Annotated in this window: 52 protein-coding genes; 29 read left to right on the top strand and 23 right to left on the bottom strand. The window is 47.2% G+C overall.

Features of this window, described 5'->3' with window-relative positions; translation table 11 throughout:
• Nucleotides 1–12: 12 nt before the first annotated feature.
• A complete protein-coding gene (locus GJR95_RS40320) occupies nt 13–1,233 on the top strand; it encodes a THUMP-like domain-containing protein (RefSeq protein ID WP_162391266.1) in 1,221 nt (406 codons plus the stop codon).
• An 18-nt stretch (nt 1,234–1,251) separates the two neighbouring features.
• On the top strand, nt 1,252–1,935 hold the full coding sequence (locus tag GJR95_RS40315) for a hypothetical protein (RefSeq protein ID WP_162391265.1): 684 nt from the start codon (nt 1,252–1,254) through the stop codon (nt 1,933–1,935).
• 61 nt (nt 1,936–1,996) lie between these two features.
• Here GJR95_RS40315 and GJR95_RS40310 read toward each other — a convergent pair whose 3' ends face one another.
• From GJR95_RS40310 to GJR95_RS40295, 4 genes are all read right to left on the bottom strand, one after another.
• A complete protein-coding gene (locus GJR95_RS40310; protein ID WP_162391264.1) occupies nt 1,997–2,761 on the bottom strand; it encodes an exodeoxyribonuclease III in 765 nt (254 codons plus the stop codon).
• Nucleotides 2,762–3,259, bottom strand: a complete 498-nt coding sequence (locus tag GJR95_RS40305; protein ID WP_162391263.1) for a DUF6036 family nucleotidyltransferase — start codon at nt 3,257–3,259, stop codon at nt 2,762–2,764. It lies immediately after the preceding gene.
• Nucleotides 3,250–3,447, bottom strand: coding sequence for a hypothetical protein (locus GJR95_RS40300; RefSeq protein WP_162391262.1), 198 nt, complete (start codon nt 3,445–3,447; stop codon nt 3,250–3,252). Before GJR95_RS40300 ends, GJR95_RS40305 begins: the two co-directional genes overlap by 10 nt.
• Before the next feature lie 62 nt (nt 3,448–3,509).
• The gene (locus GJR95_RS40295) at nt 3,510–4,733 is read right to left on the bottom strand and encodes a nucleoside permease (protein WP_162391261.1); all 1,224 of its coding nucleotides are present in this window, start codon (nt 4,731–4,733) and stop codon (nt 3,510–3,512) included.
• Between the two features lie 192 nt (nt 4,734–4,925).
• Here GJR95_RS40295 and GJR95_RS40290 point away from each other — a divergent pair, with 192 nt between their 5' ends.
• From GJR95_RS40290 to GJR95_RS40280, 3 genes are all read left to right on the top strand, one after another.
• Nucleotides 4,926–5,645, top strand: a complete 720-nt coding sequence (locus GJR95_RS40290; protein WP_162391260.1) for a LolA family protein — start codon at nt 4,926–4,928, stop codon at nt 5,643–5,645.
• Nucleotides 5,646–5,847: 202 nt separating this feature from the next.
• Nucleotides 5,848–8,052, top strand: a complete 2,205-nt coding sequence (locus GJR95_RS40285; protein WP_162391259.1) for a M28 family peptidase — start codon at nt 5,848–5,850, stop codon at nt 8,050–8,052.
• Between the two features lie 173 nt (nt 8,053–8,225).
• Nucleotides 8,226–9,362: an acyltransferase family protein gene (locus GJR95_RS40280; RefSeq protein WP_162391258.1), complete on the top strand. Its 1,137-nt coding sequence runs from the start codon at nt 8,226–8,228 to the stop codon at nt 9,360–9,362.
• A 78-nt stretch (nt 9,363–9,440) separates the two neighbouring features.
• Here the strand turns inward: GJR95_RS40280 and GJR95_RS40275 are convergent, their stop codons facing one another.
• Nucleotides 9,441–9,944 carry a Rad52/Rad22 family DNA repair protein gene (locus GJR95_RS40275; protein WP_162391257.1) on the bottom strand — a complete coding sequence of 168 codons (504 nt, stop codon included), beginning with the start codon at nt 9,942–9,944 and terminating at the stop codon, nt 9,441–9,443.
• Between the two features lie 111 nt (nt 9,945–10,055).
• Complete coding sequence (mutS, locus tag GJR95_RS40270; RefSeq protein WP_162391256.1) at nt 10,056–12,716, bottom strand: DNA mismatch repair protein MutS; 2,661 nt, start codon at nt 12,714–12,716, stop codon at nt 10,056–10,058.
• Nucleotides 12,717–12,822: 106 nt separating this feature from the next.
• Here mutS and GJR95_RS40265 point away from each other — a divergent pair, with 106 nt between their 5' ends.
• The 4 genes from GJR95_RS40265 (at nt 12,823) to GJR95_RS40250 (ending at nt 15,545) form a co-directional block, all read left to right on the top strand.
• A complete protein-coding gene (locus tag GJR95_RS40265) occupies nt 12,823–13,374 on the top strand; it encodes a PH domain-containing protein (RefSeq protein WP_162391255.1) in 552 nt (183 codons plus the stop codon).
• Complete coding sequence (locus GJR95_RS40260) at nt 13,367–13,903, top strand: RNA methyltransferase (protein WP_162391254.1); 537 nt, start codon at nt 13,367–13,369, stop codon at nt 13,901–13,903. The genes GJR95_RS40265 and GJR95_RS40260 overlap by 8 nt, the downstream gene beginning before the upstream one ends.
• Before the next feature lie 64 nt (nt 13,904–13,967).
• Nucleotides 13,968–14,420 carry a hypothetical protein gene (locus tag GJR95_RS40255; RefSeq protein WP_162391253.1) on the top strand — a complete coding sequence of 151 codons (453 nt, stop codon included), beginning with the start codon at nt 13,968–13,970 and terminating at the stop codon, nt 14,418–14,420.
• 189 nt (nt 14,421–14,609) lie between these two features.
• The gene (locus GJR95_RS40250; protein WP_162391252.1) at nt 14,610–15,545 is read left to right on the top strand and encodes a sensor histidine kinase; all 936 of its coding nucleotides are present in this window, start codon (nt 14,610–14,612) and stop codon (nt 15,543–15,545) included.
• Between the two features lie 227 nt (nt 15,546–15,772).
• On the opposite strand, the gene GJR95_RS40245 is transcribed toward GJR95_RS40250, so the two are convergent.
• The 3 genes from GJR95_RS40245 to GJR95_RS40235 form a co-directional block, all read right to left on the bottom strand.
• Nucleotides 15,773–19,546 (bottom strand): PVC-type heme-binding CxxCH protein, encoded by a 3,774-nt coding sequence (locus GJR95_RS40245; protein WP_162391251.1) that lies wholly within the window; start codon nt 19,544–19,546, stop codon nt 15,773–15,775.
• A 103-nt stretch (nt 19,547–19,649) separates the two neighbouring features.
• Nucleotides 19,650–20,765 (bottom strand): Gfo/Idh/MocA family protein, encoded by a 1,116-nt coding sequence (locus GJR95_RS40240; protein ID WP_162391250.1) that lies wholly within the window; start codon nt 20,763–20,765, stop codon nt 19,650–19,652.
• A gap of 42 nt (nt 20,766–20,807) precedes the next feature.
• Nucleotides 20,808–21,686: a sugar phosphate isomerase/epimerase family protein gene (locus tag GJR95_RS40235; protein WP_174260253.1), complete on the bottom strand. Its 879-nt coding sequence runs from the start codon at nt 21,684–21,686 to the stop codon at nt 20,808–20,810.
• A 136-nt stretch (nt 21,687–21,822) separates the two neighbouring features.
• On the opposite strand from GJR95_RS40235, the gene GJR95_RS40230 reads away from it, so the two are divergent.
• The gene (locus GJR95_RS40230) at nt 21,823–22,695 is read left to right on the top strand and encodes an AraC family transcriptional regulator (RefSeq protein WP_162391249.1); all 873 of its coding nucleotides are present in this window, start codon (nt 21,823–21,825) and stop codon (nt 22,693–22,695) included.
• Between the two features lie 461 nt (nt 22,696–23,156).
• On the opposite strand, the gene GJR95_RS40225 is transcribed toward GJR95_RS40230, so the two are convergent.
• Nucleotides 23,157–24,044 (bottom strand): alpha/beta fold hydrolase, encoded by an 888-nt coding sequence (locus GJR95_RS40225; RefSeq protein WP_162391248.1) that lies wholly within the window; start codon nt 24,042–24,044, stop codon nt 23,157–23,159.
• Nucleotides 24,045–24,171: 127 nt separating this feature from the next.
• Here GJR95_RS40225 and GJR95_RS40220 point away from each other — a divergent pair, with 127 nt between their 5' ends.
• On the top strand, nt 24,172–24,657 hold the full coding sequence (locus GJR95_RS40220; protein ID WP_162391247.1) for a DinB family protein: 486 nt from the start codon (nt 24,172–24,174) through the stop codon (nt 24,655–24,657).
• A gap of 3 nt (nt 24,658–24,660) precedes the next feature.
• Here GJR95_RS40220 and GJR95_RS40215 read toward each other — a convergent pair whose 3' ends face one another.
• Both GJR95_RS40215 and radA read right to left on the bottom strand, forming a co-directional pair.
• On the bottom strand, nt 24,661–25,188 hold the full coding sequence (locus GJR95_RS40215) for a GNAT family N-acetyltransferase (RefSeq protein WP_162391246.1): 528 nt from the start codon (nt 25,186–25,188) through the stop codon (nt 24,661–24,663).
• A 102-nt stretch (nt 25,189–25,290) separates the two neighbouring features.
• Nucleotides 25,291–26,676 (bottom strand): DNA repair protein RadA, encoded by a 1,386-nt coding sequence (radA, locus tag GJR95_RS40210; protein ID WP_162391245.1) that lies wholly within the window; start codon nt 26,674–26,676, stop codon nt 25,291–25,293.
• 227 nt (nt 26,677–26,903) lie between these two features.
• Between radA and GJR95_RS40205 the strand changes: the two genes are divergently transcribed.
• Nucleotides 26,904–27,578: a porin family protein gene (locus GJR95_RS40205; RefSeq protein WP_162391244.1), complete on the top strand. Its 675-nt coding sequence runs from the start codon at nt 26,904–26,906 to the stop codon at nt 27,576–27,578.
• A 206-nt stretch (nt 27,579–27,784) separates the two neighbouring features.
• Here GJR95_RS40205 and GJR95_RS40200 read toward each other — a convergent pair whose 3' ends face one another.
• Nucleotides 27,785–28,204, bottom strand: coding sequence for a LytR/AlgR family response regulator transcription factor (locus GJR95_RS40200; RefSeq protein WP_162391243.1), 420 nt, complete (start codon nt 28,202–28,204; stop codon nt 27,785–27,787).
• Between the two features lie 255 nt (nt 28,205–28,459).
• Nucleotides 28,460–28,891, bottom strand: a complete 432-nt coding sequence (locus GJR95_RS40195) for a LytR/AlgR family response regulator transcription factor (RefSeq protein WP_162391242.1) — start codon at nt 28,889–28,891, stop codon at nt 28,460–28,462.
• A 366-nt stretch (nt 28,892–29,257) separates the two neighbouring features.
• Here GJR95_RS40195 and pheS point away from each other — a divergent pair, with 366 nt between their 5' ends.
• The 5 genes from pheS (at nt 29,258) to GJR95_RS40170 (ending at nt 34,563) form a co-directional block, all read left to right on the top strand.
• A complete protein-coding gene (pheS, locus tag GJR95_RS40190) occupies nt 29,258–30,298 on the top strand; it encodes a phenylalanine--tRNA ligase subunit alpha (protein ID WP_162391241.1) in 1,041 nt (346 codons plus the stop codon).
• 85 nt (nt 30,299–30,383) lie between these two features.
• A complete protein-coding gene (locus GJR95_RS40185) occupies nt 30,384–31,616 on the top strand; it encodes an exodeoxyribonuclease VII large subunit (protein ID WP_162391240.1) in 1,233 nt (410 codons plus the stop codon).
• A gap of 22 nt (nt 31,617–31,638) precedes the next feature.
• A complete protein-coding gene (gene xseB / locus GJR95_RS40180) occupies nt 31,639–31,827 on the top strand; it encodes an exodeoxyribonuclease VII small subunit (RefSeq protein WP_162391239.1) in 189 nt (62 codons plus the stop codon).
• 153 nt (nt 31,828–31,980) lie between these two features.
• Nucleotides 31,981–33,351: an OmpA family protein gene (locus GJR95_RS40175; protein ID WP_162391238.1), complete on the top strand. Its 1,371-nt coding sequence runs from the start codon at nt 31,981–31,983 to the stop codon at nt 33,349–33,351.
• 141 nt (nt 33,352–33,492) lie between these two features.
• Nucleotides 33,493–34,563: an SDR family NAD(P)-dependent oxidoreductase gene (locus GJR95_RS40170; protein ID WP_162391237.1), complete on the top strand. Its 1,071-nt coding sequence runs from the start codon at nt 33,493–33,495 to the stop codon at nt 34,561–34,563.
• Between the two features lie 58 nt (nt 34,564–34,621).
• Here the strand turns inward: GJR95_RS40170 and GJR95_RS40165 are convergent, their stop codons facing one another.
• Complete coding sequence (locus tag GJR95_RS40165) at nt 34,622–35,158, bottom strand: DUF4136 domain-containing protein (RefSeq protein ID WP_162391236.1); 537 nt, start codon at nt 35,156–35,158, stop codon at nt 34,622–34,624.
• A gap of 285 nt (nt 35,159–35,443) precedes the next feature.
• On the opposite strand from GJR95_RS40165, the gene GJR95_RS40160 reads away from it, so the two are divergent.
• The 7 genes from GJR95_RS40160 (at nt 35,444) to GJR95_RS40130 (ending at nt 42,328) form a co-directional block, all read left to right on the top strand.
• Nucleotides 35,444–36,544, top strand: coding sequence for an SDR family NAD(P)-dependent oxidoreductase (locus tag GJR95_RS40160; RefSeq protein ID WP_162391235.1), 1,101 nt, complete (start codon nt 35,444–35,446; stop codon nt 36,542–36,544).
• 183 nt (nt 36,545–36,727) lie between these two features.
• Nucleotides 36,728–37,678 (top strand): TspO/MBR family protein, encoded by a 951-nt coding sequence (locus GJR95_RS40155; protein ID WP_162391234.1) that lies wholly within the window; start codon nt 36,728–36,730, stop codon nt 37,676–37,678.
• A gap of 190 nt (nt 37,679–37,868) precedes the next feature.
• Nucleotides 37,869–40,490, top strand: coding sequence for an ATP-dependent chaperone ClpB (clpB, locus tag GJR95_RS40150; protein ID WP_162391233.1), 2,622 nt, complete (start codon nt 37,869–37,871; stop codon nt 40,488–40,490).
• 328 nt (nt 40,491–40,818) lie between these two features.
• The gene (locus tag GJR95_RS40145; protein ID WP_162391232.1) at nt 40,819–41,049 is read left to right on the top strand and encodes a hypothetical protein; all 231 of its coding nucleotides are present in this window, start codon (nt 40,819–40,821) and stop codon (nt 41,047–41,049) included.
• The gene (locus GJR95_RS40140; RefSeq protein ID WP_162391231.1) at nt 41,046–41,456 is read left to right on the top strand and encodes a putative toxin-antitoxin system toxin component, PIN family; all 411 of its coding nucleotides are present in this window, start codon (nt 41,046–41,048) and stop codon (nt 41,454–41,456) included. Before GJR95_RS40145 ends, GJR95_RS40140 begins: the two co-directional genes overlap by 4 nt.
• 436 nt (nt 41,457–41,892) lie before the next feature.
• Nucleotides 41,893–42,090 (top strand): hypothetical protein, encoded by a 198-nt coding sequence (locus GJR95_RS40135; protein ID WP_162391230.1) that lies wholly within the window; start codon nt 41,893–41,895, stop codon nt 42,088–42,090.
• Entirely contained in the window at nt 42,083–42,328 is a 246-nt protein-coding gene (locus GJR95_RS40130; protein WP_162391229.1) for a PIN domain-containing protein, read from the top strand. The genes GJR95_RS40135 and GJR95_RS40130 overlap by 8 nt, the downstream gene beginning before the upstream one ends.
• Before the next feature lie 303 nt (nt 42,329–42,631).
• Here GJR95_RS40130 and GJR95_RS40125 read toward each other — a convergent pair whose 3' ends face one another.
• The 3 genes from GJR95_RS40125 to namA form a co-directional block, all read right to left on the bottom strand.
• A complete protein-coding gene (locus tag GJR95_RS40125) occupies nt 42,632–43,351 on the bottom strand; it encodes a Bax inhibitor-1/YccA family protein (RefSeq protein WP_162391228.1) in 720 nt (239 codons plus the stop codon).
• Nucleotides 43,352–43,567: 216 nt separating this feature from the next.
• Nucleotides 43,568–44,425, bottom strand: a complete 858-nt coding sequence (gene ypfJ, locus GJR95_RS40120; RefSeq protein WP_162391227.1) for a KPN_02809 family neutral zinc metallopeptidase — start codon at nt 44,423–44,425, stop codon at nt 43,568–43,570.
• Nucleotides 44,426–44,533: 108 nt separating this feature from the next.
• Complete coding sequence (namA, locus tag GJR95_RS40115; RefSeq protein ID WP_162391226.1) at nt 44,534–45,604, bottom strand: NADPH dehydrogenase NamA; 1,071 nt, start codon at nt 45,602–45,604, stop codon at nt 44,534–44,536.
• A gap of 306 nt (nt 45,605–45,910) precedes the next feature.
• Here namA and GJR95_RS40110 point away from each other — a divergent pair, with 306 nt between their 5' ends.
• Nucleotides 45,911–46,168, top strand: coding sequence for a DUF6582 domain-containing protein (locus GJR95_RS40110; protein ID WP_162391225.1), 258 nt, complete (start codon nt 45,911–45,913; stop codon nt 46,166–46,168).
• A gap of 145 nt (nt 46,169–46,313) precedes the next feature.
• Nucleotides 46,314–47,222: a cation diffusion facilitator family transporter gene (locus GJR95_RS40105; RefSeq protein ID WP_162391224.1), complete on the top strand. Its 909-nt coding sequence runs from the start codon at nt 46,314–46,316 to the stop codon at nt 47,220–47,222.
• 91 nt (nt 47,223–47,313) lie between these two features.
• On the opposite strand, the gene GJR95_RS40100 is transcribed toward GJR95_RS40105, so the two are convergent.
• From GJR95_RS40100 to GJR95_RS40090, 3 genes are all read right to left on the bottom strand, one after another.
• Nucleotides 47,314–48,321 (bottom strand): alpha/beta fold hydrolase, encoded by a 1,008-nt coding sequence (locus GJR95_RS40100; protein ID WP_162391223.1) that lies wholly within the window; start codon nt 48,319–48,321, stop codon nt 47,314–47,316.
• Nucleotides 48,322–48,504: 183 nt separating this feature from the next.
• On the bottom strand, nt 48,505–51,273 hold the full coding sequence (locus tag GJR95_RS40095; RefSeq protein ID WP_162391222.1) for an outer membrane beta-barrel protein: 2,769 nt from the start codon (nt 51,271–51,273) through the stop codon (nt 48,505–48,507).
• Nucleotides 51,274–51,307: 34 nt separating this feature from the next.
• Nucleotides 51,308–52,117 (bottom strand): GLPGLI family protein, encoded by an 810-nt coding sequence (locus GJR95_RS40090; protein ID WP_162391221.1) that lies wholly within the window; start codon nt 52,115–52,117, stop codon nt 51,308–51,310.
• Between the two features lie 124 nt (nt 52,118–52,241).
• On the opposite strand from GJR95_RS40090, the gene GJR95_RS40085 reads away from it, so the two are divergent.
• Together GJR95_RS40085 and GJR95_RS40080 are read left to right on the top strand one after the other, a co-directional pair.
• A complete protein-coding gene (locus GJR95_RS40085) occupies nt 52,242–53,738 on the top strand; it encodes a sensor histidine kinase (protein ID WP_162391220.1) in 1,497 nt (498 codons plus the stop codon).
• A 77-nt stretch (nt 53,739–53,815) separates the two neighbouring features.
• The gene (locus GJR95_RS40080; protein WP_162391219.1) at nt 53,816–54,502 is read left to right on the top strand and encodes a response regulator transcription factor; all 687 of its coding nucleotides are present in this window, start codon (nt 53,816–53,818) and stop codon (nt 54,500–54,502) included.
• Nucleotides 54,503–55,306: 804 nt separating this feature from the next.
• Here GJR95_RS40080 and GJR95_RS40075 read toward each other — a convergent pair.
• Both GJR95_RS40075 and GJR95_RS40070 read right to left on the bottom strand, forming a co-directional pair.
• Nucleotides 55,307–55,501, bottom strand: coding sequence for a hypothetical protein (locus GJR95_RS40075; protein ID WP_162391218.1), 195 nt, complete (start codon nt 55,499–55,501; stop codon nt 55,307–55,309).
• Between the two features lie 354 nt (nt 55,502–55,855).
• Complete coding sequence (locus GJR95_RS40070) at nt 55,856–56,095, bottom strand: hypothetical protein (RefSeq protein WP_162391217.1); 240 nt, start codon at nt 56,093–56,095, stop codon at nt 55,856–55,858.
• A gap of 773 nt (nt 56,096–56,868) precedes the next feature.
• Here GJR95_RS40070 and GJR95_RS40065 point away from each other — a divergent pair.
• Nucleotides 56,869–57,549: a ligand-binding sensor domain-containing protein gene (locus GJR95_RS40065; RefSeq protein WP_162391216.1), complete on the top strand. Its 681-nt coding sequence runs from the start codon at nt 56,869–56,871 to the stop codon at nt 57,547–57,549.
• The last annotated feature ends 122 nt before the right edge of the window (nt 57,550–57,671 follow it).

Genomic DNA, 57,671 nt, shown 5'->3' with positions numbered 1-57,671 from the left:
ATACTTATTTCATTGAGCACGCTCTCTTTGGCCGAAAAATTCTTCATCAGCAACCATATCACCGACGATATCCGGGCATTGTCCTTACGCAAACAACCTGCCGATATTGACGCCAAAAAAGTCATTGCCCAGATTGCCGCCCGCCAAAAAGCCCGCGATAAACTGCCGACCTGGTATGCCAACAATGCGCTTATGTTTCCACCGGCGTTATCAGTTGAGCAGGCTTCTTCTGAACGTACTGCCCATTATAAAGCCTCCCTGGTGAGTGGGCAGTTGCTGTTTGATCTTACAGGCGGTATGGGCGTAGACACGTGGGCATTTGCGCAACGGGTCAATCGAGTAGTGTATGTAGAGCAAAGACCCGAACTGGTTGAACTCGCAGCCCATAATCTGCCGTTATTGAACGCATCGAATGTGGATACCCAAACAGGGAATGGTCTGGAGGTTATAGCGCACTGGCCTGAAACCGCCGACTGGATTTATCTCGACCCACACCGACGGGACGAACAGGGAGGAAAAGTTAGCCGACTGGAGGATTGCGAACCGGACATTTCCAGTCCTGGCACTCTTTCAGCTTTATTAGCGAAGGGAAAACGAATTTTAGTAAAGGCATCACCGTTACTTGATGTGGATTTTACCGTCCGACAACTGTTTACGGTCGAAGCGGTGCATATTGTAGCCGTGCAGAATGAAGTAAAGGAAATCATGCTGGTAATCGGGAAACAACCAATTGCTGCGGAGGCAGTCGTAGTAACAGCCATTAATATGACTGCGACAGGTAATGCTGTCTTTCAGTTTATTAAAGGCGATGAATCGACAGCCAGCGTTACGCTGAATGATCCACAGCAGTATGTTTATGAACCCAATGCGGCTGTTATGAAAGCCGGAGCATTTCGCCTGATTGCCAACCGATTCGGTCTGTCAAAACTGGCTCCAAATAGTCATTTATATACCAGCAATGTGCTAAAAAGCGATTTTCCTGGCCGCACCTTTCGGGTGGAAGACGTAGTCAAGCCGGACCGAAAAATTGTACAATCGCTTATCCCTGCGATGAAAGCCAATCTGACCGTCAGGAACTTCCCGCAGTCAGTGGCCGAACTACGTAAAAAGCTGGGTTTACACGAAGGGGGTGACATCTATATTTTTGCCACAACGCTACAAAATGGCGATAAGCGATTATTGATCACCCGTAAAAGTGAACAACTCGACGCCCAGCAGATTAATACCCAATAAGTTAAACAATATATCTCTATGAAACTGGTATCACACATTACACTTCTTCTCCTTCTGGCTATTTTTAGTGGGAAAACCTACGCGCAAACCGTTTACGCAGGCGAAACAACGGTCGATAAAGCGAAGCTATCCGGACTGTACCTGACGTTACAGGGTGATGGCAAGCAGATCGAAAAAGATTGGGAAGAACAACTCAAAACCTACGGACGGCTATCGGCTTCACGCGGTACGTATCGAATCCCCAACGCTGACATTCAGGCTATTTCGTCGGAACCGATCAATCTGGTCAGTACCGTAAAATCGACTAAAACATCCGCCACAATTTTTGTATCGTATGATCTGGGAAGTGGCAATTATGTTAAAACAGGCGGTACGGGTTACTCGGCGGCTGAGCAGATTCTGAAAGATTTTGCGAATAAAAGCCTGTTCGGGCAGGAAGTTCGACTCGTTGAAGGCGGTTTTGACGAAGCACAGAAAAATCACCAGAAAATGGTCAAAAAAGGCGAGCAGCTTCAGCGCTCAGTCGAGCAAAATGCGAAAGAAAAAGAGCGCCTGCTAAAGCGAATCGACGATAACGCCAAGGAGTTAGAGCAACTTCAGAAGGACATTGAAACCAACAAAGTAGACCAGACCAACGCCCTGACGGAACTGGAAAACCGGAAGAAAAACGTCGAGGCTGTCAAAGCAAAGAAAAGCAATTAATGTAAAAAGCCGTGCCACATCAGTTGTGGCACGGCTTTTTTGTGAAAGAGTCAGATTCAGGCTAGGGCGTAATTGATAGCCATACCGGACAGTGATCGGCGTGAACAGCGTCGGGAAGCATCCGGCAATCGACAAGTTGGTCACGCAGATTATTGGTGACCGACGCATAATCGATACGCCAACCTTTATTGTTGTTCCGGGCACCGGCCCGATAACTCCACCAGCTATAGGCAACTTCGTCTGGATGTTTGTAGCGAAACGAGTCGGTTATACCCGATTCAAACCACCGATCCATCCAGGCCCGTTCTTCGGGCAGAAAACCCGTCGTATTTTTGTTGCGTACCGGATCATGAATGTCGATGGCATTATGCGCAATATTGTAGTCGCCAACGACAATAATTTTCGGGCGGGATTTCCTCAATTCCTGCACGTAATCGTAAAAATCGCGTAAGAACTCCATCTTGACACCTTGCCGCACCTCACCCGACGTACCGGATGGAAAATAGCAGTTCAACAGGGTCAGATCGCCGAAATCGGTGCGCAGGATACGGCCTTCGCAGTCATATACTGCTAATCCGCAACCGATGACTACGTTCGTTGGCTGAATTTTCGAGAATGTCGCCACGCCCGAATAGCCTTTCTTTTCGGCCGCGTGCCAATGGTATTGATAGCCTAACTGTTCAAATACCGATAGATCAACAACATCGGCAGTAGCTTTTACTTCCTGAAAACAGAGGATATCGAACTGCTCCTGAGCGAGCCAGTCGGTCAGTCCGTTGCGGATAGCCGCCCGGATACCGTTTAGGTTGTATGAAATTAGTTGCACTTAAGATTGGTTAGTTTCTGAACCACCTTGCTTTTTAAGTTCGTCGATGAGTTCGTCAATCATGAGAATATCATTCAAATCTTTCGTACGACGGGCAAGCACTTTAGCTTCCCGCAGGTCATTGATATGCAGGAAGTAAATAACCTGACCACCCGGCATTGAAAATGGTTTTGCCCGCTTGCGACAGTCATCGTATTTTAGTTGAATATGCACTCGTGTTAGAATATCAATCTGATCTTCCAAACGAATTATCTGGGGCTGGGTAAAATCGGCTAAGGTAAGACCTACCAGTTCCTCTTCAGTAAAATCCAGCGCACGTAACGTACTCATCAGGCGATCACGGTTCTCATTAGTAGGCTCCATCCATACATCCGCATCTTCAGTATAACGAATACCCCCATTTAGTATAAGTGCCAGCCCACCAATAAGAATGTATTCAAGTTTACTATCATCTGCAGCCACTACAAACCGGATAAAATTATCATCCTCTAAATCCATGTTGGCTTTTCGACAGTAATTCGTTTCTCACGTTTTTGAGGTTTTCCAAACAGACCATAATGTCTACGTTTAAGCCGCAGAAAGGCAAGCCAACGTTCTTCAGGCGTCATTAATGCATGTTCGCGAACCTGATCTACATGAGGGCCATTTAGATCTTTGTAAAACTTAATTCGTGGTTTCTTTTCCATAAACCTGGATAATGCAGAATGAAACCCTTATGATCATTACCCTAGCTTCATTCTGCATTTAATTAAAGTGATCCCGGCACCAGTTCGTCTTTCGTTGCCCGAACCCGCTTGTTATCATTAAACAACAACACGAATACGATCAATACCGCAGCGGCAATACCAGCCGGAACGAGCCAGACCGCCAGCCAGTCTTTTGTGCCATCGGGGCGGGTATACATGTCGAGTACAATCCCCGAAATTTTAGAGCCGATACCCATGCCAATGCCATAAGTGGCCAGCGAAATGAGTCCCTGCGCCGATGATTTGATTTTTTCACCCGCTTTATTGTCGGTGTAAATCTGGCCCGTTACGAAGAAGAAATCATAGCAAACACCATGTAGCACAATAGCCAGGTAGAGCATCCATTCACCCGAACCGCCATCGCCATAACCAAAGCAGATGAAGCGAACAATCCAGGCCACCAGCCCAACGATCAGCATTTTCTTTACGCCTAAACGCGTGTAGGCCAGCGGAATCAGCAGCATAAAAATAACTTCCGATGCCTGCCCCAGCGACATTTTGTTCTCAACATTTTGCATCCCACCGTCCGTTAGCGATGGATTTGCCATGGCATAGTAGAACGATAACGGAATACAGATCAGCACCGATGACAGAAAGAAAATGGCAAATGAGCGATCTTTAAATAATTTGAACGCATCCAAACCAAGTATTTGCGAGAACGACGTAGCCGTAGTGGCTTTAGGTGGTGTATCGGGCAGAAAAAAGGAGAACACCCCTAACACCACTGCCGAGTACATTGATAACTGAAAAATGGTCACCTTATCGCCGAAGCCATAATAACCAACGATGTTCGTCACCACAATCCAGGCAACGGTTCCTAATACGCGTATACCCGGAAATTCCTTTTCGGGGCTGGTCATCTGCTGCATCGCAATGGAAGAAGTAAGTGCCAGCGTTGGCGCAAATGTGATGCAGTAGGCCAGAATCAGGTAAAAAAAGTTATCGGGATTCGTGTTCTGCGTAATGAAATACAAGACTACCGCGCCTAGAAGATTGAGAACACCAAGCACTTTCTGAGCCGCGAAATAACGGTCGGCAATCATACCAACGAAAAACGGGGCAATAATCATGGCCAGCGAAAAAGCGGCATAGGCATTGCCGACCTGATCGCCCGTTGAATGTAGTTGAGTCAGCAGGTATTTACTCATCTGACCGTACCAGGCTCCCCACACAAAAAACTGGAGGAACATCATGACGGAAAGTTTGACGCGGGTTGTCGATAACATCGGAAAGATTTATTGCGTTTAACGTTTGAACCAATGAAGGTATATAACCGTCATCAGCCCTGCAAGCCGATTGCCCGCTAAAGTTGCCGACCATGCAGGATGCGGCCTGTTTTCTGGTTAACTATACCGAAACTCGTCTAGTCTTTCGCTAGTCGAGTAGTATCTTTGAAAACGTTTCTGACTATCTTTTTCATGAGAAAACAACTGATTACCCTTATTGCCTTCGTGGCAATTCCGGCGTTGACCTTTGCGCAAACAGCCGATGAAATCATTGACAAGAACATTGCTGCGGTAGGTGGTGCTGACAAAATTGCCGCTGTCAAGACGCTCCAGTATGATCAGAATATAAGCATTATGGGACAGGAACTGACCGGCAAAACAACCATCGTCGTTGCCCAATCGTACCGCAACGACATTGCCGTTATGGGTCAGCAAATTGTACAGGTTACCGATGGCGATAAAGGCTGGACGATCAATCCAATGACGGGTGCCGCTACCGCACAAGCCCTTCCCGACGAACAGGTGAAAATTTTAAAGGGCAATGCCTCTGTTATAGGGACTGATCTGGCAACCGCAAAGGACAAAAAATATCCGGTCGAATTGGTTGGTAAAGAGAAAGTGAACGACAAGGATGTCTATAACCTGAAGATAACGAGACCCGAAGGTGTGGCCAACTACTACGTCGATGCGACTACTTATCAACTGGCCAGCATGAAAACTACGGTTAGTATTCAGGGACAATCGGGCGAGGTAAAAGTTAAGTACGGTAATTACAAAACCATTGAAGGGCTAACCATTCCCTCCTCGTTAGAACTCGAAAACCCTGGCATGCCCGGACCACTCGCCATGACGCTGACGAACATCGTTTTTAACCCTAAAGTAGACCCTAGTATCTTCGCGATGCCTAAGTAATTCAGGTCTGTCAGTCCTATTCAGGAGACGTACTGATGTCGCTTCGAGCTGTGCCACGGTTACTACTGGAAAGTAAACAAATCGTGGCACAGCTCGAAGCGATATCAGTACGTCCTTTTTTTTATTACCCAATAATCATTCACGATTCATCTTCTTTACCAGAGTAAATTCCGATATTTGAGAATTATACAATCTGATTCTCATGAATAATCTCCCTCTACTCAAAACTACCAGCCTGGCACTAGCGCTGATGTTTAGCGGATTCGCTACGCAGGCCCAGTCGAACGTAACCCCGGCACTCACTGGATTTATTCCGGCGCGGCAGGCAGCACAGGTTAAACTGGAGACTGAGTTTAAGACCAAACAGTCACCGGCTGCGTTCAAACAACACCTCGAAAAGCTGAGCAGTGTGCCCCACATCACGGGCACCAAAGAAAACGAGCAGGTGCGTGATTATATCGCCGAAACGATGCGCAAAGCCGGTTGGCAGGTAGACATCTATCCACATGATGTATTACTGCCGAAAGGCCCCGGTGAAATCGCCGTCGAACTGGTTGAGCCGATCCGCCAGCCCCTCAACATCCGTGAGTTTCTGTTTAAGGAAGATAAGTACAGCAGCGATCCACGCCTGACACCCGGTTATAATGCCTGGTCGGGTTCGGGCGATGTTACCGCCGAAGTTGTTTATGCCAACTATGGTCGTAAAGAAGATTTCGAGCAACTGAAGGCGATGGGCATTTCGGTAAAAGACAAGATTGTACTGGCACGCTACGGCGGTAACTTTCGGGGTTACAAAGCGCAGTTTGCGCAGGCTGCCGGTGCAATTGGCGTCATTATCTTTACTGATCCTGCCGATTCGGGCTACATGCGCGGTTTAACCTTCCCCGAAGGGCCATATTATAGCGAAAGTGTAATTCAGCGTGGTTCGCTTCTAACAACACCTTATACCGGCGATCCACTGACACCGGGCGAAGCAGCATTGCCAATGGATGCTAAAAACACGCCCAAGCGGCTCGACCAGAATGCAGTAGGGCTACACAAAATCCCGGTAACGCCCCTCCCCTACGGATCGGCCACCGAAATTCTGAAACGCATGACCGGCCTGCAATCGGTTCCGGCTGGCTGGCAGGGCGGTTTGCCCTATACGTATCGGCTCGAAGGCGGTGCTGCTTTAAAGGTTCGGCTCATGGTGAAACAGGAGAAAACCATTCAGCGGATCTACCAGGTCGTTGGCACATTGACTGGCGCAGAATTTCCGGATGAGTGGATTATTGCCGGGTGCCATTACGACGCCTGGTCATACGGAGCGACTGATCCGAATTCGGGTACAGCCATGCTGCTGAGCATGACCGAATCGATGGGTAAACTGGCCAAAGCCGGGCAACGGCCCCGTCGCACGATTAAAGTCTGCCATTGGGATGCCGAAGAACCCGGCGTAATTGGCTCCGCCGAATGGAGCGAGCAATTCCGCGATGAGCTGACCCAAAAAGCCGTTGCCTACATGAATTATGATGCCGCCGTTTCGGGCCGGACCTTTGGGGCTAGTGCGTCGCCATCGATGAAGAAACTCATTATTGAAGCAACCCAGTCTGTTCAGTATCCCGATTCCAATAAAACGGTTTATCAGCACTGGATGGGTCATAAGGCAGCGGGAAACCCAACCCGGGTAACGGGTTCATCGGCTCCCGCCGTATTGGCGGGTGAGCCAACAATTGGTAATCTTGGTGGTGGATCGGATCATATCGCCCCCTATATGCATATCGGTATTCCCTCACTGAGTGCCGGGATGGAAGGACCAACGCTCTATCACTCGCAATACGACGACCTCTATTTTTACGACAAATTTGCTGATCCAACCTACAAAATGGGGCCGATGATGGAGCAGGTTGTTGGTACGATGACGCTGCGGCTCGCTAATGCAGACCTCGTTCCCTACGATGTTGCCCGCTACCCGGCCGATCTGGCTATTCACCTGAAAGCTGCCGAAAAAGCCATTCAGGCGTATTCGCCTACCTATTCCATTGAGCCAGTACTTAGCACCGTTGCCGAATTAAAAAAGAATGCCGATGCCTGCGAAATTGCGCGGCAAAATTACCTCAAAACGGGCCGTACGGATAAATTAGCCGAACTGAATCGGGAGCTGAGACTTCTGGAACGTTCATTTATTGATCCTAAAGGAAATGCATTTGGCGCCTGGTACCGGTCGCTCTATGCGTCTTCGGACCCCAACAGTGGTTATGCTTCATGGATGTTACCGGGTTTTCTTTACGAAGCCTCTCTCAAATCGACTGCCAACCTGCCCGACCTCGAACTGCGCTACAAAAAAGCCATTCAAACACTGAGTGACAAGCTCTTAGTATTATCGCAGGGTATGGGTGGCCCCGCAGCGGTTGGTGGCGGAAAATAGCCTTTCAATAAAAAATACCCTTTTCTATTGGATTAGTTGGTAAGGTAATTGCAGGTGGCCTTTAGTGCCACCTGCAATTGTTATCTTTGCATAACAATTCAATTTGCTGACCAAGTCAAGGTTGACGGTAAATGGCACGTTGGCATTCACCCATAAACTGAAATTAATACCTGATGAAATTAGACTACATTGATGCCCTGCGAGGCATCGCTATTTTAAGCGTCATCTGGTTCCATTGCCACTTATACCACTACAGCGATCCAGCTTTTTATTCGATCATGGATACGCTGGGGTCACCAGCGGCATTGGGGGTACAGTTATTCTATGTGCTTAGTGCTTTCACGCTTTTTTTATCATTGAATCGCCGAAAAAAAACAGATACAGGTAAGTTCAACTTTTTTATCCGGCGTTTTTTCAGGATTGCACCCATGTACTACGTAGCCATTCTGTACTACCTGTATCAGGATGCTTATTTTTTCCACCAGCCTATCTCATCGACGCTCAATTACCATGTTTACGGTATACTGGCCAATATTCTGTTACTTCATGGGTTAAGCCCTGTCTGGATCAACAGTATTATTCCTGGTGGCTGGTCGGTAGGTATTGAAGTGCTATTCTATGCCATTGTGCCGTATTTATTTACCCGGATCACGAATCTGAACAAGGCTATTTTCTTTACAGCCTGTTCGTTGTTGTTCGGGTTCGTCCTTACGTCTCTACTGTCGCAAATTACCGGTATCCAATCCGACAAGCTCCTGAATGAATACCTGTTTTATTACCTGCCCTATCAGTTACCGGTTTTCGGGTGCGGCATTGTTGCCTACTTCGTTGTCATTAAAGGCCACCGCCATGTTGAGCCTCTGGTAGCCGGTTTTGCGCTATCTACAATTGCTTTCCTGATCTTTAGCAAAACGTACGTTCAGCATTTTATTCCGAATTTACCCCATACACTTCATTTGTTTGGTAGTATAGGCTTTGCTCTGCTTATTATCGGATTAGCCAAATGGCCGGTTAAACTGCTGGTCAACCGGTTTACGCTCTTTATGGGCAAGATCAGCTATAGCGCCTATCTAACACATTTTGGGGTTTTATACTGGATGAATAAGATACTGCCCCAGCAAATCATTCCGGTTCACAGTGTACTGACAAACATTCTGAATTTCAATTTGAAGTTCCTGATCCTGTTATTACCAATTGCCTGCATTTCTACCATTACCTATCGACTGATTGAAGAACCAGCCCAACAGTTTGGCAAACGGCTTCTGCGCCGACGAATCGAACACAAAGCACAAATGGTAGAAAGTGTTTAGATCCGGGGCGCACTTTTCATGCCTAAAAAAGGCCATAACACAACGTTATGGCCTTTTTTAGGCTTACTAGCTAACTGCTTAGGCAGCTTTTGCCGCCGGTTTTGCGTGTTCGGGTTTCAGCACTACTACATCGCGCACAGCTCCTCCTGCATTGAGTTTCTCCACCATTTTGTCAAGCAAAGGCGTGGCCCAGTCAGGAATGTACTTATCGGTGGTTTGAATCAGCACCTTCGGGAAGTCATACAGAGCACGGCCTAGTCCAAACTGCACAGCGCACCGTTTCATGGCATCGCTGATACCGCCCTTCACGGGCTCGACGCTCGTGCGGCTGGCACCGTCGGTCTTTCTGACAATTTCGCCACCCGGCAAAATGGCCGTGATTGTGCACAAAAAACCACCTTCTATTTCCTTGATTTCGTTTTGCCAACCGGCCCAGCCAAACTGATCGTCGAAGCGCTGCATCACACAACGGTTGGTTATATACGGCACTACAACGATTTTCTGACCGTCTTTGGTCTGGCTCTGAACCCGCCATTCAATTTCCTGTATGGTGAGTGGGGCAGTTAATACATTTAGGTCCATTTTTATCTGTTGTTTAGTAGTTAGTCATCTATCCGTTAAGCCCTCATCAGTTGTTGAGCTGGCCAGAATTCTCTCGTATTCCCAATTCAGGTGGCAACTCATTAATGCTTATTATTCAGCCATTTTCAGCAACTCATTCAGCTTCAGCAAGGCTTCTATGGGCGTTAATCTGTTTACGTCGATGGTGCGCAGTTTCTCTTTAATGGCTTCGGATTTAGGATCGCCCGATTCGATGATACGCAGGGCAAGTTCCCGTTCCTGTGGGACGGCTTCCCGGATTTTCTCCCGATTGGCTTCGCGGCCATGCGATGCTTCCAGCTGTTTCAGAATCTCATTTGCCCGGCTGACAATCTGAGCGGGCATCCCGGCCATTTGTGCCACGTGTATTCCGAAACTATGCTCAGAACCGCCCTCCTTCAGCTTACGCAGAAAAATCACTTTATTGCCCATCTCCTTAACCGACACATTGTAGTTTTTTATACGCGCATTGTCAGTAGCCAGGTCGTTCAGTTCATGGTAGTGAGTCGCAAACAGGGTTTTGGGGCGGCAATCCGTTTTATTATGCAGGTATTCAGCAATCGACCAGGCAATTGAGACCCCATCATACGTACTCGTTCCGCGCCCGATTTCGTCCATCAGGACCAGGCTTCGCTCGCTGAGGTTATTCAGGATACTGGCGGTTTCGGTCATTTCGACCATAAACGTGCTTTCTCCCCGCGAGAGGTTATCCGACGCGCCAACGCGCGTAAAAATCTTGTCTACGATTCCAATTTCGGCTAACGATGCGGGCACAAAACTTCCCGATTGTGCCATCAGGACAATCAAAGCCGTTTGGCGTAATAGCGCTGATTTACCAGCCATGTTTGGCCCGGTAATGATGATGATCTGCTGAGTTTCATCATCCAGGAAAATATCGTTCGGAATATAATGTTCGCCGGGGGGAAGTTGCTGCTCAATAACCGGATGGCGGCCATCTTTAATGTTGAGAACTTTGGTTTCTGTGATCTGCGGCCGCACATATTTGTTTTTAACGGCTACACGGGCAAAGGACGCCAGCACGTCCAGTACGGACAACGTACGGGCGTTCTGCTGAATAGCGCCGACATACTCGCCGGCCGCCAGAACCATCTCATTGAATATCCGCGCTTCTATCTGAAAAATCTGCTCTTCAGCGTTCAGGATTTTATCTTCATATTCCTTCAGCTCAGGCGTAATGTAACGCTCGGCATTGACTAGTGTCTGCTTACGAATCCAATCGTCCGGCACCCGGCTTTTGTGGGCATGGGTCACTTCCAGATAATAGCCAAAAACTTTGTTGTAGGCCACCTTCAGCGAACTGATGCCCGTCCGTTGTACTTCGCGCTCCTGCAATTGCAGCAGGTAATCCTTGCCCGAATAAGCTATGGCGGTCAATTCGTCCAGTTCAGCATTGATTCCGGGTTTGATCATACCGCCCTGATTCGAAAGCGTCGGTGGATCTTCCCGAAGCTCCGTTTCAATTCGGTCGAGTAAAAACGAGACCGGATTCAACTGGTCGGCGTACTTTTTCAACGAGCCCGACTCATTCTGATTCAACGCCGTAATGAGCAGTTCTTTAATTGGCAGCACATGCTGCAACGACCGTTTAAGCTGCAATAACTCACGAGGATTGATGCGCCGAACGGCCACTTTAGAAACCAATCGTTCCAGATCACCAATCTGGCGCAGGTGACTGGCCATCGTTTCAGACAGATCTACATCATCGGTCAGCAACTCAACCATGCTAAGGCGCTCTTCGATCAACGCCTTTTCCTTAAGCGGCAAATTGAGCCATTTACGAAGCAATCGTGCTCCCATCGGCGTGACGGTCTGATCCAGAATCTGAATGAGCGGAACGCCCCCTTCCTGTTGGGCGGCCGTCAGTTCGAGGTTACGAATCGTGAACCGATCAAGCCATACATACCGGTCTTCTTCGAGCCGCGTCACGCGGGTAATGTGCTGAAGATCTTTATGCTCCGTTTCGTTGAGGTAATGCAAAATTACACCAGCGGCAATAATGCCATCGGGCAGACCTTCAATACCAAATCCTTTGAGCGAGGTCGTCTGAAAGTGCTGTTTTAAGAAATTATAGCCAAAATCGTAGGTAAACGCCCAGTCTTCGAGCGTATAAGTATGAAATTTATCGCCAAACAAGGCACCAAACTCCTGACGATTGCGCTTGCAATACAGCACTTCCGACGGATTAAAGCTTTGCAGCAGCTTATCAACATAGGCCGCGTTCCCCTGCGATGCCAGAAACTCTCCCGTCGAAATATCCAGAAATGAGATGCCAAACGTATCGTCTGAATGACCGGCTCCGCCCTTGCCAAAATGAACGGCTGCGAGGTAGTTGTTACGCCGGGTATCGAGCACATTATCGTTGAACGAAACACCCGGTGTTACTAACTCGGTAACACCCCGACGAACGATTCCTTTCGCCACAGACGGGTCTTCCAACTGATCACAGATAGCTACGCGCTCGCCCGCCCGAACGAGTTTTGGGAGGTGTGTATCCAGGGAATGATGCGGGAACCCAGCCAATTCCTCGTTCGATCCGCCATTATTACGTTTGGTGAGCGTAATACCTAGTATCTTACTGGCTCTTACGGCATCTTCGCCGAACGTTTCGTAAAAATCACCCACGCGAAAGAGCAGCAGTGCACCAGGATATTTGGCCTTAATCTGATTATATTGGCGGTTAAGAGGAGTTTCGTTTTTCTTTAACTGAGGCTTTGCTGCGGTGGCTGTCTTCACTGACTTGAGTCTGTTGTTTTAAACAAAAATACCAAAATTTGCTGAGAAAATGGCTATTTTCTCCCTGCTAACCGATACATATTCCTGCACAAACAACCGTTTTACTATGACTCAATCTGAACCAGTACTCCCCCTCAGAGTTCAATTCAACCCCATCATCCGGACGTATTTCCTGCTGTATGTAGCTTTCATATTACTGGTCACTGTTGTTGGCATTGTGCTCATTCCCATTTGGCTATTAGGCGTAGGACAATGGTGGAGTGGCCATTATTTTCATAACCTCGAATGTGAATTATCGGAACGTTCGTTACGCTTTAAAAAAGGTATTCTCGTCCACGTTGAGAAAACAATTCCGCTCGAAAACATTCAGGATGTTACCTTTGTCGCCGGCCCATTGCTGCGTTATTTTGATCTTTGCATTTTAAAATTTGAAACCGCTGGGCAAAGTCCTAATCAGGCGCACAATATGGAGCTGATCGGGATTATCGACGCTCAGTCCTTTCGGACGCATATTCTCGAACAACGGCAAAAATTAATAGCGACCCGAACCAGTCAGCCAGCAGCTAATACGGATCAGATCCTTCTTACGGAAGTACGCGATACGTTGCGCGATATCAGGCAATTATTACAAGACAATCTGAACCAGTCAAATGCGTAAACTCTCACTCGACGAACTGAATCGCCTATCTGTCGTTGACTTTAAAGAAGCCGAAAAATTTCCTTACTGCCTGATTCTGGACGACATTCGCAGCCTCAACAATGTGGGTTCGGTGTTTCGAACGGCCGATGCCTTCAGGGCTTCAGCCTTGTATCTGTGTGGTATTACAGGCCAGCCACCCCACCGCGACATCACCAAAACAGCGTTGGGTGCTACAGAATCTGTTACGTGGAAATATGCCGCTGATGTGACAGCCTTGATTCAGCAATTACAGGCAGAAGGGTGGATTGTGGCAGCAATTGAGCAGGCAGAAGGGAGCACCTCACTGGCTGATTTTAAACCACAGCCAAACAAACAATATGCTTTTGTGTTCGGTAATGAGGTAACGGGGGTTCGGGACGAAGTGGTTCAATTGGCAGATCTGGTACTCGAAATCCCCCAGTTTGGCACGAAGCATTCCTTAAATATTGCCGTTACTGCCGGGATTGTTTGCTGGGATTTTCTCCAAAAAAAGATAACGAAAACTTAACATTGGATTTTTGATTGTCCTATTTTTTTCGTATTTATTTGTAAATTTTTTTCTATAGAACCAAATGGCAAACAAAACCGCAAAAACCAAGCAAAAATCGCTGGCAGCAGACATCGTCAGTTCCATTGAAGCCAAACTAACGGATGCAGGTGAGGCAACAAAAAAAATGAAGAAGTCTATCGAAAAGTCGGCCGATAAATTGGCGAAAAAACTTGCCAAGTTAATTGACAAGAACGAGAAAAAGAAAAAGGAGCCTACCAAGAACGCTGAGAAGAAAACAAAAAAGGATTTAGCCAAAGCAAAAAAAAACGCTGAAAAGGCCGCTAAAAATGCCAAACGGGCAGCCAATAAAATAGCTGATACCGCTGCTGATGCTATTGTAGCTGCTGCTCCTAAACCAGCACGTACCTACCGCAAACAGGCACCAGCTCCAAAACCAGCTACGACTTCCCGCCGATCGAGCCCAAAGCCTGCCAGCACTCCAGCCAATACGGAACTTTCGGCCGACAACGAATAAACGTATTTAAACAAAAACGAATAAACGTATTTAAATTCGATACCTTTTTCTTTTTCGCCCGCACAAAGCGGGCTTTTTTGTTTCCATCTATTGCTTTTTTGGTAATTTTCTTGTGACATTTACGTACGACCTACGTCCACTTAGCATTTGTCCAGTACTTTTCGTTGCTAACTTATATCAGACGGAGTTATGCTACCCCGGTCTACAGCCCCTCCTCTCTTTATTTTTGCGCTTTTGCTGTCAATCGTTACGGCTGGGTTACTCTATGCAAACTGGTCTGTCTTACCCGAAACGGCTTTAGTAAATGCCCAATCCCTGCGCTGGCTGGCTCTATTTGTCCTGGCTATGGTGTCTCAGCTCCTCTTAGGCTTCTCGCTGTGGTGGCTCCTGCGCCGACGCCAGCGGTCGGTCGTACAAACGGAAGTGCTGCACTCGATTGTCCATGAATTCCAGACGCCAATTACAGCCATTCGAATGGCAGCCGATATTCTGGATTCACCCATTGCCCGGGATCAGCCTGAACGGACGGAGAAATATGTTCGTATTATCCGCGAAGAAACGGAACGACTTCAACACCAGGTCGAAACAATGTTAACCCTGGCTCGGGCCGACCGTAAAACATTAATCCTGAATCCGGAACCAGTACAACTTCATCAGCTCCTGCATTCTGTTGCCGAACGTCACGGCGACTACTTAGGGCTGAGCCTACCCGGAACAGATCCACACGTGCTGGCAGACCGGCTTCACCTGACGAATGTGTTACACAATTTGTTAGACAATGCCGTAAAATACAGCTCCGAGAAGCCCGAAATAACCCTCCTGACCAAGACAAATAACGAGGGGCTAACGATTACTGTTCGTGATCGGGGTGTTGGTATTTCACCAAAGTTATTACCGCAGATTTTTCAGCCGTTTTTTCGAGTTCACGACCGGAATCAGCCTAGTGTTAAGGGATTTGGTTTAGGCCTCAGTTACGTACAACGTATAGTTCAGGCCCACAACTGGACCATCTGGGTAAAAAGCGAACTTGGTCACGGCAGCGAATTCATTATCCAGATTCCATCTTCGGCCCTATTGCCTGCTTTTACCGATCCCATCCAGGCAAAAAAAGCCGCGTCCAAATAAAAGCAGACTTCTACCCAGGCTTTATGTTCAGCGCCGTGCCATGGTTGCGGATGGCGGTCATAATAACCACGGTCCGCCTTGCGGTGGCATGACGCTGACGGCGCTGAGTATAAGGCCAGATACTGAAAAGAAAAAAATTAAGGTAACTGTGTACTAAAGGCTATCCGTGATCGACAATCACATTCCTTTAATTACTCAGTTACCTTAATTACTTATTTTACAGCTACTTATTTAGCCGTAACGACGGCTCCTGCCTTTGTGACCTTCATTACCCCGTTCATAATGCGCCAGTGGCCTGGAAATGTGCAAACGAATGGATAATCGCCGGGCGTTGCCGGAGCGGTAAATTTAAGTCGGTATGTCTGGTCTGGATTGACTAACGGGGTTGCGGCAATGATTTGCGGAATCGATGGTACGTAGTTTCTCTCGGCACCATCCTTGGCCGTAATCAGCTTATCGGCAGCCGCCCCGATCTGGTCCATCGTTTTGGGCTTACCAATCACCAGGTTATGTTGCATGGCATCCGGATTTTCCAGCACCAGTTCAACCTGTTTTCCAGCCGTAACAGTAAATTCTTTCTTGTCGTAGCGCATTTCTTCTCGAACCGTTTTTAAACGTATAACCTCTACGTTCGGGTCGACCGGTTCGCCTTTTGTTATACCCCAGACCTCATAAAGGCGCCCCAGACGTTCGCGGTTGTCGGGCGAAACCGAAGCCGTCAGACTTGCCAGAAAGTCTTTATCCGTATCATTTACCTGCGCTTTCTTCCGGACGTTCCAGCCTTCCGATACGCCTTTAACGATTGCCTCGCTTTGGGTCGGCTCAAGCTTCTGCGTCTGTCGAAGCAGCGTAACTACCGAATCGACAGGGGCAACTGACGCATAACTACGGGAAGCCCGTTCGAGCACGTAAGCGGCCATGCTTTGAGGAGCCCGATAGGTTAGGGTGTGTGTTGCATTGTTGTTCTGCTCATTGCCCTCCATTATCTTGTTTTCGCGATCGAGCATGGCCGTAATCGTATACTGCCCAGCCCGTTCGAACGAAACACCCATATCGCCAACCCACGGGCCATTGTTCGCTTTGCTGATGGTAACGGTTTCGCCCGGTTTAATACCCGTATTATGCGTCACACTCACAAAATCAATTTTGGCACCATCCTGCATTCCTTTGGGACCTTCTACACGGAGCGATAACGGAATGGGCGTTCCAGCCGGAATTTCTGTACCGCCAGCGTTCATCACATCCACAAAGAGCTTCGTTCCTTCCCGAACGGCAGGCGATTCTGGCGTAGTACGAATAGCGGCAATCACCAGATCAGGCTGGCTCCCCGAAGCAGCAATAGCTGGCGTTGGCGCATTCGGGCCATGTCCTTTGTCGGCATGCGTGCTCATGTCGTGGGCAGGTGCTACTTTCGGCTGCGTTGAGCCATTCAGTGTCATCTGCTTCAGGTATGCCTTCATCAGCTGCCCATCCTGCCCTGTTAGTACACAGGCAAAGGCATCGGGTAACCAGCGGTCGTTTACTTCGGTCGATTTGTCCAGGCGGGTTAAAATGGCATTTTGAATTGCCGGGCTCTGTGGCATTTCTGACAAAGCGAGTATGGTGTTCAGCGCAACAACGGGTTCTTTATCGTTCAACAAATTGGCCTGAAGGAGTGTATTGGCCGTTAATTGATTTCTCGGCAATACCTGCACGGCAGTTTTGCGAACACCCGAACAAGGATGTTTAAGCGCAGAAACAGCGGCCTGTAACGCATCGCCATCCAGCGCACCCAATCCGTGTAGCGTCCATAAAGCATGAACAGCCGACGGATTGATACCAATTTCATCGACCGACTGATCATTGACAAGGGCAATTAGCTGCGGCACGACATCTTTATTGTTCCGTTCGATCAGCAACCGCTGGGCCGTTGTCCGCCAGAACATGTTCGTATTTTTCAGGGCAGCAACCAATTCCTGTGGACGATCTTTGCTCAGCGCGATCGGTGTATAAGCTGGCGCATTTTTGTAGCCAACGCGGTAGATACGGCCGTGTGTGAAATCGCGAAGGGGCGTTTCATAGGCATTACCCGATCCGTTGGTACCGCCCGATGGCGTTGGGTTGTGCTGAATGATGAAGCTATACCAGTCGACCACCCAAACGGCTCCGTCGGGGCCAACCTCGGCAAACACTGGCGCAAACCACTCGTCGGCTCCGGCCATCAGGTTAAATCCTTCGGCATCTTCATAATCGGTTCCGTTCTTCTGCATCACATTCTGGTGCAGAATGTGGCCGGTTGGTTCCGCCACAAAGGCGATCTTATTCCAGTATTTTTTCGGAAAAGCACGAGCCGTGTAAAAATTATGGCCAGCTGCCGCCGTAAATCCACCAAACACATCGACCTGTCGTACTTTCTCGGTGATGGGTTTCATGTCCTTGTGGGTATCTGTGCTGCGGCTACCGTTCTCACGGATGTGAGGGGCTCCGTGAAAATACCGATTCGGAATGGCCATGTACCAGCCGTGCGAGTTGTTGGCGGTGCTTCCGAAAATATCACCCGTTTCGTTAAAGCCTAATCCCCAGGTATTATTGGAAGTGCTGGTCACATGTTCAAGCTGAGATCCGTCGGGTTTGAACCGAAAAAAGCCCTGACTGAATTTTACACTATCAGCGCCGATTTTGCCTTTAAAACCCGAATACCCAACGCTTCCCCATATCCAGTTATCAAACCCATAGTGCAGATTGCTCGGCCCGGCGTGGGTGTCGTAGGTACCGAAACCAGTGAACACAACTTTCTTCACATCGGCTTTATCGTCGCCGTTGGTATCCTGCAAAAACAGCATATGCGGTGCCTGTGAAACGTACAAACCGCCGTTGCCGAAGGTCATGCCGGTCGGAATGCTCAGCCCTTCCGCAAAATTGGTAAACTTGTCTGCTTTGCCATCTTTATCGGTGTCTTCGCAGATAACGATGTAATCGGAGCCGCCTTCAGGTTTCCGCTCGTTGGGATAATCTTTGGTAATGAGCGCATACAGTCGGCCACGTTCATCCCACGTCATGGCAATCGGGTGCATCACATTGGGCTCATGCGCGAACAGATCAAGCGTAAAATCGACCGGTACCTGAATGTGCTTAATCGACTCTTCCGGCGAAAGTGGTTCCTGCTCCAGCTGAGCGCCTGGCCGTTTTTCATAATTCGGAAGTTTGGCTTCGTGGTAGGCAAACGCCTGTGGGTTCAGGTCATCGTGCAGCTTTTTCACCTCATCGCCAACCGCCCACAGGATACCCCGCTCCAGCAACTGCTGAAAACCGGGCTGGCTCCAGGTGCGTTCGTCGTGACCGTAGGCCGTATAGAAAACCCGGCCTTTACCGTATTGCCGGGTCCAGGTGTAAGGTTCTTCTTTGGCTCCAGGTCGGTTAGACGCTGCAATGTCTTTTTCCTGGTCTGCTTTTATTTCCCGAACCGCAAGCACGTTGTTATCGGCCTGAAGATGGGAGTGTATATAGGTTTCATCGTATGCTTTAAACGAGGGCAAGCCCGCCACAATGGGATTGTTAGGCTGCGTAAACCGGGTTTGAATCGTATCCATCCGATGACGCCAGAACTGCCCGCCAACGACTTTATCGACGTATTCGGCAGAGTTCCGGAAACAGTAGGATGCACAATGAACGGGAATTATTCCCTTCCCCGACGAGACATAATCGAGCAGTGCTTTTTCCTGCGGTTGGGGAATACTGTCCCAGTTCGCAAAAATCAGTAAGCCGTCATACTTATTCAGATTTTCGGGATTGATATCTTCCAGTTTATCTGTATAGGTAATGTTGATGCCTTTATTTCCCAGCGCAGCCATCAGTTGAGGTACACGCTCAATTGGCTTGTGATGGCCATTATCGCCCAGGAACAGGATTTCGGTTCGACGCGGTTTAAGCGCTGTCTGGCGGGTAGAGGATTGATTGGCCGTCTGGCGGGCGCACTGAGTCAGCAGCCCTACAGTCAACAGGAAGAGAATTGTCTTTTTCATAGTTTAAACCGCATCGGCGGGCCGATAGAGAAACAAAGGTTGACGAGAATGAACCCTGGCTATTCGCCTTATGTGCGCCACTCGGCAACCCCTGCATTTGACCTTATATACTTCCAAAATCCGGTAACTTTATAAGCTGCCCACCCTGGAGGGCTGACTCGTGCGCCAGGATACCAACGCTCGTCCAGTTGGCCGACTGAGCCGCGTTGGGAAACGGATCACGGTCTTCGGCAATCGCGGACAGGAACTCATGAACCATATGCGGGTGTGACCCACCGTGCCCACCACCCTGGGTAAAGGATAAATGCTGCTGTTCGTCGGCGTCGTAAACGCCCTTCGTCGTAAAGCGCTGAATCTCTTCAGGAAGTAGCTTTGCATAATCGGGAACAGTCACTTTTTCCGGAATTTCCGGTTCTGGCTTCTTGGCCGTATGGATCACGGGCTGTTCGTCTTCAATGAGCTGCCATTCGAACGATTTTTTATCGCCATATACCTCGAAACTCTCGCGGTATTGCCGCGCTACGTCAAATAACGACCGATATACATAAGCCGACAAATCGCTGTTCCTGAATTTGATGTGCGCCGACTCGACCGCAAAGGGTGAGTTATGGATTTTTGCCAGCTCTTCCCGAATAGTACCAGACCCAAAGCAGGATACATAATCAGCTTCGAGTTTCAACAATCCCGCTACCGGGCCAACACAGTGCGTCGCATAATGCATGGGCGGTAAACCGGGCCAATAGTCGGGCCATCCGTCCATGTCCTGCTGATGGCTGGCTTTCAGGAATTGCACTTTCCCTAGCTCGCCATTTTCGTAGAGTTCTTTCACAAACAGAAACTCGCGGCTGTAGACCACCGTTTCCATCATCATGTATTTCTTGCCGGTTTCTTTGGTCGCCTTCACAATCTCCATACACTCCTCAACCGTGGTAGCCATCGGCACGGTACAGGCAACGTGCTTACCCGCCCGTAATGCTTTCAGACTTTGCTCAGCATGGTTTGGGATCGGGGAGTTGATATGAACAGCATCAACATCCGGATCGGCTAGCAAGTCATCGTAATTGCTATATCGTTTGTCAATACCATAGGCATTGCCAATCTCATTGAGCTTGTCAACATTACGCTGGCAGATGGCGTACATGTTTGCGTGCGGATGCCGCTGGTAAATCGGGATAAATTCGGCCCCAAATCCGAGGCCAACAATGGCGATGTTAATCATTTGTAAAGAGAGAACGAGTAATTGAGCGAACGGATAAATGAGTTAAGACGCGAATGCTTCGCTCTTTCGCTCATTTACCTGTTCAGTCTTTGTTTTTATAAAGGTTAATCCATCTACCGCCAATTGCTCGGGCGATTCAAACATGGGACGGAAAATATGGGTGGCCGCTGCCAGCTCTGGTGGATTTGGTCCGAAGGCTTCAATGGCAATCGGGCCGTTGTAGTCGACTTCCCGCAGGACATTAAACACCTCATCAAAGTTAATATGACCCTGACCGGGTGTTGAGCGATCATTCTCCGAAATCTGTACATGAACCAGATAGGGCGCTACTTTCCGTAAGGCATCGGCAATGTTCTTTTCTTCCATATTAGCATGAAAGGTATCAAAAGCAGCCTGGCAATTCGGATGATTAACCGCTTCTACGTAGCGAACGAGTTCGTCAGCACAGGTAAGCAGGTAGGTTTCGAACCGATTCAAATACTCAATAGCCAGTAAAACACCCTTGTCCTGTGCATACTCAGCGGCTTCGCGTATACCTTCTACCGACCAGTTCCATTCGTCAATGGTAGCGGGTTTGCCCGTAAAGGTTTTGAAACCAGCATAGAATGGGCCCATCAGAATCGTCGCACCGGCCAGAGAAGCACAGTCAATAATCTTCTTAAGGTAGTCAACACCAGCCCGACGTACGGATTCATCGCCACTGATCAGACTATACTCAGGCCCGCAAAGTGTACATGCCTGAACCTCCAGTCCCAATTCGGCCAGTTGCTGACCGATGCGCTTCCATTTGCCCGTTTCGGTATCATTGATCGGTATTTCAACGAAATCAAAGCCGCTCGTTTTTAGGAACAATAGCGTGCCTGAAAGGTCTTCGTCCATCGACATCGTCCAGACGAACATATTCATTCCTAGCTTATTCATATTCAGTCTCTAAAAAATTAAACAAATTTAAAGAGTAGTGAATAGAGAATCGCGGCTTTTATTAGCGAATACCGACTCTTTTTTTACACAAAACAGGAACTCAAGCCATTATTTACGTTAAAAAAGGAATAATTGAATGAAACAACCCCTCCGCAAAGACCTTGAGCCAGTTGCGACTTCATTCATTGTAAAGGAATTGATCGAACCTCATTTTGATCCGAACTGGCACTTCCATCCGCATTATCAGCTCTTTCTGGTAGAAGAAGGAACGGGCACCCGATTTATTGGCGATTCGATAAAACCATTTGGTCCTGGTGATCTGGTATTTCTTGGGCCAAATTTGCCACACCTCTGGCGTAGTGACCAGGCTTACTTTAACAAACAGTCGGGTTTAACCACCCGAGGTATAGTTGTTTATTTTTCTGAAGATTTTCTAGGCAATGATTTTTTCGGAAAGCAGGAAATGATGTTGTTGCGTCAGTTGCTGAACCATGCCCGGCAGGGACTTGAATGGAATGGTCCGACCCGTGCCCGAGCCGAAGCTGCGTTAAAAAACATGACAAAACAGCCAATGGGTTTCGATCGGGTCATTAGCCTGCTGACACTTCTGAACGACCTTTCTCACGCGTCAGATTATCGATACCTTACCAGTCCTGGCTACACAAATACGGTTAAACCGACCGAAACCGACCGTATGCAACTGGTCCATGATTATGTACTTGGCCATTTCCCAGATGACCTTAGTCTGGAAACGATTGCTGATCTGGCGGGTATGACCCCCCCGGCATTCTGTCGCTACTTCAAGGCGCGTGCCAATAAAACATTTTCGGAGTTTGTCTCCGAAGTCCGTATCGGTCATGCCTGTAAATTGCTTATCAACGGTAAATTGAGTGTAACACAGATCAGCTTTGAAAGTGGTTTTCGAACGCTATCGAACTTTAACCGACAATTTAAAGACATTACCGGACAGACGCCATCAGGTTATGTGAAGACGTATCGGCAATTGTAATTTTTAGTATATCAATCAGATTTTTTTGTTTTTAACCGATAAAATCCCCCCTAAGCCATTTACAAGTAGTCATTATGGCCAGTGGGTTAATCAGAATGTATAAGCGGCTATTCCTGTCTTTTTCGAGCGCCTTCCACTTAGTATAGAAAAGGAAAATGGCTCTGCTTTAGCTCCCAAATAAGCAAGGAGCGATCTGGAGACTAAACTTATTGAACGAGATAGTTCTTTACGATTGCAGCGATTTCCCGTTTAGCAGATGGATCGACCAAATGTGAAAAAACCCTCAAAAAAGAATTAGGTGCATACTTATCAGTACACACCCGATTCTTTACTACCAGTACTCTTCCAATTTATATTTTATACGTAATAATCATGAATGTGGCCAATTTAAACCTATAAGGTTTTTGAAACCTTATAGGTTTAAATTGGCCCAGCACTAGCATCATCTACACTTTATTAAGTTAATAGAGTGTCGTTGTCCCTACTGATTCGCGGACTGTGACGCCTTCCTGAATAAATGCCAGCAAATCATCATTCAGACGATCTTTTTCCGTTACGAATAGTCCGTGAGGAGCCTCGTCATAAATGATATAATGAGCGTTTGGCAAAGCATTCGCGGTTAATTCTCCCGACGATTCGATCGGTACTGTTTTGTCTGCATCGCCATGAATGATCAGGGTTGGCACGTGAATCTGAGTCAGGTCATTCCGAAAATCCGTTGTCGCAAATGAATTGGCACAATCGAGCGTAGCTTTGTGCGAAGCAACATAAGCCCGCGCAAAATCACCATCCAGATGAGCCTGGCTGACTGGTTTACTGATCAGATTTACACCGTAAAACTGCTTCCCAAACGTTTGTAGGAAATCGGCACGATCTTTCTGAATATTTTCCGTGATTTCGTCAAATACACGTTGATCTACCCCATCCGGATTATCGTCTGTTTTGAGTAGATAAGGCGTTACAGAGCTGATAAACGCTACTTTTGACACACGAGCTCCCCCATGACGGCTCATATACCGGGCCACCTCACCTCCCCCCATTGAAAAACCAACCAGCGTAACGTTTTGCAGATCGAGGGTATCAAGCACTGCCTTCAGGTCATCGGCAAGGGTATCATAATCATAGCCGTCCCAGGTTTGCGTGGATTTGCCAAAACCTCGTCGATCGTAGGCAATAACACGAAGACCGTGAGCAGGCAATTCGGCCAATTGATAATCCCACATTTCGTGGCTTAGCGGCCATCCATGAATCAATACAACGGTTGAACGAACATTGCTACCACCCAGATCCTGATAGAAAAGTTTAATGTCATTACCGGACGCATCCGTTCCTGCTTTAATGTAGCTCATAACGTTAAAAATGGCTTGTTGAGTTAAAATATCTTACTCTATTAGCTTACTCAACTATAGGCACAAAAAATAGTTTGCTCCGGATGGGTCATTTGGTTGTTTTTAATGATTGCTTTATCATTAGGGCATGAAACAATCACTTCTTACCCGATTAGCCAGCCAACCCGATGCACTGGATCATTTGTTACTGGGCCTGACTGAAGAGCAAATCCGGCAACGGCCCCCGTCTGGCAAATGGTCAATTTTTGAGAATCTGGCTCATCTGGGTCGTTATCAGGAAATCTTTACGGATCGGATTCAGCAAATTAACGAACAGGAAGTTCCATCATTTAGTCGGTATGTAGCCGACGAGGATCCCGGTTTTTCAGGTTGGACTCAGCTTTCGTTTGTAGAACTGATCGAGCGGATGCGGGGTGAGCGAGCCACATTAAATGCCTTTCTGAGCATTCTGCGGGAAGAAAATCTCACTCGTATTGGTTTGCATCCAGCCTATGGACCAATGACGCTGGAAGGATGGACCGAGTTTTTTCTGCTCCACGAAGCGCACCATTTCTTTGCCATTCTGCAAGTAGGTGGCGCCATTCGGACGAGTGCTCAACCCATGGGCTTTTAATGCTTAATAGAAGCGTTCGTAAACCTTGTCTCTGAGCTGTTGACTCAGGTGGCTACATGTTTCCTGATCAGGAATAGCAGGCTGCGACATTAGTTTCATCGGAATTTCAGTTCCGCCCAATCGATAAGGCGGTTGTCTGTAATCGAAGGCATTCACAGAAAATCCCTGTCGTTCGTAAAACTGGATTCTCCGCCTGCTCATGTCATCGGTGGGCAATTCTACTTCAAGGACAACATAGGAAGCATCCTGTTTCAGGAGAAGTTGTAACGCTTTTTGGCCGAGTTGCTGCCCACGCCTGTCAGGATCAATGGCAAAATGTTCGATATAGACCAGACTTTCCCACTGCCAATAGATAATAAATCCAACGGGATGCTCATCGTCGACCAGCGCAACGACGTGCATATCGGGGCAATTGAGAATCTGAAGCAGTTGGTCAAAACTACGCCTTTCCTCCACCGGGAAAGACTGCTCATACCAGGGTCGGATTTGAGTAAGGTAGGGGTGTTGGCCAATAATTCTCAAAAAGTACATAGCCTATTCCTTAACAACTGTATTCCCGGGAAGTAAACCGTTTTCTTTAAACGTTTTGAAAACGATTTACTTCCCGCCGAAATGTCTTAAAAAATATGGTGCTCACATCAGCACGCCCTGAAATACTTCATCCAGACGCGACACCGGCTTAATACTGATTTTATAGCCTTTCGTATCGAGCCCTTTCATGTTATATTTAGAGATAAAGATCTGTTTAAAACCCAGCTTTTCGGCCTCGGCAATGCGGGATTCTATTCGGCTCACTGCCCGAACCTCACCACCAAGGCCAATTTCGGCAGCAAAAGCAACCGATGGAGGTATGGCAATATCTTCGTAACTCGACACTACAGCCGCACACACGGCCAGGTCAATGGCTGGATCTTCGACGCGCAAGCCCCCGGCAATGTTGAGAAAGACATCTTGTTGCCCCAATCGAAAACCTCCGCGTTTTTCCAGAACAGCCAGTAGCATATTTAACCGCTTCGCATCAAAACCCGTGCTGCTCCGTTGCGGAGTTCCATACGTAGCTACACTTACCAGCGCCTGTGTTTCGATCATAAGTGGCCGATTGCCTTCCATCATTGAGCCAATCGTAACGCCACTCAACGCTTCATCGCGTTGCGAAATCAGAATTTCGGATGGGTTCGTTACCTGCCGAAGACCCGTGCCCAGCATTTCGTAAATACCCAGTTCGTCGGTACTACCAAACCGGTTTTTGGTGGTTCGGAGAATCCTATACGTTGTGTGACGATCTCCTTCGAACGTCAACACCGTATCGACCATGTGTTCCAGCACTTTAGGCCCTGCCAGTGAACCTTCTTTTGTGATATGCCCAATCATAAACACCGGAACCCCGCTTTCTTTGGCGTATTTCATAAACTCGGCAGTGCACTCCCGAACTTGCGAAACGCTGCCTGCACCCGATTCTACCAGCGACGATTGCATGGTTTGAATGGAGTCGATAATCAGAATTTCCGGCTCAAAATGTTCGACTACCCGAAAAATATTCTGCGTAGAGGTTTCGGTCATCACATGACAGTCACTCACTGGAACGTCCAGCCGTTCTGCCCGCATTTTTATCTGTTGTTCGCTCTCTTCACCGGATACGTATAAAACACGCATGTCGGCCAGGCTAAGCGCGATTTGCAACAATAGGGTAGACTTTCCGATACCCGGTTCTCCGCCAATAAGCACGAGTGATCCCGGTACGATTCCTCCGCCTAACACCCGATTCAGTTCAGCATCAATGGTATCAATTCGGGGCTGTTCTTCGTAATTGATGGCGTGAAGGGCCTTTGGCTTGGATGCAACCTTTACTCCTCCTGGGCCAGAAGACGGGCTACGCCAACCACCTTTGTCGGGTTCGTCTTTCTGAACAACCTCTTCTACATAGGTATTCCACTCCCCACACGATGGGCATCGTCCCAGCCATTTGGCCGACTGGTGGCCACAATTCTGACAGAAATAGGTGGTTCTAAGTTTGGCCATATTATCAGTTAACCCTGAGCAGAAAATAGAGTATCAACAAAAAAACAACGATTCATTAAACGTTGCAGCAGACTATTCATCCAAGTAACGATGCCCGCAAAACTGGCTGCTATTTACTGGTAACTGCTCTATTACGTAACGCCGTTTACTCGAAATAAGTTGGCTTTTTATACCGCTCCGGCTCAATTCACGTTAAACCCAATGGTTCATCTATTTTACAACCAGCTATGAAAAAGAACCTGATTTTTGCGGCATTTATGCTGCTTCCGGCTCTAACATTTGCCCAGGGCGGCTTCCAGATCGGGATTAAAGGGGGAGTTAATCTGTCCCGGCTCAGTTTTGGCAATTTTGTCACAACCGGCACTAACGCCAACGGTTCGCCAACGGCAAGCGTTGATGGACAGACATTCCGCGATAATCTGAGTGCCAGCCTCGATAGCAAAACGGGCACCTCGTTCGGGATTTACACTCGTTTCGGTAAAAATTTATTTCTTCAGCCTGAACTGTTGTACTCAACGAAAGCAGGCTCGTTCAACATTGTGCGCAACGGCGTTACAGAAAACGTGACCGTTAAAACCACCAGTTTCGATGTACCTATTTTGCTGGGGATCAAAGGTGGCCCAATTCGGGTAATGGCAGGCCCGATTATTTCGTTCCGGGTTAGCGATAATCAGAAATTAGGTGATGCCGTACGTCAATACACAAGCGGAACCCTGAATGATGCCTGGTCTCAGGCTTATTATGGTTACCAGGTTGGGGGCGGTCTGGACATTGGCTCCTTTGGTCTGGATGTCCGGTACGAAGGTAATCTGTCCGATATTGCGCAGATTGAAAACAGTGCCGGGAAATTCAGTCAGCGTCTGAATTCATGGCAGCTTACGCTAGCCTACCGGTTGTTTTAAGCTCACGGGAACCCTTAAACGCAATGAAGCGAAATCACACGATTTCGCTTCATTGCGTTTAAGGGTTATGCTGCATAAAAAAACAGAACCGTTGCCGTCCACTCTTATCAGGAGCCCGCGGCAACGGTTGTTCTTTCAATTAACCCACTAAATTATTATGCAGTAAATGGCCGTTCTCTCCAATTGAGTAAAATGGGCCGTTACGTTTAGTTAAGCAGTCTTTGCCAGAATTGTGTCAGTTGCAAAGAAATGTCTTTCATCCGACGACGTGAGATTGCCACCTCACGGCCATCAGCCAGTTGAACCTGGCGTTCTTTGTTAAAAACGCTGCGCTGTACGTAGGCAAGGTTTACAATGTATGATTTATGAATACGAAGAAACATCGACCCATCCAGCGTTTTTTCAAACTCCTTCAGTGTTTTGGAGACCAGGTATTTTTTGCGATCCCGGGTAAACAGGAATGTGTAATTTCCTTCTCCCTGCAGACACAAAACATCATCTACGGAGATAAAAATGGTGCGGTTCAGATAAGGCAAAGCGATTCGCTGTGAGCCCCGCTGATAAGAGGCTGGAAACTGGGGAACTATAGCGAGTGGCTGAACAGATGAGAAAATAGTGGCTTCCATATCGAATATGTTTTTGGTTCAGTGTTTTGGCTCTTGATTGATGAAACAAAACTACCTTCTTCGTATGGGTTCCAAAATAAATGGCTTGATTACCAACCCCTGCCTTTCATCGGCAAACGTTTGATAATCAAGCCACTATTCTTATATACATTAAAATCTTTAAGTGAATGTACCCAACTTAATACGTAAAACTACGCAGTCGAGCAAATGGGAGGCATACGGGCTACTGATAGGGGAAATAACCTCCTGATAGCCTCAGTTCAATCCTACAGGTTGAAAATCACGAATACGATCCATAAACATCTGCGCCCGGCGACGTGAAATTTTCACCTGCTGGCCATCCGTCAATTCCAGCTCTCCCTCCTTTTTCACAAAGAATTTGCGTACGAAACCAAGATTGACAATGCACGATTTATGAACCCGAACAAATGCCTGACCGTCGAGCAGGGTTTCGTACTCTTTCAGCGTGCGTGACACTAACATTTTGGTACCATCTTTCAGGAAAAAATTAGTGTAATTTCCACAGCCCTCCAGGCGTACGATTTCGTCTACTGAAACAGTGCGTTTACGGTCGTAAAATGGGATGAGTAATTTCTGCAAACAAGTGGAGTCGGCAATTTTTTCCACACTTTTGTGGAACGGCATAGACATGGGATCAAAAATTGAGTCATTGGCGAATGTTTTCATAGCCGCTGTAAGTGAGGTTTGATGATTACGATTTTAATATTGAAATTCAGGTACTTACTACGCCGACACGTTGGCAAAAGCTGTTGTTTCAACGCATATTCTACTGAGTATTGTCACAACAATCAGACCTACTTGGCACTGCTGACGATAATTTCTTCATATTATTTTATAATTCACTATTTTTCAGTGTGGTTTTGCCGCTTACTCAACAAAATTTAACGAATTATTTTAGCGACATTTATAGCCTGAATTCCCCACTGTTAAGCAATAAAAACCTCAATCAGTGAGTAAGGCAGGCAACTAAAACGTATGCTCTGCCCGGTTTTACGTACCTTTGCCCCTAAAAGACTGATCAACCTGTAGCTTATGCTGGAGAACGTTAAAGCCATATACGAAGAGATTAATCAATATAGCGTCGCATCGAAAGAGCAACTAGAACTGTTTCGAATGCGGTTTATCAGTCGGAAAGGCGTAATAACTGAATTGTTTGAAGGGCTGAAAAATATTCCGGCAACTGACCGACGCGCCGTCGGGCAAGAGTTGAATGGCCTCAAGAACTTTGCACAGGAGCGATTTGAATCGTTCAGTCAATTGGTAGAAGAACAGCAGGCATCGGCCAATAGCGCCCCTCCCGTTGATCTAACGCTACCAACCGTTCCGAACCTGACCGGCACACAACACCCATTAAGTTTAGTCAAACAGCGGATTATCCAGATCTTTGAGCGGATCGGATTCAACGTGGCCGACGGTCCCGAAATCGAATCAGACTGGTATAACTTCGGTGCCCTGAACTTCCCCGACAATCACCCTGCGCGTGATATGCAGGACACGTTTTTTGTCGAGAAAAAAGACAATAACCCATCGGGCGATATGCTGCTGCGGACTCATACGTCTAACGTGCAGATAAGGCTGATGGAGCACCAGAAACCACCAATCCGATCGATCATGCCGGGTCGCGTTTACCGCAACGAAACAATTTCGGCTCGGGCGCACTGCATGTTCCATCAGGTAGAAGGTATTTATATCGACCGTAATGTAGGTTTCAAAGACTTAAAAGATACGCTTTATCATTTCGTGAAAGAGATGTTCGAGCCCGGCACTCAGATCCGGTTCCGGCCATCTTATTTTCCTTTTACGGAGCCAAGTGCCGAAATTGACATCTCCTGCCAGATTTGTGGTGGTTCGGGTTGTAACATCTGTAAGCACTCTGGTTGGGTCGAAATTGCGGGCTCTGGTATGGTAGACCCTCAGGTAATTGCGAACTGTGGCATCGACCCGGAGGAATATACTGGTTTTGCTTTCGGTATGGGTATCGAACGGATTACGCAATTGAAGTATGTAGTCAATGACCTACGCCTGTACACCGAAAACGACGTTCGATTCCTAAGACAATTTGAAGGACTCTAAATTAATGACTGACTGATTGATTGACTGATTGAATAAAACGCGCATTGGCTATTCACTCATTCATTCAGTCATTCACTCAATCATTATGAACCCCATTCGTCTTTCTGACCTAGCCTTTACACTCGAAGCCGTTATAGACGACGCTTTCGGGCAGAAACCGGTATGGGTCATAGCCGAGACGAGTGATATCAAAAATTACCCTGACCGGGGCTATTGCTTTCTGACGCTGGTTGAACGCGATACGTCTGGCACGTCGGCGGGTCGGGAAACACTCGCTAAACTTGATGCCTGCATCTGGCGACGGAACTACCACACAATCAACGATTTCGAGAATGCTACGGGCGTAGCTTTTGCCCGTAATATTCAATTATTGCTCCTTGTATCGGTGGGTTTCAGTCCGGTTTATGGCTTACGGCTTGAAATTCTTAAAATTGACCCCTCCTATACGCTCGGGAATCTGGAGCGAGAGCGTCAGGCTGTTCTGGATGCGCTTGTCCTGAATCACCCGGATCTGGTCTGGCTCGAAGCGGGTCAGTATATTACGGCCAACCAGTTATTGCCCCGTCCGGCTGTAATGCAACGAATTGCCCTTATTGCGGCTCCCGGCTCCGACGGCTGGCGTGATTTCCGGCATGAGCTCGCGCAAAATCCGTTCGGCTATGATTTCGTGGTCGATGAATACCTGACGCAGGTACAGGGAAAAGGAGCCGAAAAAGCGATTTGCGACCAACTGGAACGTATTCGAACGAGCAACATAGCCTATGATTCCGTTGTGATCGTACGCGGTGGTGGCTCACAACTGGATTTCGGTTCATTTGATACGTACCTGATGGGGCAAACGGTGGCCGGTTTTAGCATTCCAATTCTGGCGGGTATCGGCCACGAACGCAATGTGAGTATTACTGATTTGCTCTGCCACGAAAGCGTGAAAACGCCAACCAAAGCAGCTGCGTTTCTGATTGAACACAATCGGCAGTTTGAAGAAAGCTGCCTGCTCCTTCGGGATCGTTTGGTGCTGGTTGCCCGTGAGGCTCTGCAAACTGCCCGCGAACAATTAGACGCTGAAACGGAGCGGTTACGATTTGTTATGCATAACTTTTTTCGTGACTGCCACACCGATCTGACAGAAAAAGCAGTTACCATTCGCCATCTCGATCCGTCTAATGTACTTCGGCGCGGTTATGCTCTCGTTCTGCGCAACGGCCATATTTTAACCAAAAGTACGGGCATCCAATCTGGCGAAACCCTCCAGATACAGATGAATGACGGTAGCATTAACGTAATAAGCAAGCAGTCTTCAGTCCTCAGTGAGCACTAGTCTGCCTACTAAAACCAGATATATGACCTATCAGGAAGCTTATGACCAACTTGCCACGTTGGTTGATGAAATTGAAAATGACCAGGTTCCACTCGATGAGCTACCCGGAAAAATTCGGTTAGCGACCGAACTGATCACATTTTGTCAAAATCGGCTTCGGGATGTCGAAACAGAGTACCAGGAAGTGATTGAACGGTTGCCTAAGCGATAAAATCAGGAATTTTATCCTGAAGTCTTATGCGACCTTTGCTAAACCTTCCCTAATTTTATCGCCGGGGTAAAATCCCCTGGGGCATTTTTGTGCTAGTTTTCGGATGTGATGTAAGTAAGAGCCCCCACTTTCTGCCTGATTGAAACTTTTTATATGAATTTGTTTGCCACGTTAAATGAAGTACTGAATTCGGACGTTCTGACACGGATTGCCTCCTATGTTGACGAGCCGACCGAAAAAACGAACAAGGCTGTCAATGGCCTTGTGTATACAATTGTTGGTGGTCTGATGAAACGGACTACAACCGAAATTGGTGTCAATCAGCTCTTTAACCATATTCAGAAAGGCCGTTACGACGGTACTCTAACCGATAATCTGGCCACCGTTTTACGTGATCCCAGCCAAACCAACGCACTAATCACGCAGGGTGATGAAGTGATCAGTCATTTGCTACCGGCCATGAAAAGCTCGATTGGTAGTATGATTTCTGGTTACGCAGGCATTCGTAACTCATCGGCAATTTCGCTGTTAGGCCTTACGAGCACCATTGTTTTGCATGTATTGGGCAAACAGGTAAAAGACAGAAAACTAGATGCCGATGGCCTGGCTGCTTCGCTGTTCACAGAACGGGAAGCATTCGTCAATGCAGTGCCAGAAGAGTTTATGCCCCGGCTCGTCGAAAAGGTTGGTCTTCAGCAGGTTGTAAGCGGTCTGGCAACTCCGGCCCGACGCAACGTGACAGAGGGCCCCGGCCGTTCTGTTTCGAATGGGTCCGGCTCAACAGCACGATCAACAGCTACGGTTAATCGACCCTCCGTAAGCTATGACCCTGTCGATGAATCAGATACTGATAACGGCGCATTGACTAAATGGGGAATGGGTGCCCTGCTGGCTGTGGCTCTTGGTATTGGTGGTTATTATGTATTCCAGAACACCAAAAACCATTCGGCAACGTCAGAAGAAGCAAGCGACGTGACAACAATCACGAGCGATACGATCCAGGCAGATACGGTAACCCGGTCATTAGCCGTACCGATCGATACGACGGCGAAACCGAAACCCAAAGTAACACCCCCTACTGCAGCCACAGCCGTATCGCCCGCGCAACCGGGTGCACTGGCAGGAAATCTGACTCAGCTGATGACGCCCTACCTCGGTAATGCAGCGTTGCCAAAGGGTAAAATTTTCCCGCTGGCAGGCGTATCTTTTTATCCAGGTTCCCTATCATTGACGGCTGGCTCACAGGCAACTATAGGCGAGCTGGCAACCTTGCTGAAAACATATCCACAGTTACAAATTCAGCTCGTCGGTTATGCAAATGATGCACAGTTGGGCACTGGCACTACCAACAAAAGCTTATCCTTCAAGCGTGTCAATCAAATCAAACAGCAACTGATGTCATCAGGCATCGATTTCGTCCGGATCGACGCCATTGGACGCGGTACTGGCGTACCTAAGAATGACACGTCCGGTATAGTCCGCCCTGCCCTCCGCAAAATTGATGTGAAAGTCGTTGTGAAGTAACGTACCTAATTGTGTCGATAGTTAATTGAGCTAACTCGATTCTGCTTCTGCTGATTAGCCCAATTAACTATTGACCACGATCACCAAACAACTTTATTACCGTCGGGTTGACTAATAGAAACCTAATTAGTTTACTCAACCATGACGACGGAAACTGGAAAAACAGCCCTTATTACTGGGGCATCAAGCGGTATCGGACGAGAATTGGCGACCTTGTTTGCCAGGGATGGCTATAATCTCGTATTGGTAGCCCGCAGCGAAGACAAACTACAGGATTTAGCGGATAAATTCAGGCAACAGTTCGGCACAACATCCATTACAGTCATTGAAAAAGACCTGTCGAACCCTGAAGCACCACAGGAAATTTACGATGAAGTCAATCGCCAGAATATCACCGTTAATACGCTGGTCAATAATGCAGGTTTTGGTGAATATGGCAAGTTCGCGACCGAGACAGATTTACAGAAAGAGCTGAGTGTCATTCAGGTCAACCTAACGGCGCTCGTTCACCTGACGAAGCTGTTTCTGAAAGATATGGTAGCGCGCAATGAAGGCAAAATCCTGATGCTCGGTTCAATTGCCTCTATTATGCCTAATCCGCTCATGGCTGTATACGGAGCTACGAAATCATTCATCTATTCGTTTTCAGAAGCTTTGCGCAACGAAGTAAATGATACCGACATCACCATTACGGTATTGATGCCCCCCGCAACCGATACGGACTTCTTCAATAAAGCAGGGGCCATGAACACTGTAGCGCAGGAGCAGGCACGCTCGATGGACCCGGCTGATGTGGCTAAAGAAGGTTATCAGGCGCTTATGAAAGGCAAAGACAAAGCAATTGCTGGCTTCTCGACCAAAGTGCAGGCTGCCACATTTCGCGTGTTACCCGATTCGGTCGTTAGTCAGGCCGCGCGATCGCAGATGAAAGATGTAGCCGAAGCCGAACAGGATAAAAAACCGTCGACGCTGGTCCTGGGAATCGGTCTTGCCGCAGTCGCCCTTGCCGGTATTGTCATTGCCTCCCGGTATAAAAATCACAATGGCTGGGCCGAAGGTGTCAATCTGGGCAATGCCATCGACCGGGTTCGCTATCGGTATAAAGCCGGGCAAGCTGTTGGCTCGGCCAAAGACGCTATTAAATCAGTCATTGATTCCGTGGCGAATGCCGTTTCCACTACTAAGTCCAAAGCAGAAGAGGCTTTGGTCTAACGAATCTGAATGGATCAATAAAAAGCCTTCCCAAGTAACGTGGAGGGCTTTTTATTGATCATCGATTGCCAGGAAATTTAGAAAAAACCTTACTGATGGCTTCTCCAATTTGAACCGGTGTTACCTGCTGTCGGTTTAACACACTCGATATGGCTACATCCCAAATAAGCGCATTACGCTGAGCATCCACAATATGTAAATTGACCGTTCCTTCCTGATACGTACCAACCGGCACCTCCTGGCTTCGCCATTGATAGCGCCGTTGACCAATATAAAGTGGAGCCTCATTAATTGTCGTTTGGCGAGTCTGTGTTTTATCTTTCACAACAGCACCAATATTTACGAGTAAATCCGGATTATCCTTTGTTTGCTGATACCCCCGATTGGCCAGCTCAGTAGCTACCGTCCGTTTTATCTGCTCGACCGTTGCCTGATAGGCCTCGCGGGGTGAAGGGTCGATGCGATTGGTATCGACAAAAGCAAAGGTTCGATAAGCCGACCAGGTTGCTGCCTTATCGGCCTGATTCCGGGTAATCCGGTAAGATGAACAACCTGTAAGAATAGCAATAATCAAAAGTCCAGTGAGCGTTTTCATAGTAGTATTTGTTTTAACAGCGGATTTTCACATTCAGTATTATCGCAAACTATAGAGCCATCCGTTTTTACGAATCGTTGAACTAACTGTGGCACAGTAGTTTGCAATAATCCTTTCGTTAACAATTCTTCTTAACGAAGTTTCAGCAAAAGCAGCTAATTCTCCCCTACAATTTGCCAAAAATCTGGTTGGCAAATAACTAATTGCCATCGCTTAACACCGAATAATCAAAACAACTTTAAGCGTCCGTAGTTCAATAGGTTACTCACTAACCATTCAAACGTTATGAATGCAGAAACAGGAAAAACTGCTCTGATTACAGGTGCCTCTAGCGGAATTGGCCAGGAATTGGCCAAACTTTTTGCTCAGGATGGCTATAATTTAGTGCTGGTCGCTCGTAGCGACGATACACTGGATCGGCTGGCAGATGTGTTCAAAAGTAATTATGGCACTCAACAGATAACCGTCATCAAAAAAGACCTGGCCGAAGAAGATGCCGCACAGGACGTCTACAATCAGGTTAAGGCCAAGGACATAACGGTCAATGTGCTGGTCAATGATGCCGGTGTGGGTTTGTATGGCCTGTTTGCTACGGATACGGACTGGGAACGCGAAAAAGCCATGATTCATCTCAACGTGCTGTCCCTTACCCAGATGACCAAGTTGTTTCTGTACGATATGCTGGCTCGCAACGAGGGCAAAATCCTGAACCTAGCTTCGCTTCTATCCATTACGCCTACGCCCCTGATGGCCGTTTATGCCGGAACCAAGGCGTATGTGTATAACTTCACCCAGTCGTTGGTCAACGAGTTAAAAGAGACCAATGTGACCATTACGGCTCTGTTACCAAATGCTACGGATACTGACTTTTTCAATAAAGCGGGTGCCGAAAATACAAAGGTAACCGACGAAGTACAGGACCCTGTCATGGTGGCTAAAGATGGTTATGAAGCGCTGATGGCTGGTAAAGCTAAAGTTGTTCCGGGTGGCTTGAAAAACAAATCGTATGAGGTATTGGCCTACGTTGCCCCTCAGGAAGCACTGGCTTCGCTTATGCACGGCAAAATGTCGCAGAAACCACAGCCGGAGCCTGAAAATCAGGACGATAAATCATCAGCTTTGACCTGGGGAATTGGTTTCGGCATTGCGGTGCTGGCCGGTATTGCTTTGGCAGTTGCCTATAACAATACCAGCGCTGTTGACAAAGCACGCTACCGGTACAAGGCCAAATCTGCGGGGAATGCCCTATCTGATGCGTTATCGTCGGTATCCGATAGCCTGTCATCCGTTTTAGATTCCGTCGTTGATGTTTATCAGACGGCCAGATCAAAGGCAGAACAACTTGTCCCGAGGGAGGAAGAAGTAGAAGAAGAGGTCGCTGCATAACCGAAGGCCGGTTCAGTAAAGCGTGTCATGCTTCCTGAGTATAAATTCTGTTAACTGGATCAATCCAGCACTTTTTTAGTACGCCAGAAAGTCAGGCTCACAAGGAAATAAGCTATCAACTGAATTACCTCTTTTGTGAACCTGACTTCCTGCTGCGCTTTGTGTTCCTAATAAAACTCTGTCATGAAAAATTCATCGTTTTGGCGTATTGCCACGGCTGCATTTGCGGTTGGCAGTATACTTTACACAACACTATCAAGCAGTAAATCCCGTCAGCAGAGTCGGGAACGCCAGCAGGACAACCCCGATGGCTCAGAATATGAGTACGACGTTCCGGTCGAATACCAGGATGTCTTCGAGAAAAATATGATCGTTCCGGCAGGCTGGGCTTTTGGCGTAGTCTGGTCAACGATTTATTCAGGATTAGGTGCCCTGCTTGTTCATCAGGCGCTACCTTCTCAGGAATACAATCCCCGCTATACGAAAGCACTCCCGTGGTGGTTATCCAGTTGGACGCTTAATGCCCTTTTCGGTCGTTTCTTTTCGCAGAATGATCCGCAAAGCATCGTTATCTCCGATCTGATTACTAAGTTTAATTTGCCCGCTGCATTAGCCCTCCACCACAGTCTGGAGATTGGCAAAACGGATGTGCCTGTTCCTGAAAAATACCTTCGTATTCCCGTAAGCCTTTATGCGGGCTGGCTGACAGCGGCTACGGTTGTTGGCACTCCGAATACATTATTGACTATCGGTGGCTGGAAGCCCGACGAAGAACGGGACGAACCGGTTGCCGCTGGCATTTTAAGCGCCACAGCCGGAGCAGGTTACTTTATTGCCCGACGGCTCAATGACCCGTGGTATATGGTACCATTTGTAGCCGGTTTTGGTGGCATTGCCACTCGCCAATGGAACAAACAACCGGTTGTTGGCTGGGCAGCTGCGTGCCTCGCAGCCGCTTATGTAGGCTTATTAGCTTACTGGCTCCCTAAAGGCAAGTTCCATGACTATGATCGAATCGTTGTTCACGATGCTGAAGCCGAAGTAGTTGCGGAACAAATCGAAACGTCAGAACCGCACCAGGCCGAAATTGTACGGGAACGGATGAAACCCATAGAAGCCGAAAGTCTGGATTAGCCAATAGAAAACGAATGGAAAGCCGCTTTGTGAAAACAGGGCGGCTTTTGGCTTTATTAGCCTATTCTTGCCATTTTGTCTCTTTATTGGCAAGAAACAGTGTTTTTTCCGCCAAAATGTCCGAAAAAACACCTCGGCCCGTGATTTGTTAACGTATAGGCATACAGTAGCAACCTAACCTGATACTGACATGGACTTTAAAAATTACACCGTAAAAGCACAGGAGGTCGTTCAGAAGGCATCGGAGATTGCCCTCGGCAACGGCCAGCAAGCCATCGAAACGGGGCATCTGCTCCAGGCTATTCTTTCAGAAGACGAAAACGTGATTGGTTTCATTGCCAAAAAGCTTGACATCAATTTACCCAATACAAGTAGTGCCCTCCAGGCCATTCTGACCACATATCCTAAAGTTTCTGGGGGCAATGGTAGTGTGTACCTCAGTAATGACACAGCCGCAGCACTGGCCAAAGCCAGCAACTACACCAAAGAATTTGGCGACGAATTCGTGAGCGTTGAGCTGATGTTACTTGGTCTTATGGGAGGTAAGGATCAAATTGCAACCTTATTGAAAGATGCCGGTTTCAGCGAAAAGCAAACGAAAGCGGCTATTAACGAACTTAGAAAAGGAAATTCCGTGAAAAATCAAAACGCCGAGGCAACGTACCAATCGCTCGAACGGTACAGCGTTAACCTGAACGAACGCGCCCGCATGGGTAAGATCGATCCGGTGATTGGCCGAGACGAAGAAATCCGACGTGTGCTCCAGATTCTGAGCCGCCGGACCAAAAACAACCCGATTCTGCTCGGTGAGCCGGGCGTCGGTAAAACCGCCATTGTTGAAGGGCTTGCCCAACGCATCGTATCAGGCGACGTTCCTGAAAACCTGAAATCTAAAACACTCGTCTCGCTCGACATGGGCCTCCTTATTGCGGGTGCCAAATATAAAGGCGAATTCGAAGAACGGCTAAAATCCGTCATCAAAGAGGTAACCGACTCCGATGGACAGATTATTCTCTTTATTGACGAGATTCACACGCTCATTGGCGCGGGTGCCGGTGGAGAAGGCGCTATGGACGCAGCCAACCTCCTGAAACCAGCGCTGTCGCGCGGTGAACTCCATACTATTGGGGCGACAACACTCAAGGAATACCAGAAATACATCGAGAAAGACAAGGCGCTCGAACGACGGTTCCAGGCCGTAATGGTCGATGAACCTGACATGCCCGACGCTATATCTATTCTTCGCGGTATCAAGGAAAAATACGAATTACACCACGGCGTTCGGATCAAAGACGACGCGGTCATTGCTGCCGTTGAACTCTCGACTCGCTACATTACTGACCGTTTTCTGCCCGACAAAGCCATTGATCTTATGGACGAAGCGGCCGCTAAACTTCGGCTCGAAATGGACTCCGTGCCTGAAGAACTCGACGAGTTGAATCGGCGCATCATGCAATTGGAAATTGAACGGGAGGCTATTCGTCGTGAAAACGACAGAGAGAAAGAAACGCTGCTAAATAAGCAGATTGAAGACCTTAGCGAACAGCGTAACAGTCTAAAAGCCAAGTGGGAAACCGAAAAAGCGTCGGTAAACGAAAGTCGTACGTTAAAAGAACAACTCGATAAACTCCGTCTGGAAGCTGAACAGGCCGAACGTGCAGGTGATTATGGTAAAGTAGCCGAAATTCGCTACGGACGCATTCCTGAGATCGAAACGAAACTAAATGCGCTGACTAAAGAGGGCACAGATAACGGTTCATCGGATCGAATGATGCAGGAAGAAGTTACTGCTGAGGACATTGCCGAAGTTGTTGCCAAATGGACAGGTATTCCGGTTTCGAAGATGCTGCAAAGTGATCGCGAGAAGCTGCTCAGTCTGGAAAAAGAACTTGGCAAGCGTGTAGCAGGTCAGGCTGAAGCTATTGAAGTGGTTGCTGACGCGGTGCGTCGAAGCCGGGCCGGTATGCAGGACCCCAAACGTCCGATCGGTTCATTTATCTTCCTTGGTACAACGGGGGTTGGTAAAACGGAAGTGGCCCGGACTCTGGCCGAGTACCTGTTCAATGATGAGAATGCGATGATTCGGATTGATATGTCGGAGTATCAGGAACGCCATGCCGTAAGCCGGTTAATTGGTGCCCCTCCGGGATACGTCGGTTACGACGAAGGCGGTCAACTGACCGAGGCTGTACGTCGGAAACCCTATTCGGTGGTATTGCTTGACGAGATCGAAAAAGCGCATCCTGATGTCTGGAACATTCTGTTGCAAGTGCTCGACGAGGGTCGTCTGACCGACAACAAAGGTCGCGTGGCCAACTTCAAGAACACGATCATCATCATGACCTCCAACATCGGTAGTCATTTAATTCAGGAGAAATTCGCCGAAGATGAAGGCTGGAACCACACCCTGGTGCTGGAAGAAGCCAAGTCGGCAGTCATGGACTTATTGCGGCAAACCATCCGGCCAGAGTTTCTGAACCGGATTGATGAGATCGTGATGTTCGAGCCACTAACGAAGCAGAATATTCGCAAGATTGTGGACATCCAGTTCAATGTGATCAGGAAACGTCTGGCCGAAAACGGTGTTCAACTCGACGCTACCGATGAAGCCCTAAACAAGCTTGCCGAAGAAGGGTTCGACCCGCAGTTTGGTGCCCGGCCGCTGAAGCGTGTTTTGCAACGCCGGGTGCTCAACGAACTTTCGAAAGCAATCCTGTCGGGTGAAGTCAAAAAAGAATCGGTTGTGCTGATGGAATTGAATCACGATGGTGAGATCGCCTTCACCAATCTAGACGCGGAAATAGAGTTATAAGTGCAGGTTTCATTGTCCAGGGCAAACCGCCCGGCTGCTCAAAGGTAGCCGGGCGGTTTTGTTTGATTCTACTTATATTTGTTAGCAAATGCATTCATTTATATGCACGATGAATAGTAAGTACGGAGTACTAAAAAGTATCAGTTAGTATGTCTGGCGAGGTTGTATTCATCGAGTTCTCGGGATCGTTTCTAAAGAGCGAGGTAAAAAAAGGAATAGTTCGTTCTGATAAAACTGAATTATGCCAGCAAGATTGACTGGCCAGCCGTATAGTATGGCTTGAATCAACATTACCGAAAAACCGTTATTTTCACTTTACAACTATATCATGTCAAGTACAGCTAAACTTACTAACCTTCAGTTAGAGTTATTGCAAACATTTGCATATACGCTGTCGGATGAACAACTCATTGAAATTCGTCAATTGCTGGCCCAGTACTTTTTAGACAAAGCCGATGCCGAAATGGACAACCTTTGGAAAGAAAAAAACTGGAATGCAGCCACTATTGACGAGTGGGCAAAAGGGCATGAGCGTACACCGTATAATCCTCAACCATGAGGATTGTTATTGACACAAACGTCTTACTGGCTGCTCTTCCTAAGGCATCACGTTACAGAGCTATTATTACTGCATTAGCTCTCGGAAAAATCGAATTGGTGGTAAGCACATCTATTTTGCTCGAATATCAGGAAATACTAGCTCGCAAGACAAACGCAGTTGTTGCCAATAATTTTCTGGAATTCCTAACAAAATTGCCGGGTGTGATTCGTATTGATACGCCGTTTACATGGGGAATCATTGAGATCGACCCAGATGACAACAAGTTTATTGATGCAGGTTTAATGGCCGGAGCCGATTACATTATCACGTATGATGTACACTTCGACGTTGTCAAATTGCATCCGTTTCCATCGATTGGCGTTCTGAATCCCGATGAATTTTTGGTATTACTGGCAACTAGTTAACTTGGCTTCTCTCGTTACCAAAGTATATGCCAGATAATACTTTTTATACAGCTCTACTCGTATGAGATCAAAATCGGTTGTGCTGATGGAATTGAATCACGATGGCGAGATCGCCTTCACCAATCTAGACGCGGAAATAGAGTTATAAGTGCAGGTTTCATTGTCCAGGGCAAACCGCCCGGCTGCTCAGAGGTAGCCGGGCGGTTTTGTTATACTTATACATAAAGCACATGATTATGAGAAGAAAGCGACTTCATCCTATAACCTATCATGTGAAAATTATATTGAAAAAGCATTTTTTAACCATTGTAGCTTAAAAAATATGCCGAACTCCGATTGAGTTATTACATTTATTTTTTAGTCGGCTCATTTGGATTTGCTTGGTTTCGAATCTTACATAACTCAAGTCCGTTATATTCATGAAAAGTTAAGCATTATGGTCACTGAAAAATTAAGCCCACTTCAATTAGAACTGCTGAAGGTCTATTCGTTCCAGCCTTCCGACGAAGATTTGCAGGCTATAAAAAAAATATTGGCTGAGTATTTTTCTAATAAACAAGTAGGTAACCTGGCTAAAGCCGAGGAAGAAAAAGGCATTTCACAGGATGATTTAGATCGTTGGCTAAATGAATAGACTACGTCTCGTTCTGGATACCAATGTTTTCTTAGTTTCACTTGCTCCGCAATACAAATACCACTGGATTTACGAATGCATTCTAAAGAATAAGTTTGATTTATGCCTGTCAACCGAAATTCTGTTGGAATATGAAGAGGTTATTCAGCAGCGCTACGGCTTAAACGTTACTGACGCCAAACTAAGCTACTTGCTTTTGCTGCCTAATGTTCATGTTGTTGAGCCGTTGTATCGATAGAATCTCATTGAGGGCGATAAGGATGACAATAAATTTGTAGACTGTTTTGTGGCTGCCAATGCAGACTATATTGTTGGGAATGATCGTCACTTCAACGGATTAAACGACATTGATTTCCCTCCCATACGAGTTTTAAGGTACGAAGAGTTTGAATCAGTTTACAAGATTATCTTGCTGGCTTCATAGGCTACCTATGAAGCCAGCAACAAAAAACGGACTAAAGTAAACCTTTCTGGCATTGTGAAATAAAACAAAAAAAGCACCCCGCGATGGAGTGCTTTTCTGCTTTAAAACAATATTAACTTACCGTCGGCGTCCGAACAGGCGTAACATGTAAAGAAACATATTGATAAAATCCAGGTAGAGACGCAGCGCCCCCATGATGGCTTCTTTTCGATCTTCATCGGTGCCCGCATTACCAACGATGTTCATTTCTTTGATCTTCTGCGTGTCATATGCGGTCAGTCCGACAAAGATCAGAACACCAGCGTACGTTGCAATCCAGTAGAGCGTCTCGTTCTGCCAGAACAGATTCACAACCGAAGCAATGATCAAACCGATTAGGGCCATCATTAGAAAACCTCCCCAGGATGTCAGATCGCGTTTGGTGAAATAACCGTAAGCACTCATTGCCCCAAATGTTCCGGCCGTTACGAAGAAGGTAGATGCAATCGAACCACCCGTATAAAGCAGAAAGATACACGACAGCGTTAAACCGTTCATAACGGCATAACCCAGAAACATAGCCATCGCCATTTGGGCAGAAACGCGCTGCACAGCCGCCGAAAGATACATAACCAGCAGCACCTCACCGATCAGCAACCCGTAGAAAACCAGTCGGTTACCAAAAATCAATTCAAGAACGGCGGGCGAACTAGCTACCCAAATCGAAATGGTTGCGGTAACGAGTAACGCTACAGTCATCCAGCCGTAGACCTGGGTCATGAAGGCAGCCTGCTCCTGTTTAATCTGCTCGGCCGTTAGTGAAGGGTGGTGCTGTTCAGGATAGGATTGAGACTCCATAGTGAATTTATTCGTTTAGGCCAGAAAGTAAATTAATCGTCACGATATAAGCAAGTTGCCAGCTTACTGAGACTTGAAACTAGAAGTAATCCTGGCTTTCCTGAACGCTTTGAACTCCAGGGTAATTGTCAGCGACCAATACAAAAAAAGCCGGAACTTCAGTAGCTCCGGCTTGCACAAAATTATCTTTTAATAGCCTAAATAACAGGCTTAAATTTACTGTAAATTAGCGTCTTCACGGCTGTTGAAGGTATCGCCCTGGTTAATATCACCCGTCTTCAACCCTTTTTTAAACCAGTATACACGCTGCGCAGAACTGCCATGTGTAAAGGCATCAGGAACTACGCGCCCCTGCGTTTGCTCCTGAATGCGGTCGTCGCCAATGGCGTTGGCAGCGGTAAGGGCTTCTTCAACATCACCCGGCTCAAAATCAAAGCTCTTTCCCTGCGCATGATGTGCCCACACACCCGCAAAGAAATCAGCCTGTAGCTCAAGCCGAACGGATACTTTGTTGTACTCCCGTTCGCTTAATCGCTCACGAAGCGCGTCGACTTTATCCATAATACCCAACTGTTTTTGCACATGGTGACCGACTTCATGGGCCACAACATAAGCCATTGCAAAATCGCCGGGAGCGCCAAAGCGCTTACTGAGTTCATCGTAAAATGACAGGTCGATGTAAAGCTTCTGGTCACCAGGGCAGTAAAATGGTCCAGATGATTCCGAGGCCGTACCACAACCCGACTGGGTCATTTGCCGGAACATAACCAGCGTTGGTTTTCGATACTGTGCCCCTTGATCGGCAAACAATTTCGTCCAGATATCTTCCGTACTACCCAGTACTTTCCGCGTAAAACTGGCTGCATCGTCGTCGGGCTGCGGACCAGATGGAGCCTGAGCTGCTTGCTGACTGGGCGAACTTTGATTCAGGATTTCCGACGGATCTCCACCAAGGAGCATGACAATAACGGCAATAACAACGGTGCCGATACCACCGCCCACCAGCAATCCGCCACCACCTCCTCCGCGTCGATCTTCGACGTTATCACTTTCTCTTTGTCCTAACCAACGCATGGCTGATAATTAATTTTAAGTAAAAAAACGGCTACGATGTTTATATAACTCCAAAGTAAGCAAATTGGCTTATGCCCATCCTAATTTTACTTATGCACCGTTACTTTATTACTTTGGCTTTGCCCGCTCATACTGCGACGGCCAGACAACATCATCACCTAATGCATGGGCAGCATGCAGTGGAAAATACGGATCACGGAGGAATTCGCGGGCTAAAAGAACAAAATCGGCCTGCCCATTGGCAAGAATAGCCTCGGCCTGCTCAACATGCGTAATAAGGCCAACCGCAGCGGTCATAATACCAGCTTCCTGCTTCACCCGTTCGGCAAATTCTACCTGGTAACCAGGGCCTACCGGAATTTTCGCATGGGCTACATTCCCTCCGCTTGAACAGTCGATAACATCCACCCCTTTGGTTTTCAGGACAGATGCCAGGGCTACCGAGTCATCGGCGGTCCAGCCGCCTTCGGTCCATTCCGTTGCCGATATGCGAACGAAAAGCGGATATTCTTCTGGCCAGACAGCTTGAACCTGTTCAATTACCTGTAGCAATAAGCGAATTCGGTTGTCGAACGAACCACCGTATTCATCCGTTCGCTGATTACTCAAGGGCGACAAGAATTCGTGGAGCAGATAACCATGAGCCGCGTGAATTTCGGCAACCTGAAAGCCAGCTTCCACGGCACGGCGAGCAGCGTCCTGAAAGTCAATCAGCACATTCTCAATACCTGCTTTTGTTAAGGCCAACGGTCTTGGTTCGGCTTCTGTGAAGGGAATAGAGCTCGGTGCAACGGTTTCCCAACCTCGCTCTTCAGTGGGCGGAATGGCTTTCCCTCCATCCCACGGTCGATGGTGGCTTGCCTTGCGTCCGGCATGAGCCAGCTGAATTCCGGCAATGGAGCCATGCTGGTTAATGAACTGCGTTATTCGTTTCAGTCCTTCAATATGGTCGTCTTTCCAGATACCCAGATCGTGTGGCGAAATACGACCTTCGGGCGATACAGCCGTCGCTTCCGTAAAAATTAACGCAGCACCTCCTACAGCACGACTTCCCAGATGGACCAGATGCCAGTCGTTGGCAAAGCCGTTTTCACTGGAATACTGACACATTGGCGAAACAACAATTCGATTTTTGAGCTGGATACTTCGGATGGTGATCGGAGAAAAAAGAGCAGACATAGAGAGTAATGTAAAGTAAAGCAGGGTATTCGTTCTGCCCGCTTCATGGGCAGAAAACGCCTGTCTGTTTAAGCAACACGTAGCGAAGGGCCGTGGTTTTCAAGATTGCTATTATTCGTCGATTCACATCGCTTATTGCCAGAGGTAACTTTGTCAACTTATTGAGCTAAATGCGAACATTTGCTAGCTGAGTGTGTTGATTTTATAGAACAGACGTTCAGTATTAAGTCCTAGCACCGATCTAACATTTCAACCTGTAGCAAGGCTCAGTACTGAACACCTGGAAAATATAAACGCTCAACGATCATGACAAACGACCCGAAAATTGATCGGCGCGACGATGTAAAGCCGACCGAAGGTGAGCACAAATACGGAGACGTAGAATTTGCTGACCGTACCAACAAGAAGTATCCAATTGATACACCCGAGCATGTCCGTGCGGCATGGAGTTACATTAATCACGAGGATAATGCGGCAAAATACGATGCCGACGAAGTGGATGTGATTAAGGACCGGATTAAAAAAGCAGCAAAAAAACAGCACGTAACCATTGAGGACGAATAAACTAAGTCAAATGTCCTACCAGAAAACCCGTCAAATTCACCTAATTTGACGGGTTTTCTATTTGTAGCTGCCAACCACAACTAACCGTTCCTCAGCAAAGTCTGTTTACAGGCCGTTCACCTTCCACCAATTCTACACATCATCTATGCCAGCGTCCAAAACTCCGATTTACAGTGCTTTAGCCGCCAATCTGGCAATTGCCATTACCAAATTTATCGCGGCTGGCGTTACGGGCAGCTCGGCCATGGTTTCTGAAGGAATCCACTCATTAGTCGATACGCTGAATGAAATTCTATTATTACTGGGGATTGCCCGCAGTAAAAAACCAGCCGACGATAAAAGACCTTTCGGCTACGGCAAAGAACAATATTTCTGGGCATTCATTGTCTCGATTTTGATTTTTGGTGTAGGTGGTGGTGTTTCTTTTTATGAAGGCATTACCCATTTACAACATCCCGAACCAATCCAAAAACCGTTCTGGAATTACATTGTTCTGGGCGTGGCCTTCTGTTTCGACGGACTTTCCTTTATCACCGCCCTCAGGGAATTTAACCGCCAGCGTGGCGATAAGCCATTCTGGTCGGCCGTTAAAGGCAGCAAAGATCCGTCTACATTCGTGGTTCTTTTTGAGGATGCTTCCGATCTGCTCGGCTTGATCGTAGCATTTCTGGGCGTCTTTCTGGGTCATCAGTTCAATAATCCGTACTTCGATGGGGGTGCCTCCATCATCATCGGCCTGATTTTGACCGGGGTTTCGATCGTGCTGGCCCGCGAAAGCCGGAGCCTGCTCATGGGCGAGAGTGTCGAGCCAGCAACCTTAAACCAGATCATAGCCCTAACCGAACGTGATAATGCCGTGACGAGCGTTATTCAGTCGCCCTCCATGTATTTCAGTCCCGATGAAGTGCTGGTGTTACTTGTCATCGATTTTCAGGATGCCTTATCGACCTCCGAGATCAATCAGGCGATCAATCGAATACGAACAACGGTTCAGCAACAGTTTCCAATTGTTAAACAGGTATTTATTGAACCAGGTATTCCAACAATTCAGTAAATGATTCCTTTGTAGGATTTTCATTAAGAAGCCGCAGCGTGCCACGGTTTTGAACCGTGGCACGCTGCGGCTTCTTAATGAAAATCCTATTTTACTTACTTTCCCAGAACTGCCTGACTGACTTCTTGATCGTTTCTTCCTCGCAGGAGGTGGCCAGATGGCCGCAGTCGCTGGTAAGCTCGACAAAGGGCACTTGCAGAAATTTAGCCAGTTCGGTAGCCATACCGGGCGTTACCATATGATCCTGTTTGGCCACGACAATCAGTAGTTTTGCCTTGATCGCCGACTTGAGTTCAGCCATTGACCGGCCCCGGTAGATATCATGACCAATCATGGCTCTCAGTTGTGACGCCCAATTGTACGGGTTTGTATTTACGTAGCCATTCTCTTTTTTCTGCACAAAATCTGGTTCTTCTTCTGCCTTTAGGTGGCTCATAAAGTAGCTGGGCGTCGTTAAATTCAACTCATGAAGATCACCAACGGTCTTCATGGCTTCAGGCGCGAAATTGCCGCGCTCCAGAATCGTCAATTGTGTTCCCCAGAACAGCCTGTCATAACTGCTCTGTTTCGGGGCTCCCACAATGGGAACGACTTTATCCATAAAATCAGGATACGAAACCAGCCACTCGAACGATTGCATCCCACCCATCGAAATGCCCATGACAGCATACAGATGAGTCAGGCCGAGCGACTTCGTAACCAGCTCATACTCTGAGCGAACCATATCCCGGATCGTGAATTGCGGAAACTGCGCTCCTGCCTGAGCCGTGCTATTCGATGGCGACGAAGATACACCATTACCCAGCGCATCGACCACAATCGTAAAATAGCTGGTGCTATCGGCAATACCGCCCGGATTAGCCACAAACGCTTTCCCCTGCGACGTGCCACCAAACCAGGTAGGCACCAGAATAGCGTTCGATTTAGCTGCGTTCAGTCGGCCGAAGGTTCGGTAACCAAGCTGGCAATTTTGAATAACCTGACCGTTTTCGAGCGAAAAATTACCAAGCTCAGCAAAGCGTTGCTGAGCAATGCCCTGATAAAACGGCAACAAAAAGAAGAGTATAAGAACGACTTTCGTCTGTGAATTCCGGCACATAATAAGCTATTTTCTCTGACGAAAGAAAACACCCAGCCCTTCTTACTTTCTACTTATGCTTTTCCTGGAGTTATTTTCTCTGAGACATACAGAACCCAGGGCTTTACTGGTTCAAGGCTCTGGGTTCTGTACGCCATGATTACAAACCTATAAGGTTTCAAAAACCTTATAGGTTTAATATTCTCATACCCCAAACTTTCGCAGATTATACACGAAACTTACCAGCACATACTGGCGAAGCACCCGACTCTGAACGTCTTCCAGATAGGTATCGGTTGTGTTGCGAACCAGGCTCCGGTTCTGATTGAGCAGATCAAACGCCTGTATGCGAACCTCGCCCGTATTTCCTTTGAAAAACTGCTTTGCCAAGGTCACGTTCCAGAGCGCAAACTGCTGGTTATAACCCACCGACTGGCCCGATGTTGCCGTATAAGTCAGATCGCTCGTGAGCACGAAGCGAAACGGCAGCTGCCAGTGAATATCGGCGGTGGCATAGTTGATCCAGTAAGATGTATTTTGACGGGGAAGCAGTGAATAAGTTGCCGTCTGGTAAGTCAGATTACCGCTCAGCCCATACTCAAGTTTGCCGTTGAAATTCGACTGCAACCGAAGCCCCTGTCCAATGCTTCGGTTATGCGACACATTGCTCTGCTCATTGACAAAGCTTACTGCCCGCGAAAAACCGGCATTCGTTGTCAGCGTCATGCTCATTTTCAGGGGTTTAAGTTTCCGGCTTAGCGATAGAACCCCATTCGCCGACCAGTAACCACCAGCATTAACGGGCCGGGTAATCTGCACACCCGCACTGCTTATGTTTGTGGTGGTGGCAATCCGATTGTTGCTCTGATTTAGACTGGCGAACAGAAACAAGCTTTTACTTCCCTGCGAACGTGAGCTGTTAAAGGTCAGCGTAACATTATTATAATACTCCGGTCGCAGTGTCGGGTTTCCCATTCGAACGTTCAACGGATTGGTGTTATCGATTACGGGCTGCAACTGCGTGATGGATGGCGCCGTTAATCGGGTCCGGTATTGAAGGCGCAGATTACGATTTCCTGAAAACGTGTAGGAAAACAGGGCACTGGGTAAAACGTTCAGGTATCGACGGCTTAGGCTGGTATCGACCGAGCGGTTTTCAACACGGAGTTCGGCCTGCTGCACATCGAAACCCAGCGCATAGGTATAGCGCAGTCGGCGCGTTTGCAGGGTCGCACCCGCCTGATGAGTGGCAAACACACTGCCGAAGCGATTGCTTAACCCCGAATTAGGGCGATCATACAGTCCGGATGCTTCATTGAAGTCGGCGACATCCCGTTCAGCACGGTTTCGGCTGTTGGCATAGGCATACCTAAATTCAAGCTTTCGGGTCAGTGATAATGGCTCCGTATACGATACAGTCAGCGTGTTCAGAAGCGCGTAAGTCCCTTGATTATTGCGCTGATCAAGCCGGATTTCATTCGGATTAGCCCCCGTAGAATCATACAGGCTATTGACCGATTGATTCAGTGCGTTTGTACTACCGTTGTTTAAAACCGTATTCAGGTTGGCCGAAAGCGACCGGCCTTCGCGCCGGAACTTACGCATTAGCAGGAGGTTATTGTATACAGTTTGTCCATTTCCGGTGGAGCCATACTTTGTTTCTCCCGTGTTCAGCAATTGCGGATTACGGCCAGAAATGCCGGGCAAAACGGAACGACTGGCCAGCTCACTGGTATATCCCGTAGTTTGCCACGAAAGGTTGGGCGTCAGACGAAGGCTCGTCAATGAATCGAGTTGCCAATCGAGACGACCATTGAAACGATGCGTTGTGACACGATTTTGCGAATAATTGTGCTGGTCGGTCAGAAACGATTGCTCGGGTAAAATACTCTGGCGGTGGCTTTGCTGGTCAGTTGTCGTGATGGCCTGATTCATAAAGTAGCTGGTGGCTACTTCGGCCCGACTGCCCCATTTGTCGCGGTAATTCAGACCAGCGGCTTTTGTTTCAATGATGTTGGTCGGTGTTTGATTAACACCCGGTGAAATTCCACCAGGTCCACCAACAATAACAGGGCCACTAGCCGCACCATCGCCCAGGGTAAAATTCTGTTGGTTCAGGTTGTTACCCTGCCCGATAAGGGAAAGCTGACGCCCATTGTTAAACCGATTGAGACTCAATCGTCCCTGATACCGCGCCGGACCACCATCCCGGTCAACACCCGCGCCTACCGAATTCTGGCCAAAATAACCCTTTCGCTTGTCACGTTTGATGGTCAGATTGATCGTCCGCTCCCGATTGCCATCGTCAATGCCCGAAAATTGGGATTGATCCGAAGACTGATCATATAACTGCACTTTATCCACAATGTCGGCAGGCAGATTGCGCGTCGCCATTTTGGGATCATTCCCGAAAAATGGTTTTCCATCGACCAGTACCCGATTCACGGTTTGCCCCTGCGCCCGAATGGTTCCATCGCGGCTTACTTCCACGCCGGGAAGTTTCCGAAGTAATTCTTCGACCTGTGCATTCGGCTGCGTCTTAAACGAACCCGCATTGAACTGCAACGTATCGCCCTTAACCTCAACGGGGGTTCGCTCCTGTTTGACGACCACCTCGCCCAGCGTACTCGACTGTTCGACCATAAGCAGCGTTCCCAGATCAGCAATCGGAGTCTCGCGATTTACGCTGCTGCTGCGCGATGCGTTCCGATAACCCAGAAATGTGATCAATACCCGATAATTTCCGGCCGCTATATTTCGAAAACGAAAGCGTCCATCGCCGTCTGTAATCGTAGCCATCACATAAGCCGAATCGCGGGCGGTCAATAATGAGACCGATGCCGACCGTAAAGGCTTTCCGCTTATTGAATCAGTTACTGCACCCTGAATTTGTAACGCTCCGGCGCTTTTTTGGGCAAACACGCCCTCGATCGCGCCCAGTAGAAGCACGACAACAAATAAAAAGGATTTCATGGATAGCGTGTGTGTGCCGTTGAAGTCAGGAGACTTAATTCCGTTCGCCCGTCATTAGTTGCTGGCGAAAATCAGCCGTTGCCTTCTGGCGAAGGTCGGCCAATTGGGCCGCGGTTACGGTTTCGGCGGTTGTTATCGGCTGCACTTCTTTCGCATCAACAGCAGACGCACTGACTTTTGTAGCCCTAAATTGTTCGCGGCTGCTTTCGATGAGCAATACTGTACCTGCTTCGGGCGTCAGTTCCTGAATTGGCGAGTACGTAAAAGGTAATTCGGTCGTGAACCAGACCGTATAGGTTTCCTTACGAAACGGTACCGTAGCTTTTCGGCAGGCAAAACCCGCTATTTTCTTCGTTTGATCGGTTAGCTGCCAGTCACTTGCCCGTTGCAAAGGCATTTCGGCGCGATAGGATTTCGCGTCTTTGTCTTTGCCAATTGTCAGCATTGTAATGGTTTTCTGTCCATTCAGATCTAAAAATACCTGCTCCTCAAACGGACGTCCCAGGTTTGTTGTCTGGGGTGCACCTCCACCACCCCCAAAGCCTACCATTGTCCGCACAACCATGCCCTCTTCGTCGCGGTTTATTTTGGCAAAATTTCCCGAAACCAGTAATTTCTGACTGAACGTACGAGTGTCAGGAACATCGGCAGGAAAATTAGGATCACCCGGTTTAACCTGCTCACCGTTTATTATAATTCGCGTACTGTTAAGATCAACCTTACGAACAACTTCATACGTAATCTGCCCTGACCATTGATTCGCAGTTGCGGTTTGGGCTAAAGCAGGACGCGACATTGTTGCTAGTAGAGACAGGATAATGGCTAAAATAGAATGCGTTTTCATACGTAATCGCTTGGTTTGATTTGACGGATCAAAGTTCAGGCGTTGCTTTGTAATGCACTGCTATATAGTGTTAAACAGTGTTAACACCATTGGCAAAGGCCGCCCGAAGGATGTAGATTTGTCTATGAATCGGCGAATTCGTTCTATTTTCTGGCTAATGACGGCCTGCATTGTGGGCATCAATGCATTCCAGGCTTACTGGCTATGGAAAAACTACCAAATTGACCGGCAGCAATTCAGTCAGACGGTTCAGGACGCCTTGTTTCAGGTGCTGGAACAACAGCAGGTTGGTGAAGCCCGACGACTGCTTGGCAAAAAGCTTCAGGGCAGTAAAGCCCTCGCCGATAGCCATAGTTCACGCATCATTATACGCCAGTATGGCTCCGAAAACCAACAGACCCGCGTATTCTTCTACGATCAGCCAGACAGCCTGTCAAAAAAGCCAAAAGCTGGCAAACAACCCGCTAAACGGCTGATCGTTACGTATAATACCAATCAGCAACGACCCGATAACTTACCCCCCTTACCGGCCGATTCAATCGCCCGCCGAATCTCCAGTCTGGTCATGCTCAATTGGGCTGGCGGCAAAAAACTGAACCTGCTTAAACTGAAAAGCGACTACTGCACCGAACTTCTCCGACGCGCGATCGACACTGACTTTCAACTCGATACAATCACCATTCATCCACGTCATGGCACTAGCGATGTGTTGATCTTTAAAAATGATGGGCAGCAATCGGGTCCAGACAATAGGCTTCAAACGTCACCATTGCCGATCAATCCCGTTCAGAATCTCTTCGTACGGGCGTCATTTACGGCACCGAGTTTTTACCTTCTGCGCCGAATGGGCTGGCTGTTGGGTGGTTCACTGCTCCTGTTGTTGCTCACAACGGGTTGTTTCCTGTTTATGTTGTCGACGATCATGCGACAAAAAAAGCTGTCGGAAGTAAAAAACGACTTCATCAATAACATGACGCACGAACTGAAAACGCCAATCGCTACCGTAACGGCAGCGATTGAAGCACTCCAGAATTTCGGCGCGCTGAACGATCCACAACGAACACAAACCTATCTGGCTATCTCCCAGACTAACCTTCAACGGCTTTCTGACCTGGTCGAGAAAGTTCTGAATCTGGCCGTCGAAGAAAAACGTGAGCTTACGCTCCGGCCCGAGTTGGTCAACCTGGCCGAATTAGCGCACGATCTGATTACGAACCATCAGCTTCGTGCGCCCAAACCGATTGCATTTATTGCCGATATACCAGCAGAAACATCAGTGCTGGTCGACCGTGTACATTTTGGCAATGCACTCAATAACCTGATCGATAATGCTATAAATTACTCACGCGATCAGGTTCATATCCGGCTGGCGTTTCGTCAGAATAGAGATGGTTGGCAACTGTCGGTTGTCGACGATGGCATTGGCATCTTAAAAACCTACCAGTCGGCTATTTTTGACCGTTTCTTTCGCGTGCCGACCGGCAATTTGCATACTGTCAAAGGATTTGGCCTAGGATTGGCCTATGTTCGACAAGTGGTTGAGCGACACGGAGGTCACATTCAGGTACAAAGCGAACCAGGAAAAGGAAGCGAATTTATTTTACTGTTCACCAATCATTGACTAAGTTTTCAGTACGTAAAGCGGTCTCGTAGCCAATAATGTCCTTCACCATAAACCACAAACTGAAAACGTACTGTATGCCAACCGTTCTATTAATTGAAGATGAGGCCGCTCTTGGCATGATCGTCCGCGATAGTCTCGAAGTACGTGGTTTTACGGTCCGTTATGCTGCCAATGGCGACGAAGGTCTGACGCTATTTCGGCAGGAACGGCCCGATATCATCGTAGCTGATGTTATGATGCCTCAAATGGACGGATTTACCTTGGTTGAACAAATTCGCAAAGTTGACACCGATATACCGGTTTTGTTTCTGACAGCCCGCTCACAGACAGCCGATGTGGTGCGTGGCTTCGAGCTGGGTGGTAACGATTACCTCAAAAAACCATTTAGTCTCGACGAATTGATCGTCCGTATCAATGCGCTACTCCGACGTGCGCTGGCTCCGCAATTGCCCGTTCAGCCGGTATCTGATTTTTTACCGATTGGCCGCTATCAGTTTGACCCGCCCAAGCAAAAATTAGTCTTTGATAGTCACGAAGTTTTGCTTTCGTACCGGGAAGCCGAGCTGCTCCGACGGCTCTATGAGCAGCGAAACCAGGTGTTGGAACGAACTGTCGTTCTGATGGAGATATGGGGCGATGACTCTTTCTTCAATGGTCGTAGCCTGGACGTATTTATTACGCGGCTTAGGCGTCACCTCCGCGAAGACCCTCAGATACAGATTGTCAATATTCGTGGCATTGGCTATAAACTGATCATCTAAGCTCGTTTTAATCTGACACAATTATCTGAAGTTCAAGTAGTTATAAGGGGTTTGGTTTGATCACCAGACTCCAGTACGAGTCTGAGCCTACTAGCACGGTTTGAAGGCACATCCGTGGATAACGGTATCCAATTAAGTTATCATTAAAATGAAACGCTGGCTCAACTTTCAACGTATCTGGTGAGAAGAACATGCTTTTCTTTTATCATCAAACGCGGGTTTTACAATCTCAAAAACATCATCCACTTATCCTGTTTTTGTTCAAGTAGAGTGTGATGAAGAAACGCCGGATCGCATTGAATCCGGCGTTTTTTGTCAAAATTCAGTTAAAGTCTTATTCATTTTTCGGCTTACGCAACCATGTAACCCAACTTCGCGTACTGTAAGATACCATGGCGTGCATATCGCGTCGTTGGGTAAATGTAAGTAGTGGGCAAACGCCGGGCCTATGATGAGCCTGGCGTTTGTTTGGTTAAAGGATTTACGTTAAACCTCAGTTAAAAAGAAGGTTAAAGGCATAACAACCAGCGTTGTTAATGAGTATTATATATGTAGACAATACAGGTAAGATAAAAAACGCCCAGACGCATGAATTGGGCGTTTTTTTTATTGGCTCCGCAACGCAGCGGAGCCAGGCCACGTAATTAATGGGGAATGTAGGTCTTTTTACAGCGGTGGCCTACAATGGTGTGGAAATTGCCAAAACGCCGAACCGGATGCGTTCGGCGTTTTTTGTAGACAATCAACTTACCTCAATACTGGCTATTGTACTAAATTCAGGCAGGTTACTAAAAACTAACCCGCTTAGCTGCCGATGAGTCGGCCAAATGACTCATCACCCATAGTAGCCTGTGCTTTTTTAAGCTTAGTGTTCTGCTGTATAACATCAACGATTAGACGAGCCCGTTCAAGATACTTATCATCGACCTGCCCAGACTCAGCGAGTTCAATGTATCGTCGTGTAATCTCAAAGCGGATATAATCAAGGTGATCTGTCATAACATCTTTACGAATGTATACCAACGTACGTATATAGTCAGAGGTTAGATTACCAGAAAATACTTTTGCCAGAAGTAATTCTATTTTTCTATAGCTAGCTTTCCTGTAATGGGTATCCTTATTGCAGCAGGTTAATTTTAAGCAGGTTTGTATGGGTGTTTTGTGTTGAAAAAGCGAACCTGATTTTATACAAAATAGGTGGATACAAAAAATAAAATTAAAAACGCCGTGGTAGTTACGCTCGGCGTTTTTGTATTGTCATTTCCGAATGGCAAGCAAATTCTAAATTAAACGGCTCGAGATCTTTTTTTACAAAAAACTCATAATCGATTACTTTACTCTAACAAAGACGTCTTATTTTTCTGATTCAAAGATCGCCATTGCTTTATCAATCGTTTCGTCTTCGACTCCGCCAACTATTAATTCATCATCATTAGCTACATTGCTAATCACCGTAACACCTGCCATATCAAGGGTTGGATTGGCCAGGAATAGAGCGGCTCGAAACCGCTCTTCGATTCGGCGATTTAACGCTTCGTTTACGTCTTGCGTAAGTTTGCCAGCCAGTTCAATATCTTTCTCGTTGCCTTCCATTTTAAGCGTTTAATAAATCCGTTAAGTCATTTAAAACATGTACTGGCTATACCGAAATTGATTAATCAATTTCGGTATTAATCTAATCTTCGTAATAATCAATCAATTATGAATAAATACCGTGCACTATAAGCCAGAATCGTATCCCGGTTAATCAATAAAACAATACTATCAGGCACATAATCTGTTCATATTCTGCACATAATGAATATCCATAAATTCTATTCTTAAGTGCAATATAATACTATTTGATAAGGAAACTATGGCTCGTATATGCACGTTTTTTCGAATTTTAATAAATAAGCAATAGGTTAGCTTATTACATAATTCTAAAATCTATTTATGCGTCTTACCTTATCTGAGTCTTGTTATTTCAGCCAGTACAAATACATAAGTTATTCATTATTAAGCTTTTACAATAAAATATTCGACTAATTTTGCATACTATAATTTATTTCAAATGCTTTAATCAAGAGGCCGAAAAGCCTTAAAGTAGCTATATATATAAAATAGAACTAATATTTATACCCAAATGGTATTTATAAGTATACTTATTTACTAGTCTAATGAAACGATACCACAATAATCATATTTTACAATTTAATAATTACAATAAAAAACAGTAATATCAGCCCCAATAGCCGTAGCAAATAAAATAATACATAGGAATAGTTATTGTATATACTAATTCATAAACTATCTTCCCGGTAAATAACGAACGTGCCAGCTTATTTATAACTGGCTTTCTACTAGCTCCTTTCTTGAAAGTACTAATGCAATCGGGTTTGATTTATCATCGGCTATCGGGATTATTTGTACTTCTACTTATTTTAGCTTGTGGAGTGTCTGCCTGGGCGCAGGCTTTAGTAGTGCCACAACCCGAGGCAATAACCTTTCGCCAGGGTTTACCACAGGCTTTTGTTCCATCGATCATACAAGACCACCAGGGATTTATCTGGATGGCTACACGTGATGGATTATGTCGTTACGATGGCAACAACTTTAAAGTATTTCAGCCCCGAGCCGACGGAAAGCCAGGGATTACATCATCCAGTCTTTTCGGATTAAGCCTCGATCCACAAGGTCGTATCTGGATATTCAGCGATCAGAGCGACATTGATATTCTTGATCCTTTACGTGAGAAATTTACGAGCTTTTCGCGGCAACCTGCTTTCAAAAAGATGTTTGGTCGTGATATTATCGATGCGCATTATATAGACAGGCAAGGACGTTTGTGGCTTAGTTTTCTTTCAAATAAGGTCGTGTGTATCGATCCAGCCACGAATCAATACAGGCATTACAAACGTCCTGGCAATTTACCAACATTCAGCGCCTTTCTGCAAGATAAACAAGGCACAATATGGATGTCCAACAGATCAGGTTTATACCGACTTGACCAGCGTATAGATCGTTTCGTTCCCTATACACTGCCCGACAATGATGTCATAGTATAGTGCTCCCTATATTTAGGACCAGTTTTTGCTTTTTTTAATTGAGGTTTTCCGATTCTACGTCGACTTGCAAAGGAGTACAGTACACCTCAGCAGGTGTTTTTCTAGCCAGACCTTGATGGCAT

It is taken from the genome of Spirosoma endbachense, assembly GCF_010233585.1.
GTDB classification, from domain to species: domain Bacteria; phylum Bacteroidota; class Bacteroidia; order Cytophagales; family Spirosomataceae; genus Spirosoma; species Spirosoma endbachense.
The sequence above is the reverse complement of the archived record's forward strand: the minus strand, read 5'-3'. Positions and strand labels throughout refer to the sequence as shown.

Excerpts from the sequence above, each read along its gene's own strand:
- GJR95_RS40275 (WP_162391257.1), bottom strand. The coding sequence starts at position 9,944 with ATGGACCTAAATGTATTAACTGCCCCACTCACCATACAGGAAATTGAA.
- GJR95_RS40295 (WP_162391261.1), bottom strand. The coding sequence starts at position 4,733 with ATGTTATCGACAACCCGCGTCAAACTTTCCGTCATGATGTTCCTCCAG.
- GJR95_RS40140 (WP_162391231.1), top strand. The coding sequence starts at position 41,046 with ATGAGGATTGTTATTGACACAAACGTCTTACTGGCTGCTCTTCCTAAG.
- GJR95_RS40280 (WP_162391258.1), top strand. The coding sequence starts at position 8,226 with ATGAAATTAGACTACATTGATGCCCTGCGAGGCATCGCTATTTTAAGC.
- GJR95_RS40290 (WP_162391260.1), top strand. The coding sequence starts at position 4,926 with ATGAGAAAACAACTGATTACCCTTATTGCCTTCGTGGCAATTCCGGCG.
- GJR95_RS40160 (WP_162391235.1), top strand. The coding sequence starts at position 35,444 with ATGAATGCAGAAACAGGAAAAACTGCTCTGATTACAGGTGCCTCTAGC.
- ypfJ (WP_162391227.1), bottom strand. The coding sequence starts at position 44,425 with ATGCGTTGGTTAGGACAAAGAGAAAGTGATAACGTCGAAGATCGACGC.
- GJR95_RS40260 (WP_162391254.1), top strand. The coding sequence starts at position 13,367 with ATGCGTAAACTCTCACTCGACGAACTGAATCGCCTATCTGTCGTTGAC.
- GJR95_RS40300 (WP_162391262.1), bottom strand. The coding sequence starts at position 3,447 with ATGGAAAAGAAACCACGAATTAAGTTTTACAAAGATCTAAATGGCCCT.
- GJR95_RS40200 (WP_162391243.1), bottom strand. The coding sequence starts at position 28,204 with ATGGAAGCCACTATTTTCTCATCTGTTCAGCCACTCGCTATAGTTCCC.
- GJR95_RS40195 (WP_162391242.1), bottom strand. The coding sequence starts at position 28,891 with ATGAAAACATTCGCCAATGACTCAATTTTTGATCCCATGTCTATGCCG.
- GJR95_RS40250 (WP_162391252.1), top strand. The coding sequence starts at position 14,610 with ATGCTACCCCGGTCTACAGCCCCTCCTCTCTTTATTTTTGCGCTTTTG.
- GJR95_RS40225 (WP_162391248.1), bottom strand. The coding sequence starts at position 24,044 with ATGAGCTACATTAAAGCAGGAACGGATGCGTCCGGTAATGACATTAAA.
- GJR95_RS40070 (WP_162391217.1), bottom strand. The coding sequence starts at position 56,095 with ATGGAAGGCAACGAGAAAGATATTGAACTGGCTGGCAAACTTACGCAA.
- GJR95_RS40255 (WP_162391253.1), top strand. The coding sequence starts at position 13,968 with ATGGCAAACAAAACCGCAAAAACCAAGCAAAAATCGCTGGCAGCAGAC.
- GJR95_RS40130 (WP_162391229.1), top strand. The coding sequence starts at position 42,083 with ATGAATAGACTACGTCTCGTTCTGGATACCAATGTTTTCTTAGTTTCA.
- radA (WP_162391245.1), bottom strand. The coding sequence starts at position 26,676 with ATGGCCAAACTTAGAACCACCTATTTCTGTCAGAATTGTGGCCACCAG.
- GJR95_RS40265 (WP_162391255.1), top strand. The coding sequence starts at position 12,823 with ATGACTCAATCTGAACCAGTACTCCCCCTCAGAGTTCAATTCAACCCC.
- GJR95_RS40285 (WP_162391259.1), top strand. The coding sequence starts at position 5,848 with ATGAATAATCTCCCTCTACTCAAAACTACCAGCCTGGCACTAGCGCTG.
- GJR95_RS40230 (WP_162391249.1), top strand. The coding sequence starts at position 21,823 with ATGAAACAACCCCTCCGCAAAGACCTTGAGCCAGTTGCGACTTCATTC.
- GJR95_RS40100 (WP_162391223.1), bottom strand. The coding sequence starts at position 48,321 with ATGTGCCGGAATTCACAGACGAAAGTCGTTCTTATACTCTTCTTTTTG.
- GJR95_RS40215 (WP_162391246.1), bottom strand. The coding sequence starts at position 25,188 with ATGTACTTTTTGAGAATTATTGGCCAACACCCCTACCTTACTCAAATC.
- clpB (WP_162391233.1), top strand. The coding sequence starts at position 37,869 with ATGGACTTTAAAAATTACACCGTAAAAGCACAGGAGGTCGTTCAGAAG.
- GJR95_RS40175 (WP_162391238.1), top strand. The coding sequence starts at position 31,981 with ATGAATTTGTTTGCCACGTTAAATGAAGTACTGAATTCGGACGTTCTG.
- namA (WP_162391226.1), bottom strand. The coding sequence starts at position 45,604 with ATGTCTGCTCTTTTTTCTCCGATCACCATCCGAAGTATCCAGCTCAAA.
- GJR95_RS40235 (WP_174260253.1), bottom strand. The coding sequence starts at position 21,686 with ATGAATAAGCTAGGAATGAATATGTTCGTCTGGACGATGTCGATGGAC.
- GJR95_RS40085 (WP_162391220.1), top strand. The coding sequence starts at position 52,242 with ATGAATCGGCGAATTCGTTCTATTTTCTGGCTAATGACGGCCTGCATT.
- GJR95_RS40145 (WP_162391232.1), top strand. The coding sequence starts at position 40,819 with ATGTCAAGTACAGCTAAACTTACTAACCTTCAGTTAGAGTTATTGCAA.
- xseB (WP_162391239.1), top strand. The coding sequence starts at position 31,639 with ATGACCTATCAGGAAGCTTATGACCAACTTGCCACGTTGGTTGATGAA.
- GJR95_RS40315 (WP_162391265.1), top strand. The coding sequence starts at position 1,252 with ATGAAACTGGTATCACACATTACACTTCTTCTCCTTCTGGCTATTTTT.
- GJR95_RS40110 (WP_162391225.1), top strand. The coding sequence starts at position 45,911 with ATGACAAACGACCCGAAAATTGATCGGCGCGACGATGTAAAGCCGACC.
- GJR95_RS40155 (WP_162391234.1), top strand. The coding sequence starts at position 36,728 with ATGAAAAATTCATCGTTTTGGCGTATTGCCACGGCTGCATTTGCGGTT.
- GJR95_RS40170 (WP_162391237.1), top strand. The coding sequence starts at position 33,493 with ATGACGACGGAAACTGGAAAAACAGCCCTTATTACTGGGGCATCAAGC.
- GJR95_RS40135 (WP_162391230.1), top strand. The coding sequence starts at position 41,893 with ATGGTCACTGAAAAATTAAGCCCACTTCAATTAGAACTGCTGAAGGTC.
- GJR95_RS40305 (WP_162391263.1), bottom strand. The coding sequence starts at position 3,259 with ATGGATTTAGAGGATGATAATTTTATCCGGTTTGTAGTGGCTGCAGAT.
- pheS (WP_162391241.1), top strand. The coding sequence starts at position 29,258 with ATGCTGGAGAACGTTAAAGCCATATACGAAGAGATTAATCAATATAGC.
- GJR95_RS40105 (WP_162391224.1), top strand. The coding sequence starts at position 46,314 with ATGCCAGCGTCCAAAACTCCGATTTACAGTGCTTTAGCCGCCAATCTG.
- GJR95_RS40205 (WP_162391244.1), top strand. The coding sequence starts at position 26,904 with ATGAAAAAGAACCTGATTTTTGCGGCATTTATGCTGCTTCCGGCTCTA.
- GJR95_RS40090 (WP_162391221.1), bottom strand. The coding sequence starts at position 52,117 with ATGAAAACGCATTCTATTTTAGCCATTATCCTGTCTCTACTAGCAACA.
- GJR95_RS40065 (WP_162391216.1), top strand. The coding sequence starts at position 56,869 with ATGCAATCGGGTTTGATTTATCATCGGCTATCGGGATTATTTGTACTT.
- GJR95_RS40075 (WP_162391218.1), bottom strand. The coding sequence starts at position 55,501 with ATGACAGATCACCTTGATTATATCCGCTTTGAGATTACACGACGATAC.
- GJR95_RS40220 (WP_162391247.1), top strand. The coding sequence starts at position 24,172 with ATGAAACAATCACTTCTTACCCGATTAGCCAGCCAACCCGATGCACTG.
- GJR95_RS40165 (WP_162391236.1), bottom strand. The coding sequence starts at position 35,158 with ATGAAAACGCTCACTGGACTTTTGATTATTGCTATTCTTACAGGTTGT.
- GJR95_RS40125 (WP_162391228.1), bottom strand. The coding sequence starts at position 43,351 with ATGGAGTCTCAATCCTATCCTGAACAGCACCACCCTTCACTAACGGCC.
- GJR95_RS40185 (WP_162391240.1), top strand. The coding sequence starts at position 30,384 with ATGAACCCCATTCGTCTTTCTGACCTAGCCTTTACACTCGAAGCCGTT.
- GJR95_RS40240 (WP_162391250.1), bottom strand. The coding sequence starts at position 20,765 with ATGATTAACATCGCCATTGTTGGCCTCGGATTTGGGGCCGAATTTATC.
- GJR95_RS40245 (WP_162391251.1), bottom strand. The coding sequence starts at position 19,546 with ATGAAAAAGACAATTCTCTTCCTGTTGACTGTAGGGCTGCTGACTCAG.
- GJR95_RS40095 (WP_162391222.1), bottom strand. The coding sequence starts at position 51,273 with ATGAAATCCTTTTTATTTGTTGTCGTGCTTCTACTGGGCGCGATCGAG.
- GJR95_RS40080 (WP_162391219.1), top strand. The coding sequence starts at position 53,816 with ATGCCAACCGTTCTATTAATTGAAGATGAGGCCGCTCTTGGCATGATC.